The 55964-nt window shown below is 62.1% G+C and carries 57 protein-coding genes and 1 pseudogene (1 of these 58 running past the window's edge); 21 read left to right on the top strand and 37 right to left on the bottom strand.

Annotated features, from left to right (window positions below; translation table 11 throughout):
• A protein-coding gene (gene adh, locus YU3_RS0128750; RefSeq protein ID WP_027169463.1) for an aldehyde dehydrogenase crosses the window boundary here: on the bottom strand, positions 1 to 19 show its 5' portion. The gene continues 1499 nt to the left of window position 1, outside the view; 19 of the gene's 1518 nt are visible here — the first part of the coding sequence; it begins with the start codon at positions 17 to 19; its stop codon lies off the left edge, out of view.
• Between the two features lie 145 nt (positions 20 to 164).
• Complete coding sequence (locus YU3_RS0128745; RefSeq protein WP_027169462.1) at positions 165 to 1133, bottom strand: helix-turn-helix domain-containing protein; 969 nt, start codon at positions 1131 to 1133, stop codon at positions 165 to 167.
• 439 nt (positions 1134 to 1572) lie between these two features.
• On the opposite strand from YU3_RS0128745, the gene YU3_RS0128740 reads away from it, so the two are divergent.
• Positions 1573 to 3954 (top strand): phosphoketolase family protein, encoded by a 2382-nt coding sequence (locus YU3_RS0128740; protein WP_027169461.1) that lies wholly within the window; start codon positions 1573 to 1575, stop codon positions 3952 to 3954.
• A 61-nt stretch (positions 3955 to 4015) separates the two neighbouring features.
• Complete coding sequence (locus YU3_RS0128735) at positions 4016 to 5191, top strand: acetate/propionate family kinase (RefSeq protein WP_027169460.1); 1176 nt, start codon at positions 4016 to 4018, stop codon at positions 5189 to 5191.
• A gap of 159 nt (positions 5192 to 5350) precedes the next feature.
• Here the strand turns inward: YU3_RS0128735 and YU3_RS0128730 are convergent, their stop codons facing one another.
• Together YU3_RS0128730 and YU3_RS0128725 are read right to left on the bottom strand one after the other, a co-directional pair.
• The gene (locus YU3_RS0128730; RefSeq protein ID WP_027169459.1) at positions 5351 to 5866 is read right to left on the bottom strand and encodes a GNAT family N-acetyltransferase; all 516 of its coding nucleotides are present in this window, start codon (positions 5864 to 5866) and stop codon (positions 5351 to 5353) included.
• A gap of 45 nt (positions 5867 to 5911) precedes the next feature.
• On the bottom strand, positions 5912 to 6556 hold the full coding sequence (locus YU3_RS0128725; RefSeq protein WP_027169458.1) for a helix-turn-helix domain-containing protein: 645 nt from the start codon (positions 6554 to 6556) through the stop codon (positions 5912 to 5914).
• A 133-nt stretch (positions 6557 to 6689) separates the two neighbouring features.
• On the opposite strand from YU3_RS0128725, the gene YU3_RS41535 reads away from it, so the two are divergent.
• Positions 6690 to 6962, top strand: a complete 273-nt coding sequence (locus tag YU3_RS41535) for a hypothetical protein (RefSeq protein WP_156913628.1) — start codon at positions 6690 to 6692, stop codon at positions 6960 to 6962.
• A gap of 144 nt (positions 6963 to 7106) precedes the next feature.
• A complete protein-coding gene (locus YU3_RS0128715; protein WP_027169456.1) occupies positions 7107 to 7595 on the top strand; it encodes a sulfocyanin-like copper-binding protein in 489 nt (162 codons plus the stop codon).
• A gap of 147 nt (positions 7596 to 7742) precedes the next feature.
• Here the strand turns inward: YU3_RS0128715 and YU3_RS0128710 are convergent, their stop codons facing one another.
• The 5 genes from YU3_RS0128710 to YU3_RS0128690 all read right to left on the bottom strand — a co-directional run bounded on the left by YU3_RS0128710 (position 7743) and on the right by YU3_RS0128690 (position 11555).
• A complete protein-coding gene (locus YU3_RS0128710; RefSeq protein WP_027169455.1) occupies positions 7743 to 8333 on the bottom strand; it encodes an NAD(P)H-dependent oxidoreductase in 591 nt (196 codons plus the stop codon).
• A gap of 30 nt (positions 8334 to 8363) precedes the next feature.
• On the bottom strand, positions 8364 to 8750 hold the full coding sequence (locus YU3_RS0128705; protein WP_051334116.1) for a hypothetical protein: 387 nt from the start codon (positions 8748 to 8750) through the stop codon (positions 8364 to 8366).
• An 85-nt stretch (positions 8751 to 8835) separates the two neighbouring features.
• The gene (trxC, locus tag YU3_RS0128700; RefSeq protein WP_027169453.1) at positions 8836 to 9285 is read right to left on the bottom strand and encodes a thioredoxin TrxC; all 450 of its coding nucleotides are present in this window, start codon (positions 9283 to 9285) and stop codon (positions 8836 to 8838) included.
• A 15-nt stretch (positions 9286 to 9300) separates the two neighbouring features.
• Positions 9301 to 11160 (bottom strand): heavy metal translocating P-type ATPase, encoded by a 1860-nt coding sequence (locus tag YU3_RS0128695; RefSeq protein ID WP_027169452.1) that lies wholly within the window; start codon positions 11158 to 11160, stop codon positions 9301 to 9303.
• A gap of 8 nt (positions 11161 to 11168) precedes the next feature.
• Complete coding sequence (locus YU3_RS0128690) at positions 11169 to 11555, bottom strand: DUF302 domain-containing protein (protein WP_027169451.1); 387 nt, start codon at positions 11553 to 11555, stop codon at positions 11169 to 11171.
• A gap of 150 nt (positions 11556 to 11705) precedes the next feature.
• Between YU3_RS0128690 and YU3_RS0128685 the strand changes: the two genes are divergently transcribed.
• Positions 11706 to 14420: a bifunctional acetate--CoA ligase family protein/GNAT family N-acetyltransferase gene (locus YU3_RS0128685; RefSeq protein WP_027169450.1), complete on the top strand. Its 2715-nt coding sequence runs from the start codon at positions 11706 to 11708 to the stop codon at positions 14418 to 14420.
• Here YU3_RS0128685 and YU3_RS0128680 read toward each other — a convergent pair.
• Entirely contained in the window at positions 14401 to 15960 is a 1560-nt protein-coding gene (locus YU3_RS0128680) for a bifunctional aminoglycoside phosphotransferase/ATP-binding protein (protein ID WP_027169449.1), read from the bottom strand. The two genes, YU3_RS0128685 and YU3_RS0128680, sit on opposite strands and share 20 nt — an antisense overlap.
• Positions 15961 to 16024: 64 nt before the next feature.
• Entirely contained in the window at positions 16025 to 16423 is a 399-nt protein-coding gene (locus YU3_RS0128675) for a cytochrome c (protein ID WP_051334111.1), read from the bottom strand.
• A gap of 167 nt (positions 16424 to 16590) precedes the next feature.
• Between YU3_RS0128675 and YU3_RS0128670 the strand changes: the two genes are divergently transcribed.
• The 10 genes from YU3_RS0128670 (at position 16591) to YU3_RS0128625 (ending at position 26292) form a co-directional block, all read left to right on the top strand.
• Positions 16591 to 17427 carry a universal stress protein gene (locus YU3_RS0128670; protein WP_027169447.1) on the top strand — a complete coding sequence of 279 codons (837 nt, stop codon included), beginning with the start codon at positions 16591 to 16593 and terminating at the stop codon, positions 17425 to 17427.
• Positions 17428 to 17558: 131 nt separating this feature from the next.
• Positions 17559 to 18116: a cytochrome b gene (locus YU3_RS0128665; protein ID WP_245273689.1), complete on the top strand. Its 558-nt coding sequence runs from the start codon at positions 17559 to 17561 to the stop codon at positions 18114 to 18116.
• Positions 18117 to 19001: 885 nt separating this feature from the next.
• Positions 19002 to 20066, top strand: a complete 1065-nt coding sequence (locus tag YU3_RS0128660) for a putative urea ABC transporter substrate-binding protein (RefSeq protein ID WP_027169445.1) — start codon at positions 19002 to 19004, stop codon at positions 20064 to 20066.
• A gap of 96 nt (positions 20067 to 20162) precedes the next feature.
• A complete protein-coding gene (locus YU3_RS0128655; RefSeq protein WP_027169444.1) occupies positions 20163 to 20987 on the top strand; it encodes an ABC transporter permease in 825 nt (274 codons plus the stop codon).
• Entirely contained in the window at positions 20984 to 21793 is an 810-nt protein-coding gene (locus YU3_RS0128650) for an ATP-binding cassette domain-containing protein (protein ID WP_027169443.1), read from the top strand. Before YU3_RS0128655 ends, YU3_RS0128650 begins: the two co-directional genes overlap by 4 nt.
• Positions 21794 to 21805: 12 nt before the next feature.
• Positions 21806 to 23014, top strand: a complete 1209-nt coding sequence (locus tag YU3_RS0128645; protein ID WP_027169442.1) for an agmatinase family protein — start codon at positions 21806 to 21808, stop codon at positions 23012 to 23014.
• A complete protein-coding gene (locus tag YU3_RS0128640; protein WP_348631196.1) occupies positions 23014 to 23553 on the top strand; it encodes a hypothetical protein in 540 nt (179 codons plus the stop codon). Before YU3_RS0128645 ends, YU3_RS0128640 begins: the two co-directional genes overlap by 1 nt.
• 63 nt (positions 23554 to 23616) lie before the next feature.
• Positions 23617 to 24183: a HupE/UreJ family protein gene (locus YU3_RS0128635; protein WP_027169440.1), complete on the top strand. Its 567-nt coding sequence runs from the start codon at positions 23617 to 23619 to the stop codon at positions 24181 to 24183.
• A 392-nt stretch (positions 24184 to 24575) separates the two neighbouring features.
• A complete protein-coding gene (locus tag YU3_RS37655) occupies positions 24576 to 25496 on the top strand; it encodes an amidohydrolase family protein (protein ID WP_051334110.1) in 921 nt (306 codons plus the stop codon).
• A gap of 7 nt (positions 25497 to 25503) precedes the next feature.
• Positions 25504 to 26292: a creatininase gene (locus YU3_RS0128625; protein WP_027169439.1), complete on the top strand. Its 789-nt coding sequence runs from the start codon at positions 25504 to 25506 to the stop codon at positions 26290 to 26292.
• Positions 26293 to 26584: 292 nt separating this feature from the next.
• Here the strand turns inward: YU3_RS0128625 and pqqE are convergent, their stop codons facing one another.
• The 8 genes from pqqE to YU3_RS0128580 form a co-directional block, all read right to left on the bottom strand.
• Entirely contained in the window at positions 26585 to 27706 is a 1122-nt protein-coding gene (gene pqqE / locus YU3_RS0128615) for a pyrroloquinoline quinone biosynthesis protein PqqE (RefSeq protein ID WP_036259779.1), read from the bottom strand.
• Positions 27703 to 27999: a pyrroloquinoline quinone biosynthesis peptide chaperone PqqD gene (gene pqqD, locus YU3_RS0128610; protein WP_027169496.1), complete on the bottom strand. Its 297-nt coding sequence runs from the start codon at positions 27997 to 27999 to the stop codon at positions 27703 to 27705. Before pqqD ends, pqqE begins: the two co-directional genes overlap by 4 nt.
• Positions 27999 to 28754, bottom strand: a complete 756-nt coding sequence (gene pqqC, locus YU3_RS0128605; RefSeq protein ID WP_027169437.1) for a pyrroloquinoline-quinone synthase PqqC — start codon at positions 28752 to 28754, stop codon at positions 27999 to 28001. The genes pqqD and pqqC overlap by 1 nt, the downstream gene beginning before the upstream one ends.
• The gene (gene pqqB / locus YU3_RS0128600) at positions 28751 to 29689 is read right to left on the bottom strand and encodes a pyrroloquinoline quinone biosynthesis protein PqqB (RefSeq protein ID WP_027169436.1); all 939 of its coding nucleotides are present in this window, start codon (positions 29687 to 29689) and stop codon (positions 28751 to 28753) included. Before pqqB ends, pqqC begins: the two co-directional genes overlap by 4 nt.
• 153 nt (positions 29690 to 29842) lie before the next feature.
• Positions 29843 to 29977: a hypothetical protein gene (locus YU3_RS42170; RefSeq protein WP_280798265.1), complete on the bottom strand. Its 135-nt coding sequence runs from the start codon at positions 29975 to 29977 to the stop codon at positions 29843 to 29845.
• Positions 29978 to 30142: 165 nt separating this feature from the next.
• Complete coding sequence (locus tag YU3_RS0128590) at positions 30143 to 31015, bottom strand: substrate-binding domain-containing protein (protein ID WP_027169435.1); 873 nt, start codon at positions 31013 to 31015, stop codon at positions 30143 to 30145.
• Between the two features lies 1 nt (position 31016).
• Positions 31017 to 31541 (bottom strand): c-type cytochrome, methanol metabolism-related, encoded by a 525-nt coding sequence (locus YU3_RS0128585; protein ID WP_027169434.1) that lies wholly within the window; start codon positions 31539 to 31541, stop codon positions 31017 to 31019.
• A 155-nt stretch (positions 31542 to 31696) separates the two neighbouring features.
• Entirely contained in the window at positions 31697 to 33595 is a 1899-nt protein-coding gene (locus tag YU3_RS0128580) for a methanol/ethanol family PQQ-dependent dehydrogenase (protein WP_027169433.1), read from the bottom strand.
• A 698-nt stretch (positions 33596 to 34293) separates the two neighbouring features.
• Between YU3_RS0128580 and YU3_RS0128575 the strand changes: the two genes are divergently transcribed.
• The gene (locus YU3_RS0128575) at positions 34294 to 34647 is read left to right on the top strand and encodes a hypothetical protein (RefSeq protein WP_027169432.1); all 354 of its coding nucleotides are present in this window, start codon (positions 34294 to 34296) and stop codon (positions 34645 to 34647) included.
• 134 nt (positions 34648 to 34781) lie between these two features.
• Here the strand turns inward: YU3_RS0128575 and YU3_RS0128570 are convergent, their stop codons facing one another.
• Genes YU3_RS0128570 through YU3_RS0128560 form a run of 3 tightly spaced genes read right to left on the bottom strand, consistent with a single transcriptional unit; the run spans position 34782 to position 37253 of the window.
• Positions 34782 to 35522 (bottom strand): ATP-binding cassette domain-containing protein, encoded by a 741-nt coding sequence (locus YU3_RS0128570; RefSeq protein WP_027169431.1) that lies wholly within the window; start codon positions 35520 to 35522, stop codon positions 34782 to 34784.
• The gene (locus tag YU3_RS0128565) at positions 35491 to 36318 is read right to left on the bottom strand and encodes an ABC transporter permease (RefSeq protein ID WP_084508372.1); all 828 of its coding nucleotides are present in this window, start codon (positions 36316 to 36318) and stop codon (positions 35491 to 35493) included. Before YU3_RS0128565 ends, YU3_RS0128570 begins: the two co-directional genes overlap by 32 nt.
• The gene (locus YU3_RS0128560) at positions 36315 to 37253 is read right to left on the bottom strand and encodes an ABC transporter substrate-binding protein (RefSeq protein WP_245273688.1); all 939 of its coding nucleotides are present in this window, start codon (positions 37251 to 37253) and stop codon (positions 36315 to 36317) included. The genes YU3_RS0128565 and YU3_RS0128560 overlap by 4 nt, the downstream gene beginning before the upstream one ends.
• A 574-nt stretch (positions 37254 to 37827) precedes the next feature.
• Between YU3_RS0128560 and YU3_RS0128550 the strand changes: the two genes are divergently transcribed.
• On the top strand, positions 37828 to 38208 hold the full coding sequence (locus tag YU3_RS0128550; protein ID WP_027169428.1) for a cytochrome c family protein: 381 nt from the start codon (positions 37828 to 37830) through the stop codon (positions 38206 to 38208).
• A 66-nt stretch (positions 38209 to 38274) separates the two neighbouring features.
• On the opposite strand, the gene gph is transcribed toward YU3_RS0128550, so the two are convergent.
• Genes gph through YU3_RS0128500 form a run of 10 tightly spaced genes read right to left on the bottom strand, consistent with a single transcriptional unit; the run spans position 38275 to position 48168 of the window.
• Entirely contained in the window at positions 38275 to 38976 is a 702-nt protein-coding gene (gph, locus tag YU3_RS0128545; RefSeq protein WP_036259789.1) for a phosphoglycolate phosphatase, read from the bottom strand.
• Positions 38973 to 39533, bottom strand: a complete 561-nt coding sequence (locus YU3_RS0128540; RefSeq protein ID WP_027169426.1) for a thioredoxin family protein — start codon at positions 39531 to 39533, stop codon at positions 38973 to 38975. The genes gph and YU3_RS0128540 overlap by 4 nt, the downstream gene beginning before the upstream one ends.
• Before the next feature lie 21 nt (positions 39534 to 39554).
• Positions 39555 to 40241, bottom strand: a complete 687-nt coding sequence (gene rpe / locus YU3_RS0128535; RefSeq protein WP_027169425.1) for a ribulose-phosphate 3-epimerase — start codon at positions 40239 to 40241, stop codon at positions 39555 to 39557.
• Entirely contained in the window at positions 40238 to 41176 is a 939-nt protein-coding gene (gene cbbX, locus YU3_RS0128530; protein ID WP_051334109.1) for a CbbX protein, read from the bottom strand. Before cbbX ends, rpe begins: the two co-directional genes overlap by 4 nt.
• Before the next feature lie 25 nt (positions 41177 to 41201).
• Positions 41202 to 41621, bottom strand: a complete 420-nt coding sequence (locus YU3_RS0128525) for a ribulose bisphosphate carboxylase small subunit (protein ID WP_027169423.1) — start codon at positions 41619 to 41621, stop codon at positions 41202 to 41204.
• A gap of 11 nt (positions 41622 to 41632) precedes the next feature.
• Positions 41633 to 43093 carry a form I ribulose bisphosphate carboxylase large subunit gene (locus tag YU3_RS0128520; RefSeq protein WP_027169422.1) on the bottom strand — a complete coding sequence of 487 codons (1461 nt, stop codon included), beginning with the start codon at positions 43091 to 43093 and terminating at the stop codon, positions 41633 to 41635.
• Positions 43094 to 43128: 35 nt separating this feature from the next.
• Positions 43129 to 44208, bottom strand: a complete 1080-nt coding sequence (gene fba, locus YU3_RS0128515) for a class II fructose-bisphosphate aldolase (protein ID WP_027169421.1) — start codon at positions 44206 to 44208, stop codon at positions 43129 to 43131.
• Positions 44209 to 44219: 11 nt separating this feature from the next.
• Positions 44220 to 46226, bottom strand: coding sequence for a transketolase (tkt, locus tag YU3_RS0128510; RefSeq protein WP_036259777.1), 2007 nt, complete (start codon positions 46224 to 46226; stop codon positions 44220 to 44222).
• 10 nt (positions 46227 to 46236) lie between these two features.
• On the bottom strand, positions 46237 to 47109 hold the full coding sequence (locus YU3_RS0128505; RefSeq protein WP_027169419.1) for a phosphoribulokinase: 873 nt from the start codon (positions 47107 to 47109) through the stop codon (positions 46237 to 46239).
• A 9-nt stretch (positions 47110 to 47118) separates the two neighbouring features.
• Positions 47119 to 48168 (bottom strand): class 1 fructose-bisphosphatase, encoded by a 1050-nt coding sequence (locus YU3_RS0128500; RefSeq protein ID WP_027169418.1) that lies wholly within the window; start codon positions 48166 to 48168, stop codon positions 47119 to 47121.
• Between the two features lie 119 nt (positions 48169 to 48287).
• Here YU3_RS0128500 and YU3_RS0128495 point away from each other — a divergent pair, with 119 nt between their 5' ends.
• Both YU3_RS0128495 and YU3_RS0128490 read left to right on the top strand, forming a co-directional pair.
• Positions 48288 to 49277 (top strand): LysR family transcriptional regulator, encoded by a 990-nt coding sequence (locus tag YU3_RS0128495; protein WP_027169417.1) that lies wholly within the window; start codon positions 48288 to 48290, stop codon positions 49275 to 49277.
• 221 nt (positions 49278 to 49498) lie between these two features.
• Positions 49499 to 49699 carry a hypothetical protein gene (locus YU3_RS0128490; protein ID WP_027169416.1) on the top strand — a complete coding sequence of 67 codons (201 nt, stop codon included), beginning with the start codon at positions 49499 to 49501 and terminating at the stop codon, positions 49697 to 49699.
• Between the two features lie 7 nt (positions 49700 to 49706).
• Here YU3_RS0128490 and YU3_RS0128485 read toward each other — a convergent pair whose 3' ends face one another.
• From YU3_RS0128485 to YU3_RS0128465, 5 genes are read right to left on the bottom strand one after another with little or no spacing between them, the layout of a single operon-like run.
• Positions 49707 to 50336 carry a hypothetical protein gene (locus YU3_RS0128485; RefSeq protein ID WP_027169415.1) on the bottom strand — a complete coding sequence of 210 codons (630 nt, stop codon included), beginning with the start codon at positions 50334 to 50336 and terminating at the stop codon, positions 49707 to 49709.
• Positions 50336 to 51196 (bottom strand): ABC transporter permease, encoded by an 861-nt coding sequence (locus tag YU3_RS0128480; protein ID WP_027169414.1) that lies wholly within the window; start codon positions 51194 to 51196, stop codon positions 50336 to 50338. Before YU3_RS0128480 ends, YU3_RS0128485 begins: the two co-directional genes overlap by 1 nt.
• 11 nt (positions 51197 to 51207) lie before the next feature.
• Positions 51208 to 51996 carry an ATP-binding cassette domain-containing protein gene (locus tag YU3_RS0128475; protein WP_084508369.1) on the bottom strand — a complete coding sequence of 263 codons (789 nt, stop codon included), beginning with the start codon at positions 51994 to 51996 and terminating at the stop codon, positions 51208 to 51210.
• A 10-nt stretch (positions 51997 to 52006) separates the two neighbouring features.
• Positions 52007 to 52978 carry a YVTN family beta-propeller repeat protein gene (locus YU3_RS0128470; RefSeq protein ID WP_027169412.1) on the bottom strand — a complete coding sequence of 324 codons (972 nt, stop codon included), beginning with the start codon at positions 52976 to 52978 and terminating at the stop codon, positions 52007 to 52009.
• 19 nt (positions 52979 to 52997) lie between these two features.
• Positions 52998 to 54242, bottom strand: a complete 1245-nt coding sequence (locus YU3_RS0128465; protein WP_051334107.1) for an ABC transporter substrate-binding protein — start codon at positions 54240 to 54242, stop codon at positions 52998 to 53000.
• Positions 54243 to 54551: 309 nt separating this feature from the next.
• Here YU3_RS0128465 and YU3_RS0128460 point away from each other — a divergent pair, with 309 nt between their 5' ends.
• Both YU3_RS0128460 and YU3_RS0128455 read left to right on the top strand, forming a co-directional pair.
• The gene (locus YU3_RS0128460) at positions 54552 to 55679 is read left to right on the top strand and encodes an S-(hydroxymethyl)glutathione dehydrogenase/class III alcohol dehydrogenase (protein WP_027169410.1); all 1128 of its coding nucleotides are present in this window, start codon (positions 54552 to 54554) and stop codon (positions 55677 to 55679) included.
• A gap of 69 nt (positions 55680 to 55748) precedes the next feature.
• Positions 55749 to 55964 (top strand): annotated as a pseudogene (locus YU3_RS0128455) (aldehyde-activating protein); the annotation flags it as partial.

Raw genomic sequence — 55964 nt, 5'->3', positions numbered from 1 at the left:
AGAATTCAACCTTGTTCATGTGTGTTCCTCCCAAAGCTGACGTCGCGGGATGCGACGCTTCGAGAGAAACTTGCTATTCCGGACTGCAGTTGTCACCGCACCGGTTACGGCGGTCGGGCACGATGTGTCGCAGAATTGCGACAGTCGTAAGTTGATTCGAGGGATCAGTGAGGCCTGTGAACATCCAGGCGGTTGAGCTTGCGGTGAAGCGTGGCGCGGCTGATGCCGAGCGCCTGGGCCGCGGCCGAGACATTTCCGTCTGCCCGCGCCAGCGCCCGCTGCAGGACACCGCGCTCCGCCTCTGCGAGGACTTCAGGACGGTTCTCCGCCCAGCCGAGCAGATCGCGCGCAGGCATCGGCTTGTCGAGACATTGTTGCGTAAGTCCAAGCGCCAGGCGAGCCGAACGGGTGGCGCCCACCACGAGGTCGTCGGCGTCAACGGCGATCAGCGCGCCGGAACCTTTGTCGGCGACCGGCGCCAGCAGAATTCGCGCCCTGGGGAACGCAATCTTGAAATTTTCCGCTTCGATCCGACGCGCCGCGTCGATTACGGCCACCGAAATGAGATTGGCGAAGGCTTCCGTGAGATCTGCTCGACAGGAAGACACGTCAAGCGCAGCCGCAAGATGGCCCTGGTGATCGTAAATCGGTGCGGTGGTACAGCTCAAATCTGTGTTGCGCGTGTGGAAATGCTGATCGCGATGGATCGTCAGCGCCCGCTGTTCGACCAGACAAGTGCCGATCCCATTGGTGCCCTGGCTTTCCTCATTCCAGACAAAGCCAGTCCACAAACCCCAGGAATGAAACGTTTCGTCATCCACGGGCGCGCCACGCCGTTCGACCGGTACGCCGTCGCGATCGGCGAGCAAGACGCAGCATCCGACCCCGCCAACCGCAAGGTAGAGCCGGTCGAGGCTCGACTGGGCAGCTCGGATGAGCGGCTCAATGCGTTGCCGCGCCTGCCCCAGCTCCGGCTCCGTCAAATAGCGGGCCGGGCTGCAATCGGCTGGATTGAGCCGGTGGAGATTCGAAGATCGTCGCCAGGAGGCAACCAGCGCGGACTTTGCCGCCGCATCCGAAGCAATCGCGGCCTCAACGCGGTCGGCATGATGGCCGAACAAATTCTCGCCCATGCTTATCCTCCCAAGCCCTGTCGGTCTTTCGGTTTCTGATCCGGACCGCTTCAGGGCTGTGTCGTTCCCGCGCCAGTTTCTGCGTTCAATCGGCGCACTCGTCAATTCGACAGAAGACCGAGGAATGTTTTCCATCCGCGCGTCACCGCGACGTTTTGGGTCGACCGTTGGACCTCTTCGGCGGGTACATCGTCGCAAGCATTCCCCATCGCTTCACCCCACATCTACGGGTGCCAAATTGGATGTTCATTGATCGAGAGCAAAGACGATCACAAAAAGGGGCAGTGGTGCCCGCCAATTGCGATGGATCAAAGTTCGATCCTTCATCACCGGATAGATCGATGACGCCTGATCTTGACACCGGCCGGTCATGAACCGGTGGCAGCCTCGATGCGTTGTACTGCAGCCGGATCGGTTTAAACCAGCGAAGGAGTCGGAAATGACCGAGCGTGCCAGCACCAATCGCTTGTCCGCACAGGAACTGCACGACATCGACGCCTACTGGCGTGCCGCCAACTACCTGACGATCGGGCAGATCTATCTGCTCGACAATCCGCTGCTTCGCGAGCCGCTTCGGCTGGAGCACGTCAAGCCCAGGCTGCTTGGCCATTGGGGAACTTCACCAGGGGTTAGCTTCATCTACGCGCATCTCAATCGCGCAATCCGATCGCGCGACGCCAATGTCATCTACATCTGCGGTCCGGGCCATGGCGGGCCTGCCATGGTCGCGAACAGCTACCTCGAAGGCACCTACAGCGAGATCAATCCGGATATTTCTCTGGATGAGTCCGGAATGAAAAAGCTCTTCCGGCAGTTTTCCTTTCCGGGCGGCATCCCAAGCCATGCTGCCCCTGACGTGCCCGGCTCGATCCATGAAGGCGGCGAGCTCGGCTACGCGCTCTCGCATGCCTACGGCGCGGCCTTCGACAACCCGGATCTGATCGTCGCCTGCGTCATTGGCGACGGCGAGGCGGAAACCGGGCCGCTCGCCACCTCCTGGCATTCCAACAAGTTCCTCAACCCGGCATCCGACGGCGCGGTGCTGCCGATCCTCCACCTCAACGGCTACAAGATCGCCAATCCGACCATTCTGGCCCGAATCCCCGAGGAAGAGCTGCGTGCGCTGTTCATCGGCTATGGCTACGAGCCGCTGTTCGTCGAGGGCGACGATCCTGCCTTGATGCATGAGCGGATGGCTGTCGTGCTCGACGATGCGCTCGACCGCATCAAGGCGATTCAGGACACGGCCCGCAACGGCGTGAAGACGGCGCACTCGCGTCCGAAATGGCCGATGATCGTGCTGCGAAGCCCGAAGGGCTGGACCGGCCCCAAGGAGGTCGACGGGCTGAAGACCGAGGGCTTCTGGCGCGCCCATCAGGTTCCGCTCTCCGGCCTCGCCGAAAACCCTGCGCACCTGAAGATGCTCGAGGAATGGCTGAGGAGCTACCGGCCCGAGAAGCTGTTCGATGCCGCCGGCGCTCCCGCGGCCGCGGTCCGCGCCACCGCGCCGGAAGGCGACAGCCGCATGGGCGCCAATCCGCACGCGAATGGAGGCCTGCTGCGCCGAGCTCTCGAACTGCCCGCCCTGGATGAGCACGCCGTCCCGGTTGAGCAGCCCGGTGGCGTGAAAGCGGAGTCCACCCGTATCATGGGCAAATTCCTGCGCGACGTCATGGCTTTGAATCAAGGCGCCCGGAACTTCCGCATCGTTGGCCCGGACGAGACGGCTTCGAACCGGTTGCAGGATGTCTTCGAGGTGACCGAGCGCGCCTGGATGGAAAAGATCCTGCCCGAGGATGTGCATTTGGGCAAAGAGGGCAGGGTTCTGGAAATTCTATCCGAGCACACCTGCCAGGGTTGGCTGGAGGGTTACCTGCTTACCGGGCGCCACGGCTTCTTCTCCTGCTACGAAGCCTTCACGCACATTGTTGATTCCATGTTCAACCAGCATGCGAAATGGCTGGACGCCTGTCGCAAGCTCGCTTGGCGGCGACCGATCGCTTCGCTGAACTATCTGTTGTCCAGCCATGTCTGGCAGCAGGAGCACAATGGCTTCAGCCATCAGGATCCAGGCTTCATCGACGTGGCCTTGAACAAGAAGGCGGACGTCGTGCGCGTCTATCTGCCGGCGGATGCCAACAGCCTGCTTTGCGTGACCGATCATGTGCTGCGGACATGGAACCGCATCAACGTGATCGTTGCCGGCAAGGCCAATTCCTGGCAGTGGCTGTCCATCGAAGAGGCGAAAATCCACTGCAATGCCGGCATCGGCATATGGGAGTGGGCGTCGACAGATCGCGGGACCGAGCCGGATGTGATCATGGCCTGCGCCGGCGACGTGCCGACGCTTGAGACGCTGGCCGCCGTTCAAATCCTGAAGCGCCAAGTTCCCGACCTCAAGATCAGGGTGGTCAATATCGTCGACCTGATGACCCTGCAGCCAAAGGAGCACCACCCGCACGGCCTGTCGGATCGCGAGTTCGACGCGCTTTTCACTACGGATAAGCCCGTCATTTTCGCCTATCACGGCTATCCGTGGACCATCCACCGCCTGACCTATCGGCGGACCAACCACGACAACATCCATGTGCGCGGCTACAATGAGGAAGGGACGACGACGACGCCCTTCGACATGACCGTGCTGAATGGGCTCGACCGCTACCATCTCGTGCTCGGCGTGCTCGACCGCATTCCCGAACCGGTTGGTGCGCATATCCAGCTGAAACAGGCCATGGAAGGGAAGCTGATCGAGCACCGGGCCTATGTCCGCGAGCACGGGCAGGATATGCCCGAGATCCTCGGCTGGAAATGGGAGCGGTAGTCGATGACGAAGAGCCAGGCTAAGAGGATCGCGCCCGCAAAGGCGGCTGGGACCGGGCGGCATGACCGATGAATTTCTCGTTCTCAATGGCGGCTCATCAAGCCTGAAGTTCGCCGTCTTTCAAGCGCGCGACGAACTTCATCTGCTGGCGCGTGGCAGCGTCTCGTCAATCGGCGAGCGGCCCCGACTCCACGTCGCGCCCACGGCAACAACGCCGCCGTTCGACAGGAGCCTTGGCGAGCAAGCGATCTCCATCGGCAAGGCATTCGAAGCCGTTGCGTCCTATCTGGCGGACCGCGGCCTGTTGCGCGGGGTGCGCCGGGTCGGGCATCGCATCGTACATGGCGGTCGGGAGTTTGCCCGCGCAACGTTGCTCGACGAGCGTACGCTCGCTGCCTTGCGCAGACTTGAGCCGCTCGCCCCGATCCATCAGGCGATCAACCTGGAGTTGGTCGACCTGGCCAACCGCCTTCTGCCTGGCGCCATCCAGGTCGGCTGCTTCGATACAGCCTTTCACGCGAGGCAGCCCGAACTCGCAAGGCTTTATGGCCTGCCGCATGAGATGTCGGAGCAAGGCATCGTGTCCTATGGTTTCCATGGGCTCTCCTACAGCCATGTCGCCAGTCAGCTCCGCAAGCGTTACGGGGTCGCCGCCGGAGGCCGAACGATCGTCGCCCATCTCGGCAGCGGTGCGAGCCTGTGCGCGATGAAGGCAGGCGCAAGCCACGCCACCACCATGGGTTTCTCGACGCTTGACGGCCTGGTCATGAGCACGCGTTGCGGCGCCATCGATCCCGGCGTCCTCCTGCATCTCCTGCAGGACCGCAAGCTGTCGTCGGATGAACTTGCCGACCTGCTGTACGAGCGATCCGGCCTGCTGGGGGTATCAGGCATCTCCGGGAACATGCAGACGCTGCTTGCATCGAAAGACCCGGCGGCGGTGCGCGCCGTCGATCTTTTCGTCTACCGTGTCGGACGTGAGATCGGATCACTTGCTGCGGCGATAGGCGGGCTCGACACCCTCGTGTTCACCGCAGGCATCGGCGAGAATGCGCCTGTGATCCGGCGGCGAATATGCGAGGCTGCCGCATGGCTGGGCGTCGCCATGGATGACGGTTTGAATTGCAGTGGCGAAGACCTTGTGAGTGCCACGAATTCCCGTGTCGATGTACTTATCATCCCGGCCGACGAAGAACGCGCGGTGGCCACTGAACTGCTCAGCTTCGAAAGGGTTTGAACCGCACAACCGCCCGCCTGTTGGTGGAACGCCCTTCACATGCCAGAGTTGTCAATTGAGCTGGATGGTCGGTCCCTCAGGGTGCAGCCATTTGCCGGCCCGCGACCAGTCTCCATGACCCTGGTAGCGGGCTCCCGTACGGCTAGAAATGGCACGGTCTTAAATCGCCAACTTGGCACCGAGCTTCCGCTGAACCAGGACGAGCGTCGGGTCGTCGGAGTCCGTTGTGACGGTGAAGCCCATCTCGCGTTCAAGTTCGATCGCGGCGCGGTTTTCGCGGCTCTCGATCGACTCGATCGTCTTGATGCCGTGGTCGTCGGCATAGCGCGCGACATAGCCGAGAAATTCCCAGCTGATGCCGAGATGCTTATGATCCTCGCGAATGCAGATGGCGACTTCGCCACGCCGGTCGGCCGGATCGCTGGCAAGCATCGCCACCGCGATGAGCATTCCCTCGGTCGAGAAGGCGAGAAAATTATGGACGTGCGGATCGTCGGAGCGGGTCATCGCCACAAGCCGCTCATGCGAAACTTCCCTCACTGCCCCGAGGAATCGGAAGCGCAGGTCCTCCGGTGTCACATGGGTGAAGAACTCGGCAACGATCGGCTCATCATCAGGGCGTGCACGACGCACTTCGAAGCGAAATCCGGTGTGAGTCGTAAGCGTGGTTTTCATTTCCGCCCCTTTCAGGATTGATGCGCGGGATTGGCTCGGTTGGCCTCATTCTCCCATTGCCAGCAGCGTATCGCGCTTGAGGATTTCGATGCTGCGCAGGCTGAGCAAGCGGATCACGCCTTTCTCCTTCAGGCGGGTGAAGACTCGCGAGACGGTTTCGATGGTGAGGCCGAGATAGTCGCCGATGTCGTTCCGCGACATTGGCAATTCCACCTGCCGCAAGCCGCCCTGGCGCTCCGACATTTCGACGAGGAATGCCGCGACGCGCTCGATGGCGTTCTGGCAGCCAAGCACCAGGAGATGTTCTTGCGCCCGGGTCAGCCCCCTGAGCGCGAGGGGCAGGAGTTGGCGCGACATGTCCGTGCCCGATGGGGTGCGAAAGACCCGCACACCGGTTGCGTTGATCGCTTCGGCGAAGAAGTGATGGGTGGCGTCGGCCGCGAAACCAAAGGTTTCTCCCGCGAGATGGAACGCGCTTATCTGTCTGCGGCCGTCGGCGAGCAGGCGGTATATGCGGACCGCGCCGAATTCGACCTGGTAGAGGGCGCCCGCCTTTTCACCCTGGGCATATATTTCGGTGCCTGCCGAGAAGAAGCTGACCGGCGTTGCCGGCCCTTCGAAGACGGGCGCAGGGCTCTGATGAGGGAGATAGGACGGCAGTTCGATCTTGGCGGAGGCTTGAGCGTACATGGCTGTGGTCCCGGTGAATTCGTGACAACAGCAATCGCGCAAATCCCGCCATGCCGAAATTCGGTTATGTCCCTACGGGAAACTACTTAGAGCAAGCCCGAAATCATCCGATCGAGCCACTTGGTCGATGCGATTGACCGCGATCAAGGCCGGCATGAACTTGTTCGGCAACTATCTGGTCAGAACCAACCGAGGGAATCTGGCCATGACATCCGATATGATTGAAATCTGGGCTGGGATGTTGCCTATCTTGCCGCCGCGGGCCTTTATTTCTCTGCTGGGAGGCACGGCTATGTTCCAGCGAGCCGTGGCTTCGGTCGTCACGCCCGGCCGTACCCGGTCAAGATCAGGCACCCGCGATAGTGAACCCGTCAGGCGCTGGACGATTTGCGGATGGGCAGGCTGAGCGGCGCCGCTGTTCTGATCCCATGATGCCGCCGCTAAGTTGGCGCCACCCAGTTTGATTTGGCGCAAGGACCGCGGGTGACTGTGGGAGCAGCGTGCATCGGGAGTGTAAGCGCTTGTGCTGCCACACCGATGGAGGATCACCATGAAGACCGTTTCCAAGCTGGGAATTGCCACCGCAATGCTCATGGCCGGCAGTACCGGTTCAGTCTGGGCTGCTTCGCTTGTCCAGGTCTCTCTTTGGGACAAGGGCGCGAGTACGGAGATGCCAATGGGGCTCGCCTATGCGGCGCCAGGACTGGATCTCACCAAGGCAACTATGGGCATCAATGTCTTGCCCGCTGCAGTGAAGGCCGGAAAGGTCACCTTCAAGGTCAAGAATGGTTCCAAGGATACAATTCACGAGATGATCGTGATGTTTCTTGCCGACTCGAAAAAGTCACTCCCTTACATTGACGCCGAGAATCGGGTCGACGAAGACAAGGCTGGCGACAAGGGGGAGGTTTCGGAACTTGATCCGGGCAAATCAGGCGCTTTGACCGTCGATCTGAAAGCCGGAAAATACCTGCTCATCTGTAACGTGCCAGGTCACTATGGTGCCGGCATGTGGGCCGAATTTACCGTCGATCCATAGGCGGTTGGTCGGCTGAATCTGTGACTGTCGCAGCTTGAGCTTGCCGGGATCGACAGTTTGCCAAAATTTGAGCACCGCAACGAGACAAATGGCTCCGGCATTTGTTTGCCGCGGCGGCAATTGCCGGCGCGACTCCGAGTCAGCGCCTCAAAGCCCTCGCTGACCGAGCACGCGCATCTGCCCGATCCATTTCGCCCGCTTTGCGTCGCTGGCGCCCGCCGCCATGCCGAACAAGGTTTCTCGCACCGGCTTGACGCCGACGAAATTGAGGATGCCCCGCCGCATGCCGGCGATGCCGTGACTGAGGAACCAGATCCGGTAGACGGGCGCAGACATTCCCATCGTCACCACGAGGCGCGCAGAGCGTCCGCGCAGCAAGGATACGGCAAAACCCTCACCCTTTTGCGGGTAGGCGAACGCCGTGCCCGGCCGCATCACCTGCTCGAGGAAAGCTTTGAGCAGGGCCGGCATCGTGCCCAGCCAAAGCGGGAAGACAAAGACCAGATGCTCTGCCCAGACCACCGCCTCGGCCGCTTCTTGCAGACTGGCCGGAATGGTTCCGTGCTCGAACTCCTGCGTTGTCCGAAGCATCGGAAAGTTGAGCAACGCCAGGTCGATCTCGCGCACGGTGTGGCCCGCGCGTTCCGCGCTTTCAGCATATGCGGAAGCCAAGGCCCGGCAGAGTCGGTCGGGAGATGGGTCGGGATGGCCGACGAGAACAAGTATGCGGCGCGACATGGCTCCCTCCGGCCAACTGCGAGAGACGGGCTATGGCTGCTCGACCCGAGCCACCTGATAAGTGTGCATGGCCCCGTTGCGCCTGATGGAGACGTACTCGCCGGTGACGAAGCGCTCCTCGCCGAGATGAAAGCCGATCTCGTCGTCACGGTCGCCCTCGGCGTAGTCGAAATACCATTGGCCGCCTGGCTTGCGGCGCAAGCGACCGACAAGATCGTCTTCGCCGGTACGGAAGCGGCGCACACGACAGAAGGCCTTGTGCGATTTCCATTCCTCGGCATCAAGCCGTCCCTCGTCGGTGAGTGGAACCAGCACATCGTAGCCTTCTTCGCGGTCTCCTTCCGGATGACCCTTCTCGCGAGCCAGAAGCAGGCGGATGTTCCTGAATTTCGGGGTGAGGTCGTGCAAAGTGGTCATGGCAAACTCCTTCGAGGCCATTCCTATCGCGGTGACCGAACGTGACCTTGACCAGGATCAAACGAGTCTCCGCTTGGCGAGAGGCTCAGCTGAGGTCGGGCAGCAGATACCCGCGAACCCAGCTAACGATCTGGCTGGTGCTCATCGCCCCCGATGTGCGCGCGATTTCGCGCTGGCGGTGAAACAATATCATCGTGGGGATGCTGCGAATTCCCAATCTCGCCGAGATGGCCTGCTCCTTGTCGGAATTCAGCTTGACCAGCCGAATGTGAGGCTCAAGCGCCTTGGCGGCGGCTTCATAGGCCGGTGCCATCGTCTTGCAGGGACCGCACCATGGGGCCCAGACGTCGACGAGGACGGGCAGGCTGCCGCGTCCAATCTGACGATCGAAATTCGCCGCATCAATGTCCTGCGGGAGCCCTGAAAACAGCAGGGCGCCGCACTTTCCGCATTTGGCGTCGGCGCTGTTGCGGACGAGTGGCAGGCGATTGACCACGCCGCATTTGGTGCAAACCACCAGATTCTCCTGCGTCATGACCTTTCAGTTCTCCTAGTTCCGATTGTGTTTCAAACGCCCGTCGCCAAGCGCACGCAGCGCATTGAGGATGACGGCGACGTCTATGCCCTCTTGAAGAATTGCTCCCGCCACCGGCGTTATGTACCCCATGGCGGCCGCGATCATCGCGGCGCCCGAGAGCGCCAGCCCGACGATGATGCTCTGCAGAGCGATCCCGCGCGTGCGCCTGGAGATTCGCAATGCTTCCGCGACAGGCTGCAGCCTGTCGGTCAGCACAACTACGTCCGCCGCCTCCGACGAAGCCGTCCCGCCACGAGCCCCCATAGCAATGCCCACGGTCGCCGCGGCAAGGGCAGGGGCGTCGTTGATGCCGTCACCCACCATCATCGTCGGCGCCTTGGCCTTCTCGGCCTCGACTGTCGCGACCTTTTCGGCAGGCGTGGCATCGGCAAAGAACTCATCGAGCTGAAGCGAAGCGGAGACCTTTTCGGCTGCCGTGCCATCGTCGCCGGTGAGCATTACAATCCGCGCGACCCCCGCTGAACGCAGAACCCCGAGAGTGTCGGGAGCATCCTCGCGTATGGCGTCTCCGAATGTGAAAATACCGGTAAGCTGGCCATCGATAGCCAGAAACACCCTGAGTACTTGCGCGTTGCGATGCCGTTCCTCTCCACTTTCCGCCCACTTCGGCAGCGGTCTGTTCCCAATGACGAGCGATCTCGACCCTGCCGCGACCGACATCCGATCTACCTGACCCTTCAGGCCTTCTCCACGATGTTCGCGAACATCATGAGGTTGAGAAAGCGTCAGGTTTCTATGGCGAGCGATGCGGACAATCGAATCCGCAAGAATATGATGCGAAGCTTGTTCGAGCGAGGCCAGCAGGCGCAGCAGCTCATCGGCTTGCTGGCCCGGAGCGACGTCGATCTCGATCAGTTCGGTGCCGCCGAGAGTCAAGGTTCCGGTCTTGTCGAAGATCGCGGTGCGTGTCTGGGCGAGCGCCTCGATCGCGGCGCTGCCCTTCATCAGGATGCCGGCGTGGGCGGCGCGCGACACACCGCCGATGAATGCAACGGGGGCCGCGAGGATCAGCGGACAGGGCGTTGCGACCACCAGAACGGCGAGGGCGCGGATCGGATCATTGGAAAGATACCAGGCGATGCCGGCGACCAGCAGAGTGGCCGGAAGCAGCAGCAGGGCGAAGCGATCGGCAATGCGTATGAACGGCGCCTTGGCGGTTTGCGCGGCAGCGACCATGCGCAGGATCGCGGCATAGGTGCTCTTGTCGGCGACAGCGGAAGCCCGCATGAAAAAGGCCTCGCCTGCATTGACCGTGCCGCTTCGCAATCCGTCGCCGGTGCGGCGCCGCTCCGGCAGGGGCTCTCCGGTGACGGTCGACTCATCGAGTTGGGCCGAAGCGTCGATGAGGATGCCGTCCACGGGCAGCAATTCGCCGGCGCGCACCAAAAGCTCGTCGCCGACCGTCACCTGATCGATCGGAACGGTCTCAGTGCCATGTGCGGATCTGCGATGCGCCACGCGCGGAGCCCTGTCGGTCAGAGCCCTCAGATTCCGCTCCGCTCGACCGCGCGCCAGATCTTCAAGCACTGTGCCGCCAGCGTACATGATGGCGACAACCACCGCCGCCAGAGCCTGCCCCAGCAGCAGTGCCGCCGACATTGAAACCAGCGCGATCGCGTCGACGCCGATCCGGCCGATCCAGAAATCCCGCAAGATGGAGATGGCGAGTGTGACAACGACGGGCAGGGTTGCCGCTGCCCAGATTGTGTCACGCGAGATGGGACCAATACCGCTGCGCCAGACGCCGAGCCCTAGCGCCAGACCGACAACGGCTGTGATCAGCAACGCACGCCGCAGCATGGATTCCTTCATGGCGGTCGTCAAAGTTCGCCGATCATTTCCCGCAGCAACAGCCGGACATCCTTTGCCGTTGCGGCAAGTTGCGGGTTGTCGATGGCTCCCATCGCCGCCATCGGATCGACAGCCGCCACCTCGACCTGTCCGGGAGCGGTCTCGGTCACAATCACGTTGCAAGGCAGCATGGCGCCGATCTTGTCCTCGGCCTGCAGCGCGCGCCATGCGAAATGCGGATTGCAGGCGCCGAGGATCATGTATGGCTTGAAGTCGACGCCTAGCTTGACCTTCATCGTGTGCTGGACATCGATCCTGGTCAGAATGCCGAAGCCCTTGCCGGCAAGCTTTTTGATTACATGTTCGATCGCCGCTGCGAACGGCATGTCGAGGCTTTTGCTGAAATAATAGCTCATCGGGTTCTCCTTCGACGGCGATCTTCGCCCGCAGAGACCGGTTGGGGTCGGCGTCGCCGTAGCTAGCCTTAAGGGATCGGATGACGCTTTGATCCAGCGCAATGAATGCCCGGTGCCATCGGCGAATGTGGCGGCAAGGAGTTTGCCGGGATGACAATCCGAAATCTTGAGTACGCGATCTCGCCGAAATCCGTCGTTGTCGTCGGCGCGACCGGGCGCGTTGGCTCAGTCGGTCGCGTTGTCTTCGACAACATCGTGAGCGGCGGCTTCGAGGGAGAGATTTGGCCGGTCAATCCCAAACATTCGCACGTGATCGGCCACCGCTGCTACAGCACGGTCGCCGATCTGCCGGGCGTTCCCGATCTGGCCGTGATCGTGACCCCTCCCGACACCGTTCCCGACATCGTGCGGGAACTGGCCGGGAAGGGAACACGAGCGGCCGTCGTCATAACGGCCGGACTCAACCAGGCGAACGGCTTGCGCCAGGCGATGCTCGACGCAGCCAAGCCCTCGCTTATGCGCATCATCGGGCCGAACACAGTCGGGTTGATGGTCCCTCCAGCAAAGCTCAACGCCAGTTTCGCACATATGGCGGCGAGGCCTGGGAATATCGCTCTGATCTCGCAGTCCGGCGCGATCGCCACATCGCTGATCGACTGGGCGGCCGAGAACAATGTCGGCTTTTCCCGGATCATTTCCCTCGGCGACATGGCGGACGTCGACGTCGGCGACTGCCTCGACATGCTGGCGGGCGATTTTCACACGCGAGCTATCGTGATGTATCTCGAAACCATACCCAATCCGCGCAAGTTCATGTCGGCCGCACGGGCGGCCGCGCGCCTCAAGCCGGTTATCGCAATCAAACCTGGCCGGCACGAACAGGCCGCCAGGGCGGCGGCGACACACACAGGCGCGCTTTCGGGTGCGGACAGGGTGGTGGGCGCCGCCTTGCGCAGGGCAGGGGTGTTGCGCGTGGATGATCTCGCCGAGTTGCTCGATGCGGCCGAGACGGTCGCGCGTCACGCTCCGCTCGAGCAGGCACATGTCGGTATCGTCACCAATGGCGGCGGCGCCGGTGTTCTTGCCGTCGACAAGCTCATCGATCGTGGATGCGAGTTGGCTGAACTTGCGCCATCGACGATCGAGCAGCTCGACCATGTGCTGCCGCCGACATGGTCGCACGCGAACCCGATCGACCTCGTCGGGGACGCGGCGCCGGAGCGCTACGGGGTGGCGCTCGAAGCCTTGGCGGCGGATCCGGGAACGGACGTTATCCTGGTGATGAACTGCCCCACCGGGCTTGGTTCTTCGGAAAACGCGGCAAGGAAGGTGGCCGCGCTTGGCGAAGTGGGCGAGATCGGAGGAAAACCGCTCCTTGCGTGCTGGCTCGGCGAACACACTGCGCGCGAGGGCCGGCGGATCCTGACGGAAGCCGGTATCGCCAGCTTCGAAACGCCGGAGGACGCCGCAGTCGCGGCTTCCTATCTCAGCGAATGGTCGCGGGCCCAGCGGGCGCTCCTGCGTACGCCTTCGAGCCAGGGCGACGACCGGGTCGACGGAAGAGCGTCGGTGCTCGCCATCTTCCAGCAAGTGGCAAGCGAGGGGCGGCGCATGCTGACGGAGCCGGAAGCGAAAGCGGCGATAGCCGCCTATGGCATCCCCGTGCCAAGAACCATTGTAGCTGGATCCATCACGGAGGTGGCGCGGGCAGCCGGCCACCTCCTCGAAAGTTCCGAAAAGGTGGTCGTCAAACTGCTGTCGAAGGCGGTTTCACACAAGTCGGATGTCGGCGGCGTGGTCCTCAACATTGCGACTGCCGAGAAGGCTGCGGAGGCCGCCCAGTCGATCGAGACGCGCCTGCGCACTCAGTCGCCGGAGGCCAAGGTGGACGGCTACACCGTACAGGCCATGGTCATGCGCGAGCATGCGCAGGAGCTCATTTTGGGCGTGAACCTGGACCCAATGTTCGGCCCGGTCATTCTGTTTGGCACCGGCGGCACAGCGGTTGAGGTTGTGAACGATACCGCGATCGCCCTGCCGCCGCTTGACGACGTGCTGGCCGGAGACGCGATCGACGCGACCAGAATAGGCCGCCTGCTTGCCGGCTATCGCGATCGCAAGCCTGCCGATCGAGTCGCGATGATCGCCGCGCTGAATGGCCTGTCGCAGATGATCGTCGACTTCCCTTGCCTGGTCTCCCTCGACATCAACCCGCTGCTGGCCGACGACGAAGGCATCATTGCGCTCGATGCCCGCATCGAAATCGACCCGCGGCGTGTGGAGGAACCGGCGCCGAACCCGGCCCTTTCCATTAGGCCCTATCCGTCAGGATGGGGCCGCGATCTTCTGTCGGAGGGCATGGCCTTTCACATCCGGCCGATCGTCCCGGCGGACGTAGCGCTCTATCCCGCGTTCATGGCGAAGATTTCCCCCGATGACCTGAGGCTGCGGTTCCTGTCACTGCGCAAGAACTTCCCGGACCAGATGCTGAAACGGCTCACGCAGCTCGACTACGATCGCGACATCGCCTTTGTCGCGCTTGAAAAGGACACGGGAGCGCTGGCGGGGATCGGTCGGCTTTCCTGCGATCCCGATCACAGTAGCGGCGAATTTGCGCTGCTCGTGCGATCGGACCTGCAGGGCCATGGCCTGGGATGGGATCTGCTGAACCAGGTAATCGACTATGCGAGGGCTGAACGCATCAGGCGCATCGAGGGCACGATCCTCAACGAAAATCGCAAGATGCTCGCAATGTGCCGGGAGTTTGGGTTCTCGATAGCCCGCCACCCCGGTGAAGCGGGTCTGTCCGTGGCGACCCTGGAGATCAGCCAAGCGCCCGCCAGCTCTATGATCCCGTCTTCCTGAGGCCGACTGCAGATGAAGCGGTGCCCTCAACCAGGGCCGCCATCTCGGCTGTGATTTCAGCTGCCTTGCGGTCCGCCTCGATCTTGCGCCAGATCAATGGACCGACATCGCGCTGCAATTGCCGCGACAGGATGTCGATCGTGGCATCGGACGGGCCGGCCTTGCGCTCGGTGACCCGGCGCCAAAGCACCGACGGATCAGCCGCTAGCCAAAATCCTGCAAACGGAACATCTGCCTCGCTCGCCGCGCGCTCGATCCTGTCGCGATCCTCCAGCTTGTCGAATACGGCATCGGCGACGACGGAGCCCCCTTCGGCAAGGATCAGCTCCGAACGCCAGGCGATCTGGCGATAGACGCGTTCCGACACGCCGGGCCGGTAGGCCTTGTCCGGCAGCTTCGTTTCGGCGGCCACGCCATGCATGGCCTTGCGGATGCGGTCGCTCTCGACGATCCTGGCCCCAGGCGGCGCGCCGATCTGCGGTGCAAGCGCTTCGGCGACCGTCGTCTTGCCCGAGCCGCTCAAACCGCCGATTGCGACGAGCCGAGTGGGTGTTTGGGCAAGCAGGGTTTGCGCGAGTTGGAAATAGGATCGCGCTTCGGCAATCAGCTTTGTGAAGTCCTGGCTGCCCTCCTCGACCTGCGTCGCGGTCACGTGGGCGCGCACCGCCGCCCGCACCGCCATGAAAAAAGACAGGAGAATGAAGCCGTCTTCGTCATCGGCGTCGTCGAGATAGCGATTCATCACCAGATTGGCGAATTGCGGAAAACCGCGATGCCACAGGTCCATCAACAGGAATGCGAGATCGTAGAGGACATCGACGGTGGCGATCTGGTCGTTGAACTCGATGCAATCGAACAGCCGAGGCTCGCTATCGAAGACGCAGATGTTGCGCAGATGCAGGTCGCCATGGCAGCGGCGGACACGGCCTGCCGCCTCCCGCCGGTCAAGCAGGCCGGCGTGGCGGGCGAGGGCGTCGCGAAACGCCGCGTTGAACGTTTCGATTTCCTTTCCGTCGAACACGTGGCTTGTCGCAAACCCGGCCGAATTGATTTCAAGCACGCCGCCGATGTTGGCCGATCCGCTGCCAGCATGGATTACTTCAGCGCTGCGGTGATATTGCGCAATCATGCGCGCCACGCTTATCATCAGCGAGGGTGACAACTTCCCCGCGGCGGCCATGCGATCGAAGAGGTTCGACTGATCGAAGCGAACCATCTCGATAACAGCGTCGACCAGTTCTCCCGATCCATCCATCGCAAGCCGATTTCCCGCACGCGTGATGCGGCGGACATTGAGATAGAGACCGGGTGCCGTTCTGGAATTCAACTCCACTTCCTTTTCGCACGCGGCGACCCGCAACTCCGGTGTCGAAAAATCGACATAAGGCAGCTTGACCGCGCGCTTCATTTTGAATGCGCGTTGCCCGATAAGGAATATCCGGGAAATATGGGTTTCGATCGTCTCGACGGGACCAGCCTCGCAATAGGTGGCAGGGTCCTTCAGCATCTCGACCACGACGTCTTGATTTTGAGCGATCATTGCGTGTGCCCCTTGGCCTGTTGCATGTCGTTCGGTCTTGCCGATTGGAGCCCTGCGAGTCTTACTAGCGCTGGAGCGCCTGGACGTAACCGGCGAGGTTTTGAATGCGTTCCGTGGTTACGGCCTCCCCGCCGTAGGGACCGTACTTCTTGACGTCGTCAGGCAGGAACTGATTGCCCCAGACCGGCATGTCGCGCTCGCCATGCTCCGTCACGAGGCCGCGGCCATCGATTGTCGCGTAGACCCGCCAGTAGGGAAACTCCCCGCCATTGCGCCTTGTCAGCGTGGTCAAATTCGCGGGGCGCTTCCGTAATACGTCGGCCATTGGTCCGTCGCCCCTGCCGTCCACGCCGTGGCAGACGGCGCAGGAATTCAGATATTCCTGCTGTCCATTGCTCATTTGTTGTGCCGTCGCGGCGCTCAGCGTCAGCGCCAGGAAACCGATAGTCGTCCCGAATCTCATTTGATCCGCCTCCAGCCATTAAGGTCAGGCTAGGGCGTGTCGCGCACGCATACGTTGACCGGGATCAATCTTGGGAAGGGATCGGTTTGATTCAGCGCAAGGACGGTTTCCGACCACCTGGCTACGGGTACGTTCTCTGTGAAGTCCCCAAACAAGGAGTCGCCGCCATGCCATTCAAGACATTGCTCACGGTTACAGGGGCCGATCAGGGCGACGGTGATCTGAAGCTTGCAACCGGCCTGTGCGAAGAAATCAATGCCCATCTCTCGGTGCTTGTTCTGGTGATCGCGGCGCCTCCCTCTGGCGGAGCATATGCCGAGGTGGTTTCGCCGGCTTGGCTCGCGGAGCGGGAAGCCGAAATGGAAATGCTGGAGAAGCGGAATTCGGCCGTTTCCAGAATGCTGTCGGCGAGCCCCGTTTCGACGGACCTAAGTGACGACTATCCTGACCATGCCTGGGCAGATGAGGTCATTGGCCGGCGCGCGCGTTACGCCGATATAACCGTCCTTGGGCCGGACTTGCTAGCGAGCCAAACGCTCAAGGAGAAAGTCATTGAAGGCGCGCTGTTTTCGTCTGGGAAGCCAATCCTGCTTGTCCCCGCAGGGGTGTCCGCGACGTTGAAACCGAAACGCGTCCTCGTCGCATGGGACGCCAGCCTGGAAGCGTCGCGCGCTGTGCGAGAGTCGCTCGACATCCTTTCAGGTGCCGACGAGGTGCGCGTCGTCATGATTGATCCTGTCGAGGACGAACGGCACCACGGCGCGGAACCCGGGGCAGACGTGGCGACCTATCTCTCCCGCCACGGTGTGAAGGTAGCCGTGGACCGCCTGCCGAGTTCTAATCATTCGATCGTCGACGTTCTTCGCCAGCACGCGGTCGACACCGGCGCCGAGCTCATGGTCATGGGCGCCTACGGCCATTCCCGGCTGCGCGAGAGGATTTTCGGCGGCGTGAGCAGATCGATGATCGAGAACCCGGGGCTGCCGGTCATCGTGGCTCGTTGAAGGCCGAATCCACCGAGAGGCGAATTTCGAATCCTTATGCTTCGCCGTCCGAGTGGCCTGTATGTTGTCTCGGCTCCGGCAGAGGAGCTATCTGGAACATATTGGCGCTTGTGGGACTGTGAGAGCGCCAAATGACCTCAAGGGCAACTCTGATGTATCGGTATTCGCAGATCATGATCGCAATTCATTGGCTGACGGCGGTGCTCGTGGTGGTCGCGTGGTTCACGGCCGTAGGGGGCCGTCACGCGCGGACGGACCCCTCCTACGTTCACTTTACAGTAGGGCTTGCCGTGTTGCTGCTGGTCATTCCTCGCCTGCTGGCCCGATGGCTGGGTGCCGCGCCCCAGATCGAAGATCCGCAGAAACAATGGCTCGACCTCGCAGCGCGTGCCGGACACACTCTCCTCTACGTTCTCCTCATCGCGCTACCGTTGAGCGGCTGGTACGCCGCCTCCCGGCTCGGCGTGCCGGTCTCCTTTCTTGGTATCGGTCTGCCGAGCCTGACGGAGTCAGTGCAAGGCGCGCCAGGAGAGATTGCAGATTTGCACGAAACCGGCGGAACGCTGATTCTTTGGCTCGTCGGCCTGCACGCGCTTATCGCGCTCTGGCATCAATTCATTCTGAAGGACCGGACGCTCGAGCGTATGAATCCCATGGCGCCGCCCGATTTGACTCAAGATCGCCGGTAGGTTGGAAGCGACCATCGAACTATGTCGCCATTTGCACCGGATGGCACCTCCACGCCCACCTTGCAGCCTTATTGCGCGATACCGTGACGGTACTTTTGGAGACGGGATCATGCGTGGCAGCGATGTGAGATCGGTCAAAACCCAATTGATTTCGATAGGTCCAAGAAACGTCAAGACTATCTTGCGTAAGCCGAAGGGGAGAGTTAACTACCTCTGGCTGCGGACGCCTGTGGCGGAACCGTCTGGGACGATACGAAAAAGCTTCTGATTTTGGCCCACGAAAAACTCAATAAAATCAATAATTTGAATACGTCCTCCGGGCCCACCATTATCGTTGCTTATCGTCTTTCCCGGATCGAGACCACGCTTCGTGTCATGTCGTGCGGCAACGATGCGCTCAAGCTTTTTGTACGAGCGCCGAAACGACTCCCGCAGCCCAGCTTAATTCTGGATAGCAATAGATAATTCTGAACGGCACACTGGTGACGTTCTTCGACCGCCGTCATATCTGGCTAAGACACCTGCCGGCGACATCGGTCGATGCGCGATCACGGCTGCCCAATCTTCAGGCGCTGCGATGATTTTTTTATCATCGACGCGGCGGCGCACGTGAATATGTCGTGCAAACCGCGCCATTCGAACCTGGCACGCAGCTTGCATCTTGTTCTAGGTGCAGAGCGTCTAGGGTTCCGATCGCGATTAGGGCGGTGCTGGTCCAAGAGATGCGACCGCCCAGGATGCATTGAGGCATCCGGCGGAACACGGCGGGCCAAAATCCCGGGAGAACCCTGCACGGGTTTGCTGGCGCGAACCTCTCCCGGATGCGCGCTGTGTAAGCCCCAACAAAAGTCCGGACGCAATCCGGATCGCAAACAGGGGTACGCAATGCTTCGCAAGCTGGCCGCAATCATCCTAGCCGCGTCACTCAGCCTTCCCTTCATCCCGGCCACGCAGGCGGCGCCCAAGAAAGACTTCAAGATCTGTTGGTCGATCTATGTCGGATGGATGCCCTGGGGCTACCTTTCCGACAGCGGCATCATGAAGAAATGGGCCGAAAAATACGGCATCAATGTCGAGATCACCCGCATCAACGACTATGTCGAAAGTATCAATCAGTACACTGCCGGCGGCTTTGACGGTTGCGCTATGACCAATATGGATGCGCTGTCCATTCCGGCCGGCGGCGGCATCGATACGACCGCGCTGATCATCGGCGACTTCTCCAATGGCAACGATGCCGTCATCCTCAAGGACAAGGCCGCACTGAAGGACATTGCCGGCCAGAAGGTCAATCTCGTGGAGCTCTCGGTATCGCACTACCTGCTGGCGCGCGCGCTGGAGACGGTCGGGCTTGCCGAGAAGGACATCACGGTGGTCAACACGTCCGATGCCGACATGGTCGCTGCCTACGGCACCAGCGACGTCACGTCTGTTGTCACATGGAACCCGATGGTGTCGGAAATCGTCGCCATACCCGGCGCCAACAAGGTTTTTGATTCGACGCAGATCCCTGGCGAGATCATCGACATGATGGTCGTCAACACCGAGACGCTGAAGGACAATCCGGCATTGGGCAAGGCGCTGGTCGGCGCATGGTACGAAGCGATGGCGCTGATGACCTCGGGTTCGCCCGAGGGCAAGGCGGCCAAGGAAGAAATGGCCAAGGCGTCGGGTACTGATCTTGCCGGCTTCGACGCGCAGCTTGCGACGACGGCGATGTTCTTCGAGCCGGCCAAGGCGGTCGATTTCACCAAGGGCACCGAATTGCCGAAGACGATGGATCTCGTCCGCAACTTCCTGTTCACCCACGGCATCCTCGGCACAAATGCGCCAAGCGTCGATGTGATCGGCATGAGTTTCCCCGATGGCTCGACCCTGGGCGACGCCAACAACGTCAAACTGCGTTTTGATCCGGCCTTCATGGCCCAGGCGGCGGCCGGAACGCTCTGAGGCTTTCGCGATATGTTGGCCAGAGGAATCGGTGCGGTGAATGCCGGACAGCACGCTGGCCAGGAAGTCGCGCGTGCCGGCCGGCCACGGCCGAAAGTGCGGCTACGCCTCATCAACGCAAGGGTCTCCCGAGGTGGCGCCTTGTTTCTCGGCGTTTTGCCATTTCTGGTCGTAGCGGCCGCCTATCTGATCGCGTCGGGCAAAAGGCTGGCCGCCAACCCTGCCGACAAGCTGCTGCCCTCGCCGGCACAGATGTGGTCGGCTTTCCTGGACCTTGCCACGGTTCCGGACAAGCGCTCAGGCGACCTCATCCTGTGGGTCGACACCTATGCCAGTCTCGTCAGGCTGTTCTCAGGCGTGGGTGTGGCAACGCTCGTCGCGCTTTCACTTGGCATCGCCATCGGCTTCATTCCGCGCGTGCAGGCTTTCTTGCTTCCCTTCATTACCGTGATCTGTGTCATCCCGCCGCTGGCGCTGTTGCCAATCCTGTTCATCACACTCGGCTTGGGAGAAACGGCCAAGATCACGCTGATCGCCCTTGGCGTCGCCCCGGTCATGGTGCGAGACATTGCCAACCGGGTGATGGAGTTGCCGACCGAACTGGTGGCCAAGGCACAGACGCTTGGTGGCAACAGCTGGACCATGGTGCTGCGGCTGGTGCTGCCGCAGGTCATGCCGCGCCTCATCACCTGCGTGCGGCTGGCGCTTGGGCCGGCCTGGCTGTTCCTGATCGCCGCCGAAGCCATCGCCTCCACCGAAGGTCTGGGCTACCGCATCTTCCTCGTCCGCCGCTATCTGTCGATGGACGTCATCCTTCCCTATGTCGCCTGGATCACGCTCCTGGCCGTCATCACCGATTGGCTGCTGGTCCGGCTTTCGCACATCATCTCCCCTTGGGCTCATCCGGTGCAAGACAAATGAGCCGTATCGTCGTCCATGGGCTCGAGAAGAACTACGGCGACGCCTGCGTGCTGGAGCAAGTCAATGTCACCGCAGAGCCCGGCGAATTCCTGTCGTTGGTCGGCGCCAGCGGCTGCGGAAAATCGACGTTCCTGCGCATCCTGCTCGGCCAGGAGCAGCAGAGCGGCGGTGTGGTCATCGTCGGCGATCGGTTGATCGTGCCCGAGCCGACGCCGCAGCGTGGCATCGTCTTCCAGCGCTATTCGGTGTTCCCGCATTTGACCGCCATCCAGAACCTGCTGCTGATCGAAGACTTTCGTTCGGGCGGGCCGTTTGGCCGCGTCTTCGGCGCCAGGCGCAGAAACGCCAGGAAAGAGGCCGAAGCCATGCTGGAGCGGGTTGGCCTTGCCCATGCGCGCGACCTCTATCCCGCCTCGCTCTCGGGCGGCATGCAGCAGCGGCTGGCGATTGCGCAGACTTTGCTCGGCCGGCCGCAAATATTGCTTCTCGACGAGCCGTTCGGTGCGCTCGATCCCGGCATCCGCGTCGAGATGCATGAACTGCTGACCGAGCTGTGGACCGAGCACGGCATGACCGTGGTCATGGTCACCCACGATATCGGCGAGGCCTTCAAGCTCGGCACACGCGTGCTGGTCTTCGACAAGGTGCGCCACGACCCCCAATTCCCGTCCGCCTATGGCGCGACGATCACCTACGATCTGAAGCTCGACCGCAAGAACCGGGCTTCCTCACAAGACGTGGCCAAAGTGGCTGCGATGGTCGGGACGACCCGGCTGGACAGCGCAATTGCGACGACGGCGTCGTAACGGAGGTTTTTCATGCACACGGACATTCCAGAACGCAGTCATCGCCGTGCGGGCCTGGTCGCCCGGGAGCCGGCACGGCATTTGCACCATCCTGATTTTGATGCCCGCGGCACGCAGGGCTGGAAGTCGATCGAGGCCGAGGGGAAGCTGCCGGAAAGCGGCTGGCGCAAGGAGCAGCAATGGGCGCTCGACATGGGCCTGCCCGGATCGGATTCGATCGTCGACAAGTCGATCCCGACATTCGCGCGCGGCGAGCTGCCACATTTCGCCGGCATCAACACCTTTTTGAAGGCGCCCTATGTCGAAAACGTCCGCGATGTCGGCAAATATGATGCGGCCGTCATTGGCATTCCCTTTGACAGCGGCACTACTTACCGGCCGGGAACCCGGTTCGGGCCGCAAGGCATCCGCCGTATCTCGGCGCTCTACACGCCTTACAACTACGAACTCGGCGTCGACCTGCGCGAACAGATGACGCTTTGCGACGCCGGCGACGTCTTCACCATTCCGGCCAACCTCGAAAAGAGCTTTGACCAGATCACCAAGGGCGTCAGCCATGTCGCCTCGTCGGGCGCGCTGCCGATCATGCTGGGTGGCGACCATTCTATCGGTTTCCCTTGCGTGCGCGGCATCGCCGACGTCACCTCCAAGCGCATCGGCATCATCCATTTCGATCGTCATATCGACATCCAGGAAAAGGATCTCGACGAGCGCATGCACACCACGCCCTGGTATTGGGCGACCAATCTGCCGAACGTCTCGGCGACCAATCTCGTGCAGCTCGGAATTGGTGGCTGGCAGGTTCCCCGTTACGGCGTCGCGGAGGCGAGGAAGCGGGGCACCAACGTGCTCACCATTTCCGATATTGAGCAGATGGGACTTGAGAAGGCGGCGGAAGTCGCTCTCGAACTCGCCTGGAAGGACACCGATGCCGTCTACATCTCTTTCGACGTCGACAGCCTCGATTGCGGTTTCGTGCCCGGCACGGGATGGCCAGAGCCTGGCGGTTTCCTGCCGCGCGAAGCGCTCAAGCTGCTTGGGCTGGTGACGGCGCCCGGCATTTGTGGATTGGAAGTGGTCGAGGTCTCTCCGCCCTACGACACGTCCGACATCACGGCGCTATTCGGCGTGCGCGTCGTCGTCGAGGCGCTCGGCTCGATGGTCGCCCACGGCAATCTCGGCAAGCATAAATCCATCATCGACAAGCCGGTGAGTTTTTGATGATGCACGACGATCATCACCACCACGGCCATGACCATGGCGACGGCCACCATCATCATGGGTCGAATGGTCATCACCACGGTCGCCCTCTCGGCCACAACGGGCCCGCGGGCAAGCCGCTGCAATGGCAGACGCCGCATCTGCCTCCTGACCAGGCCCAGGAGTCGCCCGTCGACCCCGCCTCGGTCGATCTCGATCTTGTCGAAACGGCCTTCCTGGAAGGATTCGCGCGGGCACCGGACCCGTCCAGCTTTCTGCGTCTTGCCGGCATACCTTTTGTCGGTGAAATGGAAGACGGCGTGCGGCTTCATCTGCTGCGCGTCGAGACCGAGGATCTGGTCGATGTCGGTGCCGTCATGCCGCTCGTCGGAGGTACTGGTGTCGCCTATCATCCGTTGCCGGCGCGCCTGACGTCGCATCGCCGCCGCCTTGCTTTCATCTATCACGACGGCACCCAGCAAAAACATCTCGGCTTCGCCGCGGCGCGCGCCCTTGCCGACCGTTCCGCTGCCTCGCAATTCGCCGTTCCCGGACATTGAAACTCATTCGTCAACCTCATTCATCGGACAGGCCCAACCATGAAAACGTTTCCAAGACTTGGCATGACTATCCTTTCGGCCTTGGCCGTCTTGACACCCTCGTTGGCGTTCGCCCATCCGGGCGGCGATCACGTCCATGGCTTCCTGGCCGGCGTCGAGCATCCTCTCTTCGGCATCGACCATCTGCTCGCGATGGTAGCTGTCGGCATGATCGCCGCGAGAACCGGCGGGCGCGCCGTTGTTCTCGTTCCGTTGTTCTTCGTCTCCGCTATGGTCGCCGGAGCCCTGTTCGGAGCCGCCGGCCTCGGCTTGCCCTCCCTTGAGACCGGCATCGCACTGTCGCTCGTGGTGTTCGGGGCGATGGTCGGTCTGGCGAAGCCCTTGCCGCTGGCCGTCGCCGTGTCGCTGACGGCCTTGTTCGGATTGTTCCATGGAAACGCCCACGGCCTTGAGATTCCCGAAAGCGACAGTGGCCTCGCTTATGCCGTTGGTTTCGTCCTCGCCACCTCGGTCCTGCATGCGATGGGCGTGTTGTCCGCCACCAAACTTGCCGGTTGGCCGGGAGCCATCCGCACCGCCGGTGTCGCCACTTCGATGGTTGGGATGGTCATGGCCGCGCAGCTCGTCTGAATCAGTCCGCGAAGCGCGTGGCTTTCAATCAGGGACGAAAAAGTGATGAGACAGAAGTGGCTGCTAGCATTTCGCCGCTTTCGCACCATGCTTTATCAACTGATGAAGGCCCGCGCTGAGCGACTTTGACTATCCTCTATTGTATGGCGGTGAGGACACAGATTTGGCGACATGCAGACGCCCGGAATTCCGCGCTGGCTCGGCCTATCCTATATGGCACATCCGAAGGTCTTTGAGGCGGTTGATCTGCCCTTCGGCGGTCGTTGCTCCTGGAGAGTTCGACGGCATTCCCTCACGACTTTCCATATCGCGTCGGCAAGAATGATGTGGCTGGGTCCGCTCCCCAGTCGCGGCCCATTAGAAACCACATCACGCTTCACAATGAGTCCTATGTGAAGGAGGTCCATGGCCGCTTCCACGGCCGCGCCGGCCGCATTCGCACCATGCTGGCGCCATCGGCGCCGCAACGCTGCACCGTCGACCTGATGCTCGCGGCGAACGACCTTGCCAGGGAATGGGGCGTACCGTTCCATACCCATATCGTGGAAACCAAGGTCCAGGGCGTGACCGGCCCCGAATTCCATGGCAAGTCACTGATGGCCTACATGGATGACCTCGGCCTCTTGAACCCGTGGACGACGATTGCCCATTCGATCTGGGTGAACGACGACGATATCGAGCGGATGGGCCGCGCCGGCGTCTCGGTGGCTCACAACGCCATCTCCAACCAAAAGCTCGGCGCTGGCTCGGCGCCGGTGCGCAAGCTCTTGACGGCGGGCGTCAACATTGGCCTAGGCTCCGACGGCATATGCTCCAACGACACGCCACGCATCTTCGATGTGATGAAGGCAGCCGGGCTGATGCACAAGGTCAACAATCCGGACTGGGCCCGCTGGCTGACGGCCTCCGAAGTGCTTCATGCCGGCACGATCGGCGGCGCGCGCACCGCACTGCTGCAGGACGAGATCGGCTCGCTGGAGCCTGGCAAGAGGGCCGATCTCCTGATCCTTGACATGAAAACAGCCAATTTCACGCCGCTCAACGACGTCCGCAACCACCTTGTCTATTGCGAGGAGGGTTCGTCGATCGAGAAGGTCTTCGTCAATGGCGAGGTGGTGGTTGAGAACGGCCGGCTGACGAAGGTCGACGAGAAGGCGCTGCTGGCGGAACTGCGAGCCATGATGCCGGAATTCATCGAATACACGCTGGGTGTCGAAGCGGCCAATGGTGAGTTGGAGCCTGCCTTCACCAAGGTCATCCAGCGCTGCTACGGAATGGACATCGGCATCAACCGCTGGGCGTCCGATGCGTGAGGCGGCGATGACGCGACGAATTCGCCTTGCCGAGATGACCTGGATGGAATTCGACCAGCGGGTGAAGGATGATAATCCGATCATCTTCGTGCCGATCGGCTCGACCGAGCAGCACGGCCCGCATCTGCCGCTGTCGACCGACGTCATCCTACCGGAGGGGATCGCGCTGCTGGTCGCCCCCGAACTCGGCGGCATTGTCGCGCCGCCGATTTCTTATGGCTACAAGTCGCAGCCAAAGACCGGCGGGGGCAACCATTTCCCCGGCACGATCAGCCTCAATGCCGCGACGCTGGTCGCGCTGCTGCGCGATCTCGTCAATGAATTCGCAAGGCACGGCGCCCGCAGGATCGTCTTGTTCGACGGCCATATGGAAAACCAGTGGTTCATCACCGAGGCGGCTGACCTCGCCCTGACCGACCAGCGGCGGGAGGGCGTCAACGACCTCACCGTGGTCAAGCTTCCATATTGGGAATTCATCTCCAAGGCGACCGAAGCAGTGCTTTTTCCCGATGGCCTGATCAGCTGGGCGCTTGAGCATGCCGCTGTGATGGAGACGTCGGTGATGCTGCATCTGCGCCCCGACCTCGTGCGCGTCGACAAGATCCCGGACGACAAGCCGGCCGAGTTACCGCTTTTCGACGTCTATCCCTTTGATCTCCGGCCAATCCCCCCGCATGGTGTGTTGACTTCGGCCGCCGGCGCATCGGTTGAAAAGGGCAAGGCGGTTGTCCAACAGATCGTTCCGGACATCGCAGCCGCCTTGCGGGACTATTTCGCAGCCATGGATGGACTGTAGGGCGATGCGGCGCGTGTGTGTCGATGGTCAGGCCACGTTGTCGCAATGATAGAATTATATCAAAGCCGCTCGCAGTTGCGGTGATGATCTTGCCGTGCGTCAACCGGCCGGTCATTTCTGCAAACGCTACGATGAGCGCGTGAATTTCAACATCGAGACGATCATCAGGCTTGTGAGCAAATAAGACGGGCCGCTCCGTTTCCTGTGCAATTGGTTCGCCACACCAAGTGAAAAGATACGAGAAACATAAGCTGGCGAACAAACCGCTACCATGTTGTTTCTCACGAAACAGTCAGGCGGACTCGGTCACGACTCCTATCCGACGATAGATGAAAGCTTCGTCCGCCGCAGTATCCGCCACGGCGCGCCGCGTTTCATCGATGAGCGTGGCCATGCGAGCGTGGATCGGCGACTTGCTGCAGGCCGGATCCGTAGCCGCGGCGTCACCGGCAATCGCCATCGCCTGACACCTGCAGCCGCCCCAGTCGACCTCGCGGCGCTCGCAGCTTCGGCACGGCTCGCGCATCCACTCGGTGCCGCGGAAGGCATTGAATGCCGGTGAATCGGTCCAGATTTCGGCAAGCGTGCGCTCTCCGAAGCGCTCGAAGCGAAGCGAAGGAATCGTCTGCGCGGCATGGCACGGCAGCACGGTGCCGTCCGGAGCCACCATGAAGGCGTCGCGCGCCCAGCCGCCCATGCATGGCTTGGGATAGATGGCAAAATAATCCGGCGGGACGAAATCGATGTTGATGACGCCGGCAAGCCGTTCCTGCGCCGCCGTGACGATCTCCGCCTGCCGTTCGACCGCGGCACGTTCGGGCATCAGCGCATTGCGATTGGCCAGCGCCCAGCCGGCATACTGCACGTTGGCGATCTCAAGCCGCTCAGCGCCCAACGAAAGGGCCATATCGATGAATTCCGGCACCTCCTCGATGTTGTGACGATGGATCGGCGCGTTGATGGTGAGCGGCAGGCCGGCCGCGCGGGCGCGGCGTGCCGTCTCCAGCTTCTTTTCATGGCTGCCCCGGTGGTTGCCGATACGATCGGTGGTCGCCGGCCGGGCACCCTGAAAGCTCAGCTGCAGGTGGTCGAGCCCGGCTTCGGCAAAGGCCTCGATGCGGCCTTCGGCAATATTGATGCCGGCGGTGATGAGGTTGGTATAGACACCGCGCGCCGAAAGCCCGGCGATCAATTGCTCGAGGTCGCGGCGCAGCGTCGGTTCGCCGCCGGACAGATGCACCTGCAGGACGCCGAGATTGGCGGCCTGCGAGAACAGATCGAGCCAGGTCTGTGTGTCGAGCTCGCGATTGGCCTTCAGCAATTCGAGCGGATTGGAGCAATAGGGGCACTGCAGCGGGCAGCGATGCGTCAATTCCGCCAGCATGCCGATCGGAGGCAGAAGGAGCTCGCTCATAGTTTCACCAGCAGCTTGTCCGACCATTCCTGCAGGAAGGCGATGACGTCGGCCGCCACGGCCTCCTGCTCGGCGTCATATTCGGCGGCAAGACCGGCGATGATGTGGCCGACGGTGGATCGCCCGTCGCAGCGGCGCAGTATGTCGAGACTGATCTCGTTCGGCCAGAATACCTTCTCCGGCGAAAGCACGGCGAAGGCCTGCCGTACGGGGTCGTATTGTATGCGCACATGCTTCGGCAGCGACGGCACCGATCGCAACGACACGATGGTTCTTTCGCGCAGCGCCACCATCAGGCCGCCTCCGGCTGGAAGGCGCCGGGCGGGATGTTTCCCGGCGCGCCATAGGCATGTTGAAGCGCATCGAGCATGGCCCAGAGTATATCGCATTTGAACACCAGCGCATCGATCGCCTGCTGCTGGCGCTCCGCCGTGTCGGCATGGCCGAGCACGTAGGCGAGGGCGAAGTCGGCATCGCGCGATGCCTGTTCTGGCCGCCGGCTGAAATAGGCCAGCGTGTCCTCGGTGATGTAGTCGTATCTGGCCAGCATCGCCGGCACGCGCTCGCCGATGATGAGCGGCGAGAACATCTCGGTCAGCGACGATGCAACCGCCTCGAGCAGCGTGCGGTCCGCGCAGAAGGAAAGGTAGGCGCCGACGACGAAGCGGGTCGCCGGCAGCGCCAGCCTTTCGCTCTTGACGGTTTCGGCATCGAGCCCGAGCGAGGTGGCCAGATGCAGCCAGCGCGCGATGCCGCCGCTCCAGCCGTCCGCGCCGTCGTGGTCCTCGATGCGTTTGCGCCAGGCGGCGCGAAACGCCGGATCCTCCGCACGTGCCAGGATCATAGCGTCCTTGCGCGGAATGACGGCCTGGTAGCAATAGCGGTTCAGCGCCCAGGCCTGCATTTCGGCCTTCGACAGGGCGCCGCTGGTCATCCTGTGATGGAAAGGATGGTGGTTGTGATAGCGCTCGGCACCGACCTGCCGCAGCACGGCCTCGAGCTCGCTGTTGGACAGGCCACCTCTGGCCGCGTCGCGGAAATCGCTCAAAATTCCATCTCCATCCCATCGCCGGCGACTTCCCAGCCAGCCGCCTTGACTGCCGCGTGTTCGGCGGAATTCTCGTCGAGAACAGGATTGGTGTTGTTGATATGGACGAAGATGCGGCGGCCGATCTTCACATCGGCCAATCCCGCGATCGAACCTGCTTCTCCAGACATTGCGATGTGCCCCATGCGCGCGCCGGTTTTCTGGCCGACGCCGGCACCGATCATCTCGTCGTCTGTGTAGACGGTGCCGTCGAATAGTAGGCAGGCGGCATCGGCCAGGCGCGCGCGCAAGGCGGCATCGACGCGCGCGCAGCCCGGGATGTAGAAGACGGCGCCGCGACTGCCGGCCCCGGTGATCCGGACTCCGATCGTGTCGCCGGCGTCTGAGCTGAAATCGGCGTCTGGATGGGCTCTGTCCTCGAGATAGAGCGCGATCTTCCCGGGCACGGGAAAGCTCTCGACGACAACGCCGGTCTCGTGGCCGTGCGCATCGCAGAGCGCAACTTGCTCCTCCGCCGCCAGCAGGCGCCGCGGCACGATTGCCGGATCGAGAACATTGAAGATCGAATTCGCCTCCAGCGTCGCCAGCACCTGTGCCGTTGCATAGATCGCGAAAGGTTGCCGTTCGCGCAGGCTGAGCAGGCCGGCGATATGGTCGACGTCGGCATTGGTCAACACCACCGCCCGGATCGGCGTCGAGCGCAGCGGCGCGTCGGCTGCGGGCTGCAGTTCAGGCGTTTGCGCGATCTGCTGGCGGATATCCGGAGAGGCGTTGAAGAGAACCCAATCGACCCCATTCGCCGATGCGGCAATGCTTGATTGGGTTCGTGACTGCACGCCGGCCATCCCGGCGCGAGCCGCGCGGCTCAGGCGATAGTTGCAGTTCCATTGCGGAAAGCCGCCTCCCGCCGCCGACCCGATGATCTTCACGCGCATGGCAATGCTTGCTCCGCGGCCCATTCGACCCGCAGGAAAATCTCTTCAGCAAACGGCTTCGGCGTCCCGTTTCCCGCGGCAAAGCCCGTCGCGACGACCTTACGCGGCAAGGGGATGCATGCCCCTGTAGCCAGGGACATGCACCGCTGTGGCCTACTTCCTGGGAGGAATTTCAGCAGGCAGATAGCGCGAAATTTCGAAGCCCGCGGCAACCTGGCACATGGTCGGTTTCTTCCAGCTCTTCTTCATGACATTCTCCTTTTCCGCCAGCCCGAAGGGGCCGGTCATGTCGTTGGCGCCATTGCGGGCGATGCAATGGCTCGTCCATCACCTCTCAAAATGGACAAATGAAACACTGGGTTCTCAAACAACCAAAAGCAAACGAGCAAAACCAATAACCTCTGCCTCAAAGATCAGTTCCTTGCCTCCTATCTCGTTTCGCTCCGATCAAGCTCACCCCGGCGTCGAGGTGATCGGGTTGTCATGTTCGTCGATCAGCGGCACGTTGTAGTCGAGCAGAAGCTTGTTGATCTCCGCCTGGTTCTCACGGATCACCTTGTTCAGCGTGCGCTTCCATTCCTGGTCGGATGGACGTACTCCCATGGTGATGCGGTAGGACATGCGCGAGCCGGTCTTTTCCTTGACCAGCGGGACAATATCGACATTGGCCCCGAGTTGCTTGGCATAGTAGCCTGCCATCGGTCCCCACAGGATCGCCGCATCGATCTTGCCGGCCAGCATGTCCTTGATCACAACCTCGCCCATCGACGGGGTGACGCGCGTGTCGACGGCCAGCGGGTAGATCTTTGCCGTTCGCAAGAGTTTGTTGGCGGCCATGTTGGCCGTCGGCGGCGTGCGTTCGACGACGCCGATCCTCTTGCCGGCGAGTTTCGGATCCTCGATCGTCTCGACGCCCTCGAGGCCGTCGCCCTTCGGATGCACGAGCACATAGGAAGAGCGGTAGTAGGCATTGGTGTTCTGCACCAGCTCATCGCCTTGGGCATAGCCCATGATGACGTCGCAATGGTTGGCGGCAAGCGTATTGCGCACGAAGCCGATGACGGTTGGAAACCAGGTGTAGGTGACCGACTTCCGCCCTGTCTTGCTGGCAACCAGCTCGGCCAGCTTGTTTTCGAAGCCTTGGCCGCTCTGGTCCGTGAACGGCATGTTCGAAGGATCGGCGCAGACGCGCAGGATGTCCGGATCGACCAGTTCCCCGGCAGCCCCGAGACCAGCGCCCTGCGCCTCGACGTTCGACGGCAACAAAGCGACCGCGCCGAGGATCGGCAGGATGACGCGCAGCTTCGATGCGTCGCGGCCGGTCATGTCATCCACCCATGCAGGACGCTTCCGCGTCTTTCGCCGCCTTGGCCTTGTCTTCGTGCTTGGGCGGCCTGCCGCGGGGCGCAGCGCCATCGGCGCGGGCGCGCAAATAGACGTAGAGATCGTCCATGTAGCAATAGACGTTCTTGTTGTCGCCAAAGGCAGGCATGACGTTTTCCTTGCCGCTGCCGGTATTCTTGCGACCCTGGGCGACGATCGAGAGGAAAGTGGGATAGTCGATGTTTTTCAGGCTGTTGGCCAGGGCCGGCGCATAGCTCGAACCCGTTCCGTCCTGTCCGTGACAGACATGGCAGTCCGAGTGATAGCGGCGGTAACCGCTGAACGTGTACCAATCCACCGTTCCGTTCTCGATCTTGTAGGTTGGGTTTCCATCCGCATCCAAATACTTGCCGCCCTCTTCCTTCACTGCCTTGGCTTTTTCGGCGCTGTCCTCAGCCTGGGCCAGACTTGAGCCGGCCAGAGGCAGAAGAGCCAAAGCGAGGACGGAAATTGCAATGCGAACAGACATTCAGACGCTTCCTTCTTTTGTTAAGGACAAGGGTTTGCCGTCGCGAAGCGGCATCGATCGATGTGCGGGTGCGCGGTGAAATCGAGAGCCCGGCGGGGTTTCGGCGTCCGGGCTCTCTCTTGCTTTCAGGCCTTCTTTAAGGCCGTTCCCGGATATCAGTCCGGAAGACCGAAGACGGTGAGCTGACCGCCGAGCGTCGTGTAGTCGGCAAGTGCTGCGTAGCCGCCGACCGCTCCGAGACCGGCGGTTCCAACGACCGCGGCCTGATCGCCTTGCTGTCGGCCTTGATCGACGGCGCCATGCCAGGCAGCGGCGTTGTCAGGCGACAGCAGTCCGCCTGCCAGACCGATACCGGCCCATCCGCCAACCCCGGACAGAACGGCGATATACTGCTTGCCGTCATGCTCGAAGGGCGTGACGTTGCCGATGATGCCGGACGGGGTCTTGAACTTGTAGAGTTCCTTGCCGTGCTCATCGACCGCCTTGATGTAGCCTTCGAGCGTGCCGTAGAAGATGACGTCGCCAGCGGTCGCCAATGCGCCCGACCACACCGAGAACTGCTCGGGCTTCGACCAGACGATCTCACCCTTGGCGGCATCCCAGGCAATGAAGTTGCCCATTTTGTCGCCGCCGGGGGCCGGATACATCGACACGGTGGCGCCCACATAAGGCTGGCCGGCCGTGTAGCTCACCTTGTAGGGCTCGTAGTCCATGCAGACATGGTTGGTCGGCACGTAGAACAGCCCGGTCTTCGGTGAATAGGCTGCCGGCTGCTGGTCCTTGGTTCCAAGCGCCGCCGGGCAGATGCCCGTCGAGTTGGTGTCTTCACCGTTTTGCTGGGTCGAATATTTCGCCACGACCTGCGGGCGGCCATATTCCTTGCTCTTGGGGTCCATATTGACCTCCGTCGCCCAGTTCACCGCCGGATCGTATTTCTTGGCGACGAGAAGTTCGCCAGTGGCGCGATCCATGGTGTAGGCAAAGCCGTTGCGGTCGAAGTGCACCAGCACGTCGTGCTTTTTGCCTTTGACTTCCATGTCATCGACGAGAATCATCTCGTTGATGCCGTCATAGTCCCATTCGTCATGCGGGGTCATCTGGTAGACCCATTTGGCCATGCCGGTGTCGGCATCGCGGGCGAAGATGGTCATCGACCAGCGATTGTCTCCGGGACGCTGGACCGGATTCCACGTCGAGGGATTGCCGGTGCCGTAATAGACGAGGTTCAGCTTGGGATCATAGGAATACCATCCCCATGTCGTGCCGCCACCCGTCTTCCACTGTTCGCCTTCCCAGGTGTTCGTGCCGGAATCCTTCCCCACCGGCTTGCCGAGTTGCGTGGTCTTGTCGGGATCGAGCAGGGTCTCTGCATCCGGACCTTCCGAATAGGCCTTCCAGGCGAGCTTGCCGTCTTTCAGGTTGTAGGCGGCTAGCCAGCCGCGGACGCCGAATTCCGCGCCGGAGACACCGACGAGAACCTTGTCCTTGACGACCACGGGCGCCGATGTGCCGGATTCGCCCTTTCCGCCATTGATCTCTTCGCCGTTCTTAACCGACCAGACGACCTTGCCGGTCTTGGCATCGAGCGCGACGACGGTGGTGTCGGCCTGGTTGAGAATGATCTTGCCGTCACCGTAGGCGACGCCGCGATTGACCGTGTCGCAGCACATGATCGGAATGACGTTCTCGTCTTGCTTGGGCTCGTACCTCCAGAGGATCTTTCCGTCATTGTTGAGATCCAGAGCATAGACGGTGTTGGGGAACGGCGCGTGGACATACATCACATCGCCGATGATCAGTGGGCCGCCTTCATGGCCGCGCAGCACGCCGGTCGAGAAGGTCCACTTGACCTGCAGGTTCTTCACATTCTCCTTGTTGATCTGCTTGAGCTTGGAATAGCGGGTGTTGGCGTAATCCCCCGTCTGCATCACCCAGTCTTTTGGGTTTTTGGCCATTTTCGCGAGCTCTTCGTTGGCTGACGCCGTATAGAGCGCACCGAACGACAGCAGCGCGGAGGCCGTTACGATGTAAGTAGCTTGGGTAAGTGCGCGCATCAAATCCTCCCAGGTTCACAACGAGAAATCGATCGTTAAGCCCCGCAAGGCTTGTCCAAGCGATTCAGTTTGGGAAGTATTTCCGGCAGCGTGTCACGACCTAGACTAAACCCAGCAGAGGAACATTTCTTTCCTCTACTATAGTTCAACCTAGCCTGCACCCGCCCGATTGGCCTACGAAAGACTGCCGCCGCTCCCTATTCACAGCGACGTCCTTGAAGCCGGAAACGTCGTCAAGGCTATGTCATTGCAAAATGGCAGGCAAGGAAAAACCCCTATGGAGTTTTTGCGCTGCAGCATGCTTGTGATGCAATGCAATATATAGAAGAAAAGCAAAAACAGTTCCCAGTCACGGGGCGCCGAATGGTCGTGCGCGGCTCCTGATATATATAAAATTCTAACCTTATCTGTATTTCCTACGCGATATGGTTTGATCTTATTTCAGCCTATTTTACTCGAAGGTATTGGCGATATCCTCTTTGGTTGCCGGTAGTGATGCGGGTGTGAATATAGCCTGGGAAGACGGGCGTGGGGCAGGCCGTGAGGCTTCCTTGAGGCGTTGCCGTCGGCGGGCAGGGCATTCCTCCTTTGGTCCTATATGGAGACGGTGAGAGGTTGACCGGGCCTGCGGCATGTCGCCAACTGGGCGCGACGACGCTGTCTCGCTGTCTCGCGCCCAGGCAACAGGAGGAATTCTCATGGTCAGATATGCTGGATTTTCGGTCCTGTCGCTCGTCCTTGCATCGACGCCGGTCTATGCAAATCCAGCCGGCGCCGCGGGAGACTACCCGACGGCGACGATCGTCGACTACGTGCTCGGCTGCATGCAGACGAATGGCCAGACGCGTCAGGCGCTGGAGAGTTGTTCCTGCTCGATCGATGTCATCGCCTCGATCCTCCCATACGACCATTATGAGAGGGCCGAGACCTTCAAGAGCATGTCCCTGACGACGGGCGAGAATGCGGGGCTGTTTCGCGAAAGCGCGCCGGCGAAAGCCGCGCGCACGGAGTTGAAGCGTGCGCAGGCGGAAGCCGACGTGCGTTGCTTCTAAAGCGCGTCGCGCTGAAACGGATTCAGGCGACGCGTTTTAAGTCACTGTTTTGATGCATGTCGTTGTTGTCCCAGAACCGCTGCGCACTTCTGGGGCGACATGCATTGATTTTTGATTGTGCCCACAGCAGGGGATCAGATCACACCGGGAAATTTCTGGTGGAATGATCGCAACAGATCGCTGATCGCCTGCGGGCTGCGGTGTTGCCGCGGCAGCCGCACATCAAAAATGCCGAGCACATGCGCAGGCCGCGGCGCGAGCACGATGATGCGGTCCGACAGCGTCAGGGCCTCGGTCAGATTGTGGGTCACCATCAAGGCGGTCGTAGGCCGCGCAGACCACACGGTCAAAAGCAGGCGCCGGAGCTGCTCGGCGGTCCGCCCATCGAGCGAGACAAAGGGTTCGTCCAGAAAAAGCATCGCCGGCTCGGTAGCGAAGGCCCTTGCAAGCGCTGCCCTGCGCGCAAGGCCGAGCGAAAGCTCAGCCGGATAAAACGAGCGCATGCCGGCTAGGCCGAGAGTGTCGAACAGCCCGTCGAGATTTTTGGCCCGCAGGTCTTTCGGCAGCGCCAGCCTGACATTCTGCTCGACTGTTCGCCAGGGCAGCAGGGTGGGTTCCTGGAACACGGCGGCGACGCGGTTCGAACCGCCTTCGGGCAGCTGGAAGGAGCCCGAAAACTGCCTGTCGAGCCCAAGCAGGATGCGCAGCGTCGTGGTCTTGCCGCAGCCCGACGGCCCGAGCAGGCAAGCGAATTCGCCTTGCCGGACCTCGAAGGAAAGATCCTTGAGTGCCGTGACCGAGACGCCTTGCGCGGACCTGAAGGTCTTCTCGGCGATGTCGACCCTAAGCGGGACGGCGGCGCCAACGGGTTGCATGTCGTTCAACGGGCTGCACCAGAAGAAGTTCGATGACAAGCATCACCGCCACGAACGCCAGCGTGTAGGCAAGAATCGCAGCGACGTCGAAAAGCTGGAAATAGAGATAGATCTGGAAGCCGACGCCATTGGAGCGGCCGAGCAGCTCGACCACCAGGACGATCTTCCAGATGAGCGCGATGCCGGAACGCGAGGCCGCGGCCAGATATGGCTGCAGTTGCGGCAGCAGTATATGGCGAACGCGTTCGAGGGGGCCGAACCGGTAGATAGCCGCCATTTCGGCGTATCTTGGGTCCAGCGCCCTGGCGCCCTCGCGCATGGTCACCACGACGTTCGGGATCTTGTTCACGGCAACCGCGCCGATCGCCGCCACTTCGTTGAGGCCGAACCAGATGTAGGCCAGCACGATGACAACCAGCGCGGGGATATTGAGGAACAGGATGACCCAGGGACTGAAGAACCGGTCCGCGCCGCGGTGGCTGCCGAGAAGAATGCCGATCACCGATCCGACAATCATCGCGACGACATATGCCGCGGCAACCCGGCCGAGCGTCGCGCCGAGATGGTAGAAAAGGTCGCCGCTCGCCGCCTCTCTCAGCAATACCTGCCAAACCTGTCCCGGCCCCGGAAAGGCACGGCTCGGCCAGGCATTCGCCGCCAAGCTCCACAGCAGGCAAAGGCCGAGCAGGGAAATCGTCACCGTCAGCACGGGTATCAGCGCCGACGCAGGGCCGGAACGGCTGGAAGTGTCGGCTGTGTCGCCAAGCGTGCGACCACCGGTGCCTCTTGCGGTCATTTCGGGGGCTCCTGCCAGAACGTGCCCGGTGCCATCTCCGGCGCGCTGCCGACCAGCTTTTCACCGCCGATCCCGGCCAGTACCCGATAGAGCCTGCCGGCATCGGCCGCTTCCTCGGCGATCGGCCGCCTGGGGATGCCCTCGCGATAACGGTCGCGCAGCTTTGCCAGTTCCTTGCCTTCTGCCCGGACAATCGGCGCAAGACGCAGCCACTCTTCGTCGGATCTGGCCAGCAGATCCTTGGCCTGCGCGGAAGCCTTGAGGAAGCCGCGCACGGCGTTCGGATTTTCGTTCGCCCATTTGTCATGGAATACATAGCCGAGCGCGGACACCGGGCCCGAAGCTCCGAGCGCCTTCTGCGCGTCGTCGGCGCCGATCAGCCGCCGAAAGCCGTTGGCCTCGAGCCGGGCGCAAAAATGCCAGAAATTGAGCACCGCATCGAGCTCGCCCTGTATGGCCTTTTCCGAAATCAGCGGCGGCGCGCCAAAGACGACATCGCTGGTTGCCGGCAGGTCCAGACCGTGATCGCGCCTGGCCAGCGCCTGTATCAGCAGCCAGCTCTTGTCGAGGGCCCCGCCGGCGACGCCGATCTTCCTTCCCTTGAGATCGGCAATTGTCCGTATCGGCGAAGCCTCCTTCACCATGATCGCCCCGACGGCCGTCGAATAGGGGGCCAATGTGACGTCGCCGCCCTCCGAGCGCTGGCGCGAGACCCACAGCCAATCGGTCACGATCATATCGATCGCACCGGCCAGTATCGCGACATTGGTCGCATCCTCGCCGGCGAAAAAGATGACTTCCAGATCGATCCCGTTGGCCGCGTCGAACTTGTGTTCCTTCAGCGTATGGAGTTCCCAGCTCACTGTGCCGAACTTCAGGACGCCAATGCGGATCTTGGACGCGGCGGAGGCGGCAATGGGGCGTGAGCCAAACATCGCGGCCGTTGCAAGGACTGCCAGACGGAGCGTTTCCCGCCGCGAAACCATGTGCCTCCTCCCGAGACTGCAACAAACCAGGGGCGCCGGTCAGATCTCTCGGTCCTTCTTCGGGAAAGCGCATTTCCAGCGCCTGACCTTGAGGGTCGGATGTTCCTGCGACCACTTCGCGATCTCGCTGGGCGCCAGCATCATGCATTGACAGAGAGCCGCGGCTCTCGAAATAGAGATGCTCGTCTCGGCAATTGCCGGGATTGGCGCTAAGGCAAACCGTCAATATGAGGTCGACCATATTCATCCAGCACCTCTTGCGCGCAAAGACGCCCGCTCTGGCGAAATCCTGCCCGCCCCATTGCCTGGGAAAATATCAGCCTGGACAAAACCCAACCCGACCGGGTTCCCGAGGTGCCCATGGGAAACCAGAATGACTTGAAGCTACGCGCTCGCCCCAAGGCCGTCAACGAAGGCAAAAGTACAGGGTGGCTCTCTCGGGTGGACCTTCGTACGGTTGACTTCGTCAAGGCAATGGCATGCAAATCATCCGGGGCGTCTTGACGATCAATGAGGAAATGCCATGCGCGCTATCGCATTTTTCGCCGTCGTATTCTTCGCAACTTTTATCACGAACCAATCCCGCGCCCAGGATGCTGCGGCGGGTGAGAAGGTCTTCACCAAATGCAAGGTCTGCCATGTCGCGGACAAGGACCAGAACAAAGTCGGTCCTTCATTGAACGGCGTTATCGGCCGCACGGCCGGCACGCATCCGGGGTTCAGCTATTCCCAGGCCATGGTCGCGGCTGGAAAGTCCGGCGTCAAATGGGACGAACCGACGCTGACGACCTATCTCCATGATCCAAGGGCCATGGTGAAAGGCACAAAGATGGCGTTTGCCGGCCTCAAGGACGACAAGGACGTGGCCAACGTCATTGCCTATCTGAAGCAGTTTTCGAAGTAACGGCTTCGCCGGCCGTTCGATTTTACGATCGGCGGCTGGCGACTTGCCTCCGCACTCGAATGCCGGTCAGGCAGCGGCACCCAGCTTTTGCATCGCGGAAAGCAGATCGAGCAAGCTGTCGCAGACAAGGTCTGCGCCAAGCTCTTCGACGGGGACCCGGGTGTAGCCGCCGCGCAGCAGAACGACGGGCATGCCGGCGGCGCGCGCGGCGCCGACGTCGCTGACGCTGTCTCCAACCATCAGCGCCTCATACGGTTCGACCTCAAGCTGGTCGAGCGCCAGAAGCAGAGCGTCGGGCGCTGGTTTCAGGTTCGTCACTGCGTCTCCACCGACGATCGCGCCGAGATATTCCGTCAGCTGGAAGTGCAACAGGATTTCGCGGGTCGCCAATTGCGGCTTGTTGGTGACGACGCCCATGGCTGTTCCGTTCACGTGGAAGTGCGTGAGCGCCTCCCTGACGCCAGGCATCAGCCGCGTCAGGCCGGTCAGGTGTCTGCGGTAGATCGGCGCCATGTCGCGGTTGGCCTCCTCGAGCGCGCTGCCGACAAGCGGTGACCCTGAAGCCGCGAAGGCCCGCTCGACCAGCTTCCCGACGCCGCCGCCGATCATCGCCTTGACCTGATCCACGCCGAGCGGCGGCAGGCCGCGGCCGGCCAGCAGCTCGTTCACGGCCGCCGCGATGTCGGGCGCCGAATCGACCAGCGTGCCGTCGAGATCGAACAGGATCGCCTTCGGAGACCGAAACGGCCTGCTTGCGCCGACATTCATGCCGCCTCCTTCCATTTGATCGAGCAGCCGATCGAAGCGATCTGGTCACGCGGTCCGTTACCGGTTCGGGCAACCTGCTTCATCGCCTCGAACAGATCGCGCCTCAACCCGGGCGTCCCGGCGGCGTCCCGTCGCGATGCGTCCAGCCGGCCACGATATTGCAGCGTCAACTCGCCGTTGAGGCCGAAGAAATCAGGGGTGCACACTGCGCCATAGGCGCGCGCCACCGCCTGCGTCTCGTCGTGGAGATACGGGAAGGTGAAGGCGTTCGCCGTGGCGAAGAGCTTCATGTTGTCGAAGGAATCGTCCGGATAGGCGTCGGCATCGTTGGCGTTGATCGCGACAAAGCCGATCCCTTCGGCCTTGAGGTCGTCGGCGTCACGCACGATGCGCGAAATCACCGCCTTCACATAGGGGCAATGATTACAGATGAAGGCGACGACCAGCCCGTTGGGACCGGCCTGGCCGAAGATCGAATGCGATTTGCCGTCGACGCCGGGCAAGACGGCATCGACGGCTTGCCAGCCGAAATCGCAAACAGGTGGGGTCGCCGCCATATCATCCTCCAACCAAGCGGTTCACGCGGCCCGCCGGATCGCTCCGTCGGCCGCCTGTCTGATCGCGTCGATATTGGCGCGATAGGCAGCCTCGGTGCTGCCCTTGAAAACGGCGGATCCGGCGACGAGCACATTGGCGCCGGCCGCGGTGACAAGAGGGGCTGTCTCGGGCGTGACGCCACCGTCGATCTCGATGTCGATCGGACGTTGGCCGACGAGGGCCTTGATACGCCTGATCTTGTCGATGACCGCCGGAATGAAGGCCTGGCCGCCGAAACCTGGATTGACCGTCATCAGAAGCACCAGATCGAGCCGGTCGAGAACATATTCGATGACGCTTTCCGGCGTCGACGGATTGAGCGACACGCCGGCTTTCTTGCCGAGGTTCCTGATGGCCTGCAGCGAACGGTCGAGATGCGGTCCGGCCTCGGCATGCACCGTGATGATGTCGCAACCGGCATCGGCGAACGCAGCGATATAGGGATCGGCCGGCGCGATCATCAGATGACAGTCGAAGATCTTGTCGGTTCGGTTGCGGATCGCTTTGATCACCGGCGGGCCGAATGTGATGTTGGGCACGAAATGTCCGTCCATCACGTCGAGATGGATCCAGTCGGCGCCCGCCCGCGCGACCGCTTCGACCTCGTCGCCGAGCCGCGAGAAATCCGACGACAGAACGGAAGGGGCGATGATGGTCTTTGCGGTCATTTGCTTTCTCCTTCCCCAGGCTTCAGCGCGAAGACCCGGCTGGCGGTGATGTCCTCGGCCGAGACCGTCGACAGCGCCTTGGCGTCGAGCGGTCCCTTAGCGCTTTCGAACAGGCGGTTGGCCTGCCGCAGCCGGGCACGGTCGAGCGCGTTGCGGATCGAACGGGCATTGGCGAAATGCGGCTGCGCACGGCGGCGCGCGATGTAGTCGGCCATTGCCGCGGTTGCCTTGGTGTCTAACAGGTAGTTTTGCTTTTCGAGCATTTGTTCCGCAATCCTGAGAAGCTCATCGTCGGAATAGTCGGGAAAGTCGATGTGGTGGGCGACGCGTGAACGGAATCCCGGATTGCTTTCGAAGAAGCGATCCATGCGCTGCGCATAGCCGGCGAGGACGACCACGAGATCGTCGCGCTGGTTCTCCATCACCTGCAGCAGGATCTCGATCGCTTCCTGGCCGTAGTCCCGTTCGTTCTCGGGCCGGTAGAGATAATAGGCCTCGTCGATGAACAGCACGCCGCCCATCGCCTTCTTCAGGATTTCCTTGGTCTTGGGCGCAGTGTGGCCGATATACTGGCCGACGAGATCGTCGCGGGTTACCGAAACCAGATGGCCCTTGCGGATATAGCCAAGCCGATGCAGCAGGTCGGCCATCCGCAGCGCGACCGTCGTCTTGCCGGTGCCCGGATTGCCGGTGAAGCTCATATGCAGCGTCGGTGTTTCGTGCGCGAGGCCCATGCGGCGGCGCGCCCGCTCGACCAGCAGGAGCGCCGCGGTCTCGCGGATGCGCCTTTTGACCGGGGCGAGCCCGATCAGATCGCGGTCAAGCTCGGCCAGGACGTCCTTGACGCCGGAAGTTTCGAATTCTTCACGCAGGTCGATCGCCGCCGGTACGGCGTTTTGAGGCATTTCAGTTTCGGCAAAGGCTGGCGCCGACATGGCATTCTCCCTCTCACCCCGATGATCAGCCATACCTCGATCCTGCCGGCTTGTCGGCGGCGTAGGGCTTGGTGGTGTAGCGGATCGTGCGGCCTGCTGCCTCCTGCCGCTCGAGCCGGTAGCCGGGCTCCTCGACCGGACGGTTGACGATGAAGGAGAGCTTCACCGATTCCCAGCCATGCGAGGCATCGAAAGCGACGACGCGGATATAGCGGTCGCCATAGTGCTTGCGGCATGCGTTCAGCTCCAGCATCAGCGCCGCCGCGTCGGGATTGTCGAACATCGGGTGGCCCCACATGTCCCAATAGGTGTTGCGCGGGTGGGGGTCGTCGGTGACCTCGAGGCTGACGGCCCATTTGTTGTCGATGCAATACTGCACCTGGGCGCGGATCTGGTCGTCGGTCAGGTCGGGCAGGAAGGAAAAGGCCCCTTGGGTTATGCGCATTGTCTGTCTCCTTACTCGGCTGCCGTTGCCACCGGGACGAAGTCCGGCGTGTCGGTCGAGGCGTAGTTGAAGCTCACATCCTTCCACGTATCGAGCGCCTGTTTCAGCGGCAGGCAGTTCCTGGCCGCGTTCTCCAGGATCTGCGGTCCTTCCCGCACATAGTCGCGGCCCTCGTTGCGGGCGAGGATCATGCATTCGAGGGCAACGCGATTGGCCGTGGCGCCAGCGGCGATACCCATCGGATGGCCGATGGTGCCGCCGCCGAACTGGAGCACGACGTCTTCGCCGAGCAGATCGATGAGCTGATGCATCTGGCCGGCATGGATGCCGCCGGACGCCACCGGCATGAGCTTGTTGAGCGAGGCCCAGTGCTGGTCGAAGAAGATGCCGTTCTCCAGCTTCATCGGGTTATGGTCCTCGCGGCAGATATCGTAGTAGCCCTTGGTCGTCGCCGGATCGCCTTCCAGCTTGCCAACCACGGTGCCGGCATGGATGTGATCGACACCGGCCAGCCGCATCCATTTAGCGATGACGCGGAAGGAAACGCCGTGGCTCTTCTGGCGCGTGTAGGTCGAATGGCCGGCGCGATGCAGGTGCAGGATCATGTCGTTCCTGCGCGCCCACTTCGCCATGGACTGGATCGCCGTGTAGCCGATCACGAGGTCGATCATGACGATGTTGGAGCCGAGTTCCCTGGCGAAGTCGGCCCGTTCGTACATGTCCTCCATGGTGGCCGCGGTGACGTTGAGATAGGTGCCTTTGATCTCGCCAGTCTCGGCCTGCGCCTTGTTGACGGCCTCCATGCAATAGAGAAAACGCTCGCGCCAATGCATGAAGGGCTGCGAGTTGATGTTCTCGTCGTCCTTGGTGAAATCGAGCCCGCCCTTCAGCGCCTCGTAGACGACACGGCCGTAATTGCGACCGGAAAGGCCGAGCTTCGGCTTGACGGTGGCGCCGAGCAGCGGGCGGCCGAACTTGTCGAGGCGCTCGCGCTCGACGACGATGCCTGTCGCCGGACCCTGGAAGGTCTTCACATAGGCGACGGGAAAACGCATGTCCTCCAGCCGCAACGCCTTCAGCGGCTTGAAGCCGAAGACATTACCGATGATCGATGCCGAAAGGTTGGCGATCGAGCCTGGCTCGAACAGGTCGAGGTCGTAGGCGATGTAGGCGAAGTATTGTCCGGGCGCGTTCGGCACGGGGTCGACCCGATATGCCTTGGCGCGGTATTTTTCGCTCGCCGTCAGCCGGTCGGTCCAGACCACCGTCCAGGTCGCGGTCGAGGATTCGCCGGCGACGGCTGCCGCGGCCTCAATCGGATCGACGCCGTCCTGCGGCGTGATGCGGAACACCGAGATGATGTCGGTGTCCTTGGGCTCGTAGTCGGGCTCCCAATAGCCCATCTTTTTGTATTCCATGACACCGGATCTGTAGCGGTCCTTGCCGGTCACGGTTTCGGATTTGTTGGGCATGGCGCTGGTCCTTTCCTTCTTTGGCGGACCGCCGCTCAGGCGGCTTTCGCGGTTGCGATCTGCGGGTCGAGCTTTCCCGCGGCGTAGCGTTTCGCCATCTCGTCCATGGCGATGACCTTGATCTTCGAAGCCTTGCCCGCGGTACCGAAGCGTTCGAAACGATCGCGGCAAAGGTCGCGCAGGGCATCCATGGCGGGCTTCAGGAATTTGCGCGGATCGAATTCGCGCGGATTCTGTGTCGCGACGCGGCGGAACTGCCCGGCCATGGCCATACGGCAATCGGTGTCGATGTTGACCTTGCGCACGCCGTGGCGGATGCCGCGCTCGATCTCCTCGACCGGGACGCCGAAGGTCTGGGGCATCTCACCGCCATATGTGTTGATGATGTCCTGCAGTTGCTGCGGCACCGAGGACGAACCGTGCATGACCAGATGCGTGTCCGGCAGCTTTTCGTGGATCGCCTCGATCACCTGCATGGCAAGGATGCCGCCGTCCGGCTTGCGGGTGAACTTGTAGGCGCCGTGGGAGGTGCCGCAGGCGATCGCCAACGCATCGACGCGGGTGGCGGTCACGAAATCGACCGCCTGATCGGGATTGGTCAAGAGCTGGTCGTGCGACAGCGCGCCCTCCGCGCCGTGACCGTCCTCCGCTTCGCCATGGCCGGTCTCCAGCGAGCCGAGCACGCCGAGCTCGCCTTCGACGGAAGCGCCGACCCAATGCGCCATGCGCGCGACGCGTTCGGTGATGGCGACGTTGTAGTCGTAGCTCGCCGGGGTCTTGGCGTCCGCCATCAACGACCCATCCATCATCACCGAGGTGAAGCCGTGGCGGATCGCCGAGAGGCAGGTGGCTTCGTTGTTGCCGTGATCCTGGTGGATGCACAACGGAATGGCCGGATGGATCTCGGTCAACGCATCCATCATCCTGGACAGCATGATGTCGCTGGCATAGGCGCGGGCGCCACGCGAGGCCTGGATGATGACAGGCGCGTCGCAGGCCTTGGCCGCCTCCATGATGGCGAGGCCCTGTTCCATGTTGTTGATGTTGAATGCCGGCACGCCGTAACCGTGCTCGGCGGCGTGGTCGAGAAGCTGGCGAAGGGTGATGCGGGCCATTGTCGATCCTCCTAGAAGATGAGCCTCAGCGCCGCCGCGGCGACGGCTTCGGGCGTGATGCCGAAATGCCGGTAGAGGTCCGGCGCGGGCGCACTGGCGCCGAAGCCGGTCATGCCGACAAAAGCGCCGGTGTCGCCGATCCAGCGGTCCCAGCCGAGACGGGCGGCCGCCTCAACGGCGACGCGCGGCGCCGAGCCGAGGACGGACTTGCGGTAGTCGGCATCCTGTTCCTCGAACAATTCCCAGCACGGCATCGAGACGACCGCGGCGGCGATCCCATGCTCGGTTCCCAGCCGCTCGGCGGCGGCGACGGCGATCTCCACCTCCGAGCCGGTGGCGACCAACGTCACGACCCGGTGCGCGGACGGCTCGCGCAAGACGTAGGCACCTCGGCTGGACCGGTTGTCGTGGCAATGTGCCTGGCGCAGCATCGGCAGGTTCTGGCGCGAGAGCACAAGCACGCTCGGCCGCGTCTCGCTCTTCAGCGCCAGCTCCCAGCACTCCGCCGTTTCAATGATGTCGGCCGGACGGAACACGTTGACGTTCGGTGTCGCCCGCAGCATCGCCAGATGCTCGACCGGCTGATGGGTCGGGCCATCCTCGCCGAGACCGATGGAGTCATGCGTCATCACATAGACGACGCGCTGGTTCATGAGCGCGGAGAGCCGCATCGCGCCGCGAGCATAGTCGGCGAAGCACAGAAAGGTGCCGCCGTAGGGCACAAATCCGCCATGCAGCGCGATGCCGTTCATGGCCGCGGCCATGCCATGCTCGCGGATGCCGTAGTGAATGTAGCGGCCTGCATAACCACCCGGCACGATACGATCCATGCCTTTGGTGATCGTCAGGTTCGAATGCGTGAGATCGGCAGAGCCGCCGACCGTCAACTCGTTTGCGTCATTGATCGCGGCAAGCGCCATTTCGGAGGCCTTCCGCGTCGCAACCTTGGTCGCCTTGTCGACGTGCTCCTTGCGGAAGGCGTCCATAGTTTTGAAGACCGCGTCGGGCAGCTTGCCGGAAAGCACGCGCTCGAAGTCCTCGCGCCGCGGCGAGGCGGCAAGCCGCCGCTCCCAGGCGCGCCGTGCCGTCTGGCCGCGTTCGGCAACCTCGCGCCAGGCCGAAAGGATATCGTCCGGCACCTCGAACGGCGCGTGGGCCCAGCCGATGTTTTCGCGGGTCGCAGCGACCTCCGCATCGCCCAGCGGCGCGCCATGCGTCTTTTCCGAACCGCCGAGATTGGGGGCGCCCTTGCCGATCACAGTGCGGCAGGCGATCAGCGACGGCCGATCCGACCGCCGCGCGGCTTCGACCGCCGCGGCGACGGCTTCCATGTCGTGGCCGTCCACGGACTGCACATGCCATCCGGCGGCCTTGAAGCGGGCCGGCTGGTCCATCGATGTCGACAGCGAGGTCGGTCCGTCGATGGAGATCGCGTTGTCGTCCCAAAGCACGATCAGGCGGGAGAGCTTCAGGTGACCCGCGAGGTCGATCGCCTCGTGGCTGATGCCTTCCTGCAGGCAGCCGTCGCCGGCGATCACATAGGTGTAGTGGTCGACGAGATCGGCGCCGTGGCGGGCGGCAAGCATGCGCTCCGCCAGCGCCATGCCGACAGCGGTCGAAATGCCTTGTCCGAGCGGGCCGGTCGTCGTCTCGACACCAAGCGCGTGGCCATGCTCCGGATGTCCGGCGGTACGGCTGCCCAGCTGGCGGAACCGCTGCAATTCCTCGATCGGCATGTCTTCGTAGCCAAGCAGGTGATGCAGCGCATATTGCAGCATCGAGCCGTGCCCGGCCGAAAGCACGAAGCGATCGCGATCGGGCCAGCCCGGCGCTGTCGGGTCGATATTGATGAAGCGGCTGAACAATACCGTCGCGACATCGGCCATGCCCATAGGCATGCCCGGATGTCCGGAATTGGCCTTCTGCACGCTGTCCATGGCCAGCGCGCGGATGGCGTTCGCCATGTCGCGCTCGGAGACGGCGGCGGCGACGGACTTCAATGCTGCCAGGCTGGTCATGGCATCCTCCTCACGACACACGTTTCTTGCGTTCAATCAATTGCAGGATGAGCGGTGTCAGGATCAGCTGCATGGCAAGGTCGAGCTTGTTGCCCGGCACCACTATGGAATTCGGCCGCGACATGAAGGAGTCGTGGATCATTGAAAGCAGGTAAGGGAAATCGATGCCGCGAGGATTGGCGAAGCGGATGACCAGCATCGATTCGTCGGGTGTCGGGATCCAGCGCGCTATGAACGGGTTCGACGTGTCGACGATAGGCACGCGCTGGAAATTGATCGCGGTCTGCGAGAATTGCGGGACGATGTAGCGGACATAGTCCGGCATGCGCCGCAGGATCACGTCCATCACCGCCTCGGTGGAATAGCCGCGCGTGGCGCGGTCGCGATGGATCTTCTGGATCCATTCGAGATTTATGACCGGCACCACGCCGATCCTGAGGTCCGCATGCCTGGCCAGATTGATCTTGTCGGTGACCACGCAGCCATGCAGGCCTTCGTAGAAGAGCAGGTCGCTCGGCGCGAATTCGCGCCATTCCGTGAAATTGCCGGGCGGCGTGCCGTACAGCTTCTCCTCGTCCTCGTCATGAACGTAGGTGCGGGTCCTTCCGCTCCCGCGGCGGCCATATTCCTCGAACACCCCTTCGAGGATCTCGAGCTCGTTGGCCTCGGCATGGAAGTGGGTGAAGTTCGGGTTGCCTGCCCTTTCCTGAGCGGCGACCTCCGCCTTCATCGCAGCACGATCGTAGCGATGAAAGGCGTCGCCTTCGATAAAGGCTGCCTCGATGTTCTCGCGCCGGAAGATCAGCTCGAAGATGCGCTTGACCGAGGTCGTGCCCGCGCCCGACGATCCGGTGATGGTGATGATGGGGTGCTTCGCCGACATGGTTCCCGCTCAAGCCCTGAAGAGTCCGCGGCGGCTGAACAGTGGCGCACGCTCGCCGATGGCGCTGGGTTCGGTGTGGTAGCGGGCGATCCGCGCGACTTCCCGCGCGGATCCGAAGACCACAGGTACGCGCTGGTGCAGGCTCTCGGGTTCGATTTCCAGGATGCGGGTGATCGCATCGGTCGCGGCACCGGCCGCCTGTTCGATCAGATAGGCAATCGGATTGGCCTCATAGACCAGCCGAAGCCGGCCCTGGCTGTAACCCCGACGCTGGTCGCCGGGATACAGAAACACGCCGCCGCGCATCAATATGCGATAGCATTCGGCAACCAATGAGGCGATCCAGCGCATGTTGAAATCCTTCTCTCGTGGGCCTTCGGCGCCTTCCAGGCAGTCGTCGACATAGAGGCGCACGGCCTCGTCCCAGTGGCGGTAGTTGGCGGCGTTGATGGTGAATTCCTGGGTCCGCTCCGGGATGATCCGGCTTTCGTAGGCCTGGACGAAGGTGCCCAGCCTGGTCGAATGCACGAAGACATGCGTGCCGCTGCCGAGCGACAGAACGAGCGCCAGCTGCGGCCCGTAGATGAAGAAGCCGGCGCCTAGCATTTTCGCGCCTGCCTGTAAGAAAGAGGCGGCCGGATCGGCATCCGGCGCGCCAGTTGCAGGGAGGAGCGAGAAAATCGTTCCGACCGACACGTTGGTGTCGATGTTGGAAGAGCCGTCCAGCGGGTCGATGGCGACGGCGAGGGGGGCTTGCCTGTCGAGCAGGACCGGCTGCTCCAGCTCCTCGGAGGCATAGAGCGCGACCGGAGCGCGACGCATGGCGTCGAGGAAGATGTCGTCGGCGAAGACGTCGAGATCCTTCTGGACATCGCCGTCGGCATTGGCGCCGCGGGTCCCTGCAAAAGCGGCGCCGAGCACCCCCTGATTGATGGCATTGCGGACCTTGGTGGCGGCCTGCGTGAACTGACGGATGGTGGCAACGACCGCGGATCGGCGTTCGTCCGGCTGATCGCCGAGATAGGAGTTCAGAAAAGCGTCGAGCGTTGCCGCTGGCATCGTAACCTCCCGGTCCGGCCGTATCCCTCGAGGCCGGATGGAGCGATGAAACCAAACGCTCAAAGCTAAGTAAAATTTAATAACTTTATCTAGACACTAAAATTAATTTAGTATGCCCTATGAGAAACCTCACACTCAAGCAATTCAAGACCGTGCAAGCCATCGTCAGCCACGGGAAAATCGTGAGCGCGGCCAAGGTATTAGGCCTTTCTCCTCCAGCGGTTACGATCCAGCTGCGACAGGTGGAGGAGGAGTTCCAGCTGGCCTTGTTCGACCGAACGTCGGACGGCATGCGTCCCACCGCCGCAGGGCTGGCCTTCGTCGAAGCGGCGCAGGCCATCGAGGAGCGGCTGCGTCTGCTCGAAGACGAGATGGACGCCATCAAGGGCGTGCGCGCCGGCAGCCTGAGGCTCGGCGTCGTTTCCACCGCCAAATATTTCGCGCCGCGGCTCATGGCCGGCTTCATGAAGGAGCATCCCGATATCGACATGCGGCTCGCCATCGGCAATCGGGCGGAAACGATCGACAGGCTGAAGAACCACGACATCGACATCGCGCTGATGGGCCGTCCGCCCAAGGAAGTCTCGGTGCGCGCATCCGTCTTCGGCGACCATCCGCTGGTCATCGTCGCGCCGCCCGCCCACCCGCTGGTTTCGGCACGCGACATTTCCAAGGAAAGGATCGCCGAGGAGCATTTCCTTATTCGCGAGCCAGGCTCGGGCACGCGCATCTCGCTGGAGATATTCCTGAGCGATGTTCCCGGCCGGATCGACGATCTCGGCGTCGAGATGGGTTCGAACGAGACGATCAAGCAGGCGGTGATGGCAGGCCTCGGCATTGCCTTCATCTCCGCCCACACCATCGCCGCGGAGACGGAAGCCGGCCGGCTCGTCATTCTCGACGTGGCCGGCATGCCGATCCGCCGGCAATGGTTTTCGGTGATGCGCACCGATCACGCTATCTCGCCGGCTATGGCGACTTTCAACGATTTTCTGATGCGCAAGGGGGCGACGCACCTGCCCCTGTTCGGCAAGCTGTATCCCTACGCCGAAGCGAATGAAGCCGTGCGAGCGCAACATTCGGGAGCGCCCGGAAAGCGGCGGGGGTGAAACGCCTTACATATCCGCTGTTGAGATTATGCGAAAAGGTCGACAAGGGCGTGGACAATCGGCCACCGCCGATGGTGGCCGGCAAGCTCGCATGTTATGTTGCGACGCGGAAGGGCAGGGGCGCGCTTTCACACTCGCTTCAAGACGGATGGGCAGCCTAACCCTGCAGACAATCGCTATGCGACCCGGGCGTGGGGTCCGGGGATCGAGGGGAAGGGGCAATGCTTTATACAATCGTGATGATGGTCTGCATGACGGCTGTGCCGCAGACCTGTGAGCAACGCGAGGAAATGGCGGACGGGCTGGCCATGAATCCCGGGGTTGCCTTCATGCAGGCGCAGCCGGTGGTCGCCCACTGGCTGGAGACGCATCCCGGCTATTTCGTGCAGCGCTGGCGCGTGCTGCCCGGACGGGGAAGCTGACGGGCGTCTATTTCTTCGCGGCAATCGTTTCCGAGACAGTCTTGGACAACTGATAAAGCCGCTGCTCGATGATCGTCGGCACATCGCAGACGTAGGTCAGCGATTGCGCACGCTCGTTGAAGATTCGCGTCGCGAAATTCAGTTGGTCTGTCCGCCGCTGGACCTCGTCCTGATCCGCATCGGGTTTTGCACGCAACGCATCGACATCCGAGGCTTCCTTACGCAATTCGGCGGCCATTTCGAGCTGCTTGTGGGCGTAACGGGATATGCCGGAAATCACGTGCGAACGCTCGGCGTCCATGTGGTCGAACATGCCCTGCACGAGCATCGCCATCTTCGGTGCAAGCTGCCCGGCCGGCAGGGAGGCCGCAAAATCCCTGATCTTCTTCTGCGCGTCCGCAATCGGCAGCCTGCGGGCCGCCACCTCCTCAACCAGGGCGGAGATGGAAGCGTCCTCCGACCAATCTTTCGCCGCTGGCGGAAGGTCCGGTCCGTTCCAGACCTGGCCGAGCGATAGTTGCGGCACCTTACGCTGCATGCAGGGCCAGTCCGGATCGCTGTTCGCGGCCATGGCGCTGGCGCTTGCCACGAGCATGGCGGCAGCAATCAGGGTGCGGACAAGACTCATCCGTCGCATCAGCCGTTTCCTCCCGCGCCCTGTTTGCGGGTTATCAGGCCGCGCGAAGGGTCATAAGCGACGATGGCGCCTCCCAGAAACAGCAGAGTGCAGCCGGCGACGACACCCAGCGACACCCAATCGACCTGCCCGTAGAAGGCGAAGCGGATCAGCTCGACGGCATAGGTGAAAGGGTTGGCGAGGCAGAGCTTGTAAAGCAGCGGGCTCGCCTCCTGAATGCGCCACAAAGGGTAGAGCGCCGGAGAAGCGAAATAGCCGGGAAAGATGACGAAGTTCATGATGCCGGCGAAGTTTTCGAGCTGCTTGATCATCGAGGACAAAAGCATGCCGAGCGCACAAAGCATCATGCCCGACATGAACAGCGCCGGCAGCACGAACAAATAACCGAGCGGCGGCGCATTGACGCCCCAGAACCAGGCAACGATCAGGAAGGCGTAAACCTGCGCGATCGATACGGAAACGCCGGCGAGCATCTTCGACAGCAGCAGGTACCAGCGGGGAAACGGGCTGACCAGCAGGATGCGCATATTGCCCATCTCGCGGTCATAGACCATCGACAGCGAGGACTGCATGCCCGAGAACAGCAGGATCATGCCGCACAAGCCCGGCGTGATGTAGACCTCGTAGAGCACATAGGTCTTGTAGGGCGGGATGATCGAAACGCCGAGCACCTGCCGGAAACCGGCGGCAAAAATGAACAGCCAGACGAGCGGCCGCACCAGCGACGAGATGAAACGCTCGCGTTGGTGCAGGAAGCGCAGGCATTCGCGTATGACGACGCCTTTGAGGCAGATGAGATAGTGACGAAAGCCGAACGCCCCGGACTTAACCGGCGTGACGACAGCGACCTTTTCCGGCATTGCGGGAGCGCTCATGGCGAGGTCTCCGCAATGCCGGCTGTTTCGCTGCGGCTGAGCCTCGAAAAAGCGTCGCGGATCGAGTCGGCACCGCTTGCTTTGACGACCTCGGCCACCTTGCCCTTGGCCACCAGGTCACCCTGCCGCAGCACGACGACGTGGTCGCCGTCCTCAATCTCGTCGATCAGATGGGTGGCCCAGAGCACGCCGATGCCCTCGGTTTCGACCAGCTTGCGGATGGTGGCAAGAATGCCCGCGCGCGACTGGATGTCGAGACCGACCGTCGCCTCGTCGAGCAGCAGCAGGGACGGGCGGTGGAGCAGCGCTCTGGCGATCTCGATGCGCCGCATCTGGCCGCCGGAAAGGCTGCGTGCCTTGTCATGCTCACGGCCGTGCATGTCGACCGTCGCAAGCAGCGCTGCAATGCGCTGCCGGGCTTCGTGCCGTCCGATGCCATGCAACGAGGCATGATAGGAGAGGTTCTGGTAGACGCTAAGATCGAGGTCGAGCGTGCGTGCCTGGAACACGATGCCGACACGCCTAAGCGCCTCGCCGGAAGCGCGGCTGACGTCATGGCCGAAGATGCGGATTGATCCCCGCCGCGTGTCGTAAAGGTGGCTGATCAACGAGAACAGAGTTGTCTTGCCGGCACCATTGAGGCCGAGCAGGGCAGTGAAAGTCGCCGGCGCGATCGAGAACGAGACGTCGTTGAGCGCCCGCTTCGGACCATAGGAATGGCTGACGCCGGCGACGTCGAGCGCCGCCACCTCATCTCCCGCTCTCCCGGTCCTCGCATGCTGCATGAATGGCTCCTTAATTGGGCGATATGGCAACACCCCAGGGCTGCTGGCCGACCGTAACCGACTGAACCGGCTCGTCCGTCGCCGTATCGATGAAAGTGATGTCGTTGGAATTGCCGTTCGTGGTGATCAGTGTTTTCTGATCGGGGGTGAAGTCCAGATGCCAGACGCGCTGGCCGACGAGGATGTACTTCTCTACCTCGTAGGTTTCGGTGTTTATCACCGCGACATGGTTCGCCGGGCCGAGCGCGACATAGGCTTTCTTGCCGTCGGCGCTGATGGCGATGCCGACCGGCTGGATGGTTTCGGCCCGCAGTCCCGGTATCGCGAACTTGATTTTCTTCACGACCTGGCGCTTGGCGTTGTCGATGACGCTGACGGTGCCGCCGACCTCGGCGCTGACCCAGACCTGCGAGCCGTCGGGCTTGAACGCGGCGAAACGCGGGCGAGTGTCGACCAGCACGTTGTCGGTTACGTCATGGCTCCCGGTATCGATGAAATGCGCCATGCTGGTGGTCTCCGAGGTGTTGACCATGGTTTTTCCGTCGGGGCTGACGGCCATGCCTTCCGGCTCCACGCCGACCGGGATCTCGGTCTTGACTTCCTTGCTGTCGACGTCGATCGCGGTGACCAGATTGTCGTTCTCGTTGGCGACGTAGAGCGTCTTGCCATCGGGTGAGAGCACGAACAATTCGGGATCGTCGCCGGAGGGCAGCGTGCCGACGACCTGCAGCGTCGCGGTGTCGATGATCTGGATCGTATTGTCGTCGCTCGCGCACAGATAGATGAACTTGCCGTCATGCGAGATGGTGATGCCGCGCGGTCTCTGTCCGACGTCGACGGTCTTGACCACCTGCATGGTCGCCGTATCGACGACAGTCATTGTATTGTCCTTCTCATTGGAGACATAGGCGGTGTAGGCCGATGCCGGGCCGGCCATGGTGCCGGTTGCGAGAATGGCGAGTACGCAAGCTCGTCTCTGCACGAATTCCTCCCGATTGGCGCTACTTGAGAACGCATTTCGTTTCCGGTTGATCGATACCGAGGGTGTCGAGCTCGGAGACCTGGTGGAGAAAGCCTTCCTGGGGAGATGTCGAGACGACCGATTTGGTATCGCCAAGCAGGATCGGCTGGCGCAGCTGGAGGTTCCATTTGCGGAAGGTCAGCTTCTGTCCCTTGAAGGCGGCGACCGAGAAATCATCCGAGCGGATGTAGTCGCTGATCTTTTTGGGATCGTCGCCATTGGTGCGTGTGGTGGCTTCGCCGACGGCCCGCACGGCCGTCCACGCCGACATGTCCTTGGACAGCATTCGCCGACCTGTCGCTTTCAGGAAGCGACTCTGCATCTGGATGCCGCCCCACTGCTCACTCGCGGGGTGCCATGACGATGCCACAAGACCGGCCGTGCCTGCGACCAGCCGCGACGTCCAGGTGCGATAGGGTACGTAGGTCCCGAACACCTCGCTTTCATCGGCCACAAGCAGCACGTCATGTTCCGGCAGGTCTTGCGTGAATACCGAAATCTGCTGCTGTATCTGGGTGGCTCCGGTATCGGTGCGGCGCGCCGTGCCGGTATCCTTGAATTCCTTCTCCGCGACGATCTGGCCGCCGAAGCGGGTTGCCGCGCGGCGCAACGCTTCGGCATAGAGGTGGTCCTGCTCATGCGAGCCATAGAGCAGCACCCAGTTCGGCCATTTCTTCACCATGAGGTACTGCGCCAGCGCGTCGGCGAGCATGCTTCGCGTCGGTGCGATGTGGAAGACATTTATGCGGCAGTCCTCTTCGCGCAGGCTGTCGTCGGTGGCGCCGACGTTGAAGATCAGCACACCCTTGTCGCGGGCGATGTCGGCGATCGACAGCAACTGCCTGGCCGAGAGGTCCGCGACCACATAGCGGTCGCCTTTGGCGATCAGATCGTCGAATGCCTGAACCGCGTCCGCGTCAGGCTTTATCTCGGTGACGTCGAGGCTGAATTTCTGCTTGATGAACCTGCCCGTCGTATTGTTGTCGCCGATAGCGACATTGGCGCCGGCGACACCTTCGTCACGCGGCGGCGCGTCGAGCAGGGAAAGCGTCAGCCGCGGCGCGTAGGCTCGCAAATAGCCTATCTTGATTTCGGTTATCTTGTCTTCCGGCTTGATCGCGCCCGCCGATTGCGAGGTCGGTTGCTGGGCTGACGCACCCAGAGCACCAGCGGCCAGGGACAGAAAGCACAAAAGGGCCAAGGTGCCCGGCACCGCGCTTGTCATCGACAGAATTACCCATTCTTGCGCTTGCTCGATCGTTGCCGGACCAGCGCGAAGTCAAGGTGCCCCGAGGGGAGCTTAGTAGACCTGCGAGATTTATCAACCTTGTGAGCGGCTCTCCAGCGTCTGCTTTAGTCCTATTCCCGTGGCAAGGAGGTCAGGGGGGCGCGGTACCTTGGTAGAATAGACTTATGAGGTGGATCGTTCGATTATTGCGACCTCACGGCAACCAGGAAACGGACATTTTGTTGCGAGGCGGGCCTAAGCCCGCCAGAGCGCGGAATTCTTCGATTGCCTTGGGAGGATACCTCAATGAAAACGCGTGCCGCAGTCGCCGTCGGTGCTGGAAAGCCGCTGGAGATCATGGAGGTCGACCTCGAGGGCCCGCGCGACGGCGAGGTTCTGGTCGAGATCAAGGCGACCGGCATTTGCCACACCGACGAGTTCACGCTGTCGGGCGCCGATCCGGAAGGCATCTTTCCGGCGATTCTCGGCCATGAGGGCGCCGGCATCGTCGTCGATGTCGGCAAGGGCGTCACTAGCGTCAGGAAGGGCGACCATGTCATCCCGCTCTATACGCCCGAATGCCGCCAGTGCCCGTCNTGNCTGTCNNGNAANACCAANNTGTGCACCGCCATCCGCGCCACGCAGGGGCAGGGCCTGATGCCCGACGGCACCTCGCGCTTCTCGGTCGGCGGCGAAAAGCTGTTCCACTATATGGGCTGCTCGACCTTCTCCAACTTCACCGTGCTGCCGGAGATCGCGGTGGCCAAGGTCAATCCCGACGCTCCCTTCGACAAGATCTGCTACATCGGCTGCGGGGTGACGACAGGCATCGGCGCCGTGATCAACACCGCCAAGGTAGAGCAAGGCGCGACCGCGGTGGTCTTCGGCCTCGGCGGCATCGGCTTGAACGTCATCCAGGGGCTTCGCCTGGCCGGCGCCGACATGATCATCGGCGTCGATTTGAACAACGACAAGAAGGAATGGGGCGAGAAGTTCGGCATGACGCATTTCGTCAATCCGAAGGAGATCGACGGCGATATCGTGCCTCACCTGGTCAACCTGACCAAGCGCGGCGCCGACCAGATCGGCGGCGCCGACTACACGTTCGACTGCACCGGCAACACCAAGGTGATGCGCCAGGCGCTGGAAGCCTCGCATCGCGGCTGGGGCAAGTCGGTCATCATCGGCGTCGCCGGCGCCGGCCAGGAGATTGCGACCCGGCCGTTCCAGCTGGTCACCGGCCGCACCTGGATGGGCACCGCCTTCGGCGGCGCGCGCGGCCGCACCGACGTGCCGAAGATCGTCGACTGGTACATGGACNNNAAGATCCAGATCGACCCGATGATCACCCANACGCTGAAGCTNGANGACATCAACAAGGGCTTNGACCTCATGCATGAGGGCAAGTCGATCCGCAGTGTCGTGGTTTACTGAAGCAAGAACCACATGCCGCCGGCCAACCGGCCGGCGACTTTTGTGGTTTACAACTGGGAGGAGAAAAGAATGCCTGAGAAGCTGCATCCGAAGATCGACAACGGGCTGCCCAGGGAAAGCGCTTCCTTTGCCGGCGGCACGCTGGTCTGCGCCTGCACCAGCAACCCGGTGAAGGTGAAGGTCAAGGGGCAGATCGCCCACAATCATGCCTGCGGCTGCACCAAATGCTGGAAGCCGGACGGCGCGATATTCTCGGTGGTTGCGGTCGCCGGCACAAGCGATGTC

Source organism: Mesorhizobium sp. WSM3224 (assembly GCF_000427725.1).
Classification (GTDB): Bacteria; Pseudomonadota; Alphaproteobacteria; order Rhizobiales; family Rhizobiaceae; genus Mesorhizobium.
The sequence above is the reverse complement of the archived record's forward strand: the minus strand, read 5'-3'. Positions and strand labels throughout refer to the sequence as shown.

Coding starts and splice junctions, on each gene's coding strand:
- YU3_RS0128705 (WP_051334116.1), bottom strand. CDS start 8,750: ATGACCACTTTGCACGACCTCACCCCGAAATTCAGGAACATCCGCCTG.
- YU3_RS0128540 (WP_027169426.1), bottom strand. CDS start 39,533: ATGGCGGCGACCCCACCTGTTTGCGATTTCGGCTGGCAAGCCGTCGAT.
- pqqD (WP_027169496.1), bottom strand. CDS start 27,999: ATGGTGGCGCTGCGCGAAAGAACCATCGTGTCGTTGCGATCGGTGCCG.
- YU3_RS0128740 (WP_027169461.1), top strand. CDS start 1,573: ATGACCGAGCGTGCCAGCACCAATCGCTTGTCCGCACAGGAACTGCAC.
- YU3_RS0128690 (WP_027169451.1), bottom strand. CDS start 11,555: ATGAGCTATTATTTCAGCAAAAGCCTCGACATGCCGTTCGCAGCGGCG.
- pqqB (WP_027169436.1), bottom strand. CDS start 29,689: ATGCGCGTGAAGATCATCGGGTCGGCGGCGGGAGGCGGCTTTCCGCAA.
- YU3_RS0128505 (WP_027169419.1), bottom strand. CDS start 47,109: ATGTCGGCGAAGCACCCCATCATCACCATCACCGGATCGTCGGGCGCG.
- YU3_RS0128635 (WP_027169440.1), top strand. CDS start 23,617: ATGACTATCCTTTCGGCCTTGGCCGTCTTGACACCCTCGTTGGCGTTC.
- YU3_RS0128640 (WP_348631196.1), top strand. CDS start 23,014: ATGATGCACGACGATCATCACCACCACGGCCATGACCATGGCGACGGC.
- YU3_RS0128585 (WP_027169434.1), bottom strand. CDS start 31,541: ATGTCTGTTCGCATTGCAATTTCCGTCCTCGCTTTGGCTCTTCTGCCT.
- YU3_RS0128490 (WP_027169416.1), top strand. CDS start 49,499: ATGCTTTATACAATCGTGATGATGGTCTGCATGACGGCTGTGCCGCAG.
- YU3_RS0128560 (WP_245273688.1), bottom strand. CDS start 37,253: ATGTTTGGCTCACGCCCCATTGCCGCCTCCGCCGCGTCCAAGATCCGC.
- YU3_RS0128650 (WP_027169443.1), top strand. CDS start 20,984: ATGAGCCGTATCGTCGTCCATGGGCTCGAGAAGAACTACGGCGACGCC.
- YU3_RS0128660 (WP_027169445.1), top strand. CDS start 19,002: ATGCTTCGCAAGCTGGCCGCAATCATCCTAGCCGCGTCACTCAGCCTT.
- YU3_RS0128675 (WP_051334111.1), bottom strand. CDS start 16,423: ATGAGATTCGGGACGACTATCGGTTTCCTGGCGCTGACGCTGAGCGCC.
- YU3_RS0128575 (WP_027169432.1), top strand. CDS start 34,294: ATGGTCAGATATGCTGGATTTTCGGTCCTGTCGCTCGTCCTTGCATCG.
- fba (WP_027169421.1), bottom strand. CDS start 44,208: ATGGCCCGCATCACCCTTCGCCAGCTTCTCGACCACGCCGCCGAGCAC.
- YU3_RS0128495 (WP_027169417.1), top strand. CDS start 48,288: ATGAGAAACCTCACACTCAAGCAATTCAAGACCGTGCAAGCCATCGTC.
- gph (WP_036259789.1), bottom strand. CDS start 38,976: ATGAATGTCGGCGCAAGCAGGCCGTTTCGGTCTCCGAAGGCGATCCTG.
- YU3_RS0128745 (WP_027169462.1), bottom strand. CDS start 1,133: ATGGGCGAGAATTTGTTCGGCCATCATGCCGACCGCGTTGAGGCCGCG.
- YU3_RS0128565 (WP_084508372.1), bottom strand. CDS start 36,318: ATGACCGCAAGAGGCACCGGTGGTCGCACGCTTGGCGACACAGCCGAC.
- YU3_RS0128685 (WP_027169450.1), top strand. CDS start 11,706: ATGACAATCCGAAATCTTGAGTACGCGATCTCGCCGAAATCCGTCGTT.
- YU3_RS0128680 (WP_027169449.1), bottom strand. CDS start 15,960: ATGATCGCTCAAAATCAAGACGTCGTGGTCGAGATGCTGAAGGACCCT.
- YU3_RS0128475 (WP_084508369.1), bottom strand. CDS start 51,996: ATGCAGCATGCGAGGACCGGGAGAGCGGGAGATGAGGTGGCGGCGCTC.
- cbbX (WP_051334109.1), bottom strand. CDS start 41,176: ATGTCGGCGCCAGCCTTTGCCGAAACTGAAATGCCTCAAAACGCCGTA.
- YU3_RS0128525 (WP_027169423.1), bottom strand. CDS start 41,621: ATGCGCATAACCCAAGGGGCCTTTTCCTTCCTGCCCGACCTGACCGAC.
- YU3_RS0128645 (WP_027169442.1), top strand. CDS start 21,806: ATGCACACGGACATTCCAGAACGCAGTCATCGCCGTGCGGGCCTGGTC.
- YU3_RS42170 (WP_280798265.1), bottom strand. CDS start 29,977: ATGACCGGCCCCTTCGGGCTGGCGGAAAAGGAGAATGTCATGAAGAAG.
- YU3_RS0128590 (WP_027169435.1), bottom strand. CDS start 31,015: ATGACCGGCCGCGACGCATCGAAGCTGCGCGTCATCCTGCCGATCCTC.
- YU3_RS0128730 (WP_027169459.1), bottom strand. CDS start 5,866: ATGAAAACCACGCTTACGACTCACACCGGATTTCGCTTCGAAGTGCGT.
- YU3_RS0128580 (WP_027169433.1), bottom strand. CDS start 33,595: ATGCGCGCACTTACCCAAGCTACTTACATCGTAACGGCCTCCGCGCTG.
- YU3_RS0128715 (WP_027169456.1), top strand. CDS start 7,107: ATGAAGACCGTTTCCAAGCTGGGAATTGCCACCGCAATGCTCATGGCC.
- YU3_RS0128550 (WP_027169428.1), top strand. CDS start 37,828: ATGCGCGCTATCGCATTTTTCGCCGTCGTATTCTTCGCAACTTTTATC.
- YU3_RS0128735 (WP_027169460.1), top strand. CDS start 4,016: ATGACCGATGAATTTCTCGTTCTCAATGGCGGCTCATCAAGCCTGAAG.
- trxC (WP_027169453.1), bottom strand. CDS start 9,285: ATGACGCAGGAGAATCTGGTGGTTTGCACCAAATGCGGCGTGGTCAAT.
- YU3_RS0128500 (WP_027169418.1), bottom strand. CDS start 48,168: ATGCCAGCGGCAACGCTCGACGCTTTTCTGAACTCCTATCTCGGCGAT.
- YU3_RS0128465 (WP_051334107.1), bottom strand. CDS start 54,242: ATGACAAGCGCGGTGCCGGGCACCTTGGCCCTTTTGTGCTTTCTGTCC.
- YU3_RS0128665 (WP_245273689.1), top strand. CDS start 17,559: ATGACCTCAAGGGCAACTCTGATGTATCGGTATTCGCAGATCATGATC.
- YU3_RS0128710 (WP_027169455.1), bottom strand. CDS start 8,333: ATGTCGCGCCGCATACTTGTTCTCGTCGGCCATCCCGACCCATCTCCC.
- YU3_RS0128725 (WP_027169458.1), bottom strand. CDS start 6,556: ATGTACGCTCAAGCCTCCGCCAAGATCGAACTGCCGTCCTATCTCCCT.
- tkt (WP_036259777.1), bottom strand. CDS start 46,226: ATGACCAGCCTGGCAGCATTGAAGTCCGTCGCCGCCGCCGTCTCCGAG.
- rpe (WP_027169425.1), bottom strand. CDS start 40,241: ATGACCGCAAAGACCATCATCGCCCCTTCCGTTCTGTCGTCGGATTTC.
- YU3_RS0128480 (WP_027169414.1), bottom strand. CDS start 51,196: ATGCCGGAAAAGGTCGCTGTCGTCACGCCGGTTAAGTCCGGGGCGTTC.
- YU3_RS0128520 (WP_027169422.1), bottom strand. CDS start 43,093: ATGCCCAACAAATCCGAAACCGTGACCGGCAAGGACCGCTACAGATCC.
- YU3_RS0128695 (WP_027169452.1), bottom strand. CDS start 11,160: ATGAAGGAATCCATGCTGCGGCGTGCGTTGCTGATCACAGCCGTTGTC.
- YU3_RS0128570 (WP_027169431.1), bottom strand. CDS start 35,522: ATGCAACCCGTTGGCGCCGCCGTCCCGCTTAGGGTCGACATCGCCGAG.
- YU3_RS0128485 (WP_027169415.1), bottom strand. CDS start 50,336: ATGCGACGGATGAGTCTTGTCCGCACCCTGATTGCTGCCGCCATGCTC.
- pqqE (WP_036259779.1), bottom strand. CDS start 27,706: ATGAGCGAGCTCCTTCTGCCTCCGATCGGCATGCTGGCGGAATTGACG.
- YU3_RS0128625 (WP_027169439.1), top strand. CDS start 25,504: ATGACGCGACGAATTCGCCTTGCCGAGATGACCTGGATGGAATTCGAC.
- YU3_RS0128670 (WP_027169447.1), top strand. CDS start 16,591: ATGCCATTCAAGACATTGCTCACGGTTACAGGGGCCGATCAGGGCGAC.